Annotated in this window: 54 protein-coding genes (1 of these 54 running past the window's edge); 26 read left to right on the top strand and 28 right to left on the bottom strand. The window is 60.1% G+C overall.

Features of this window, described 5'->3' with window-relative positions; genetic code table 11:
• A protein-coding gene (mlaE, locus tag IMW75_RS20335; protein WP_045061447.1) for a lipid asymmetry maintenance ABC transporter permease subunit MlaE crosses the window boundary here: on the bottom strand, window positions 1-730 show its 5' portion. 68 nt of this gene lie to the left of the window's left edge; 730 of the gene's 798 nt are visible here — the first part of the coding sequence; its start codon is at window positions 728-730; its stop codon lies beyond the left edge, outside the window.
• A complete protein-coding gene (locus tag IMW75_RS20330; protein ID WP_045061448.1) occupies window positions 730-1539 on the bottom strand; it encodes an ATP-binding cassette domain-containing protein in 810 nt (269 codons plus the stop codon). Before IMW75_RS20330 ends, mlaE begins: the two co-directional genes overlap by 1 nt.
• Window positions 1540-1815: 276 nt before the next feature.
• Between IMW75_RS20330 and IMW75_RS20325 the strand changes: the two genes are divergently transcribed.
• The 10 genes from IMW75_RS20325 to IMW75_RS20280 all read left to right on the top strand — a co-directional run bounded on the left by IMW75_RS20325 (window position 1816) and on the right by IMW75_RS20280 (window position 8842).
• Window positions 1816-2790, top strand: a complete 975-nt coding sequence (locus IMW75_RS20325; protein WP_045061449.1) for a KpsF/GutQ family sugar-phosphate isomerase — start codon at window positions 1816-1818, stop codon at window positions 2788-2790.
• The gene (locus IMW75_RS20320; RefSeq protein ID WP_045061450.1) at window positions 2790-3314 is read left to right on the top strand and encodes a KdsC family phosphatase; all 525 of its coding nucleotides are present in this window, start codon (window positions 2790-2792) and stop codon (window positions 3312-3314) included. The genes IMW75_RS20325 and IMW75_RS20320 overlap by 1 nt, the downstream gene beginning before the upstream one ends.
• Before the next feature lie 7 nt (window positions 3315-3321).
• Window positions 3322-3894, top strand: a complete 573-nt coding sequence (lptC, locus tag IMW75_RS20315) for an LPS export ABC transporter periplasmic protein LptC (RefSeq protein ID WP_045061451.1) — start codon at window positions 3322-3324, stop codon at window positions 3892-3894.
• Window positions 3881-4429: a lipopolysaccharide transport periplasmic protein LptA gene (lptA, locus tag IMW75_RS20310; RefSeq protein ID WP_045061452.1), complete on the top strand. Its 549-nt coding sequence runs from the start codon at window positions 3881-3883 to the stop codon at window positions 4427-4429. Before lptC ends, lptA begins: the two co-directional genes overlap by 14 nt.
• The gene (gene lptB / locus IMW75_RS20305; RefSeq protein ID WP_045061453.1) at window positions 4429-5154 is read left to right on the top strand and encodes an LPS export ABC transporter ATP-binding protein; all 726 of its coding nucleotides are present in this window, start codon (window positions 4429-4431) and stop codon (window positions 5152-5154) included. Before lptA ends, lptB begins: the two co-directional genes overlap by 1 nt.
• Window positions 5155-5337: 183 nt before the next feature.
• Window positions 5338-6831 (top strand): RNA polymerase factor sigma-54, encoded by a 1494-nt coding sequence (locus tag IMW75_RS20300; RefSeq protein WP_045061454.1) that lies wholly within the window; start codon window positions 5338-5340, stop codon window positions 6829-6831.
• A 74-nt stretch (window positions 6832-6905) separates the two neighbouring features.
• Window positions 6906-7214: a ribosome hibernation-promoting factor, HPF/YfiA family gene (gene hpf / locus IMW75_RS20295; RefSeq protein WP_045061455.1), complete on the top strand. Its 309-nt coding sequence runs from the start codon at window positions 6906-6908 to the stop codon at window positions 7212-7214.
• Window positions 7215-7226: 12 nt separating this feature from the next.
• A complete protein-coding gene (gene ptsN / locus IMW75_RS20290; protein ID WP_045061456.1) occupies window positions 7227-7691 on the top strand; it encodes a PTS IIA-like nitrogen regulatory protein PtsN in 465 nt (154 codons plus the stop codon).
• Between the two features lie 2 nt (window positions 7692-7693).
• Entirely contained in the window at window positions 7694-8551 is an 858-nt protein-coding gene (gene rapZ, locus IMW75_RS20285) for an RNase adapter RapZ (protein WP_122837511.1), read from the top strand.
• A gap of 15 nt (window positions 8552-8566) precedes the next feature.
• Window positions 8567-8842, top strand: coding sequence for an HPr family phosphocarrier protein (locus tag IMW75_RS20280; RefSeq protein ID WP_205893558.1), 276 nt, complete (start codon window positions 8567-8569; stop codon window positions 8840-8842).
• 80 nt (window positions 8843-8922) lie between these two features.
• On the opposite strand, the gene IMW75_RS20275 is transcribed toward IMW75_RS20280, so the two are convergent.
• The 6 genes from IMW75_RS20275 to pmbA all read right to left on the bottom strand — a co-directional run bounded on the left by IMW75_RS20275 (window position 8923) and on the right by pmbA (window position 14232).
• Window positions 8923-9816, bottom strand: a complete 894-nt coding sequence (locus tag IMW75_RS20275) for a ZIP family metal transporter (protein WP_045061459.1) — start codon at window positions 9814-9816, stop codon at window positions 8923-8925.
• A 30-nt stretch (window positions 9817-9846) separates the two neighbouring features.
• The gene (locus IMW75_RS20270) at window positions 9847-10458 is read right to left on the bottom strand and encodes a superoxide dismutase (RefSeq protein WP_045061460.1); all 612 of its coding nucleotides are present in this window, start codon (window positions 10456-10458) and stop codon (window positions 9847-9849) included.
• 2 nt (window positions 10459-10460) lie between these two features.
• Window positions 10461-10901, bottom strand: coding sequence for a hypothetical protein (locus IMW75_RS20265; protein ID WP_205893557.1), 441 nt, complete (start codon window positions 10899-10901; stop codon window positions 10461-10463).
• A gap of 27 nt (window positions 10902-10928) precedes the next feature.
• Window positions 10929-12305, bottom strand: a complete 1377-nt coding sequence (locus IMW75_RS20260; RefSeq protein WP_045061462.1) for a class II fumarate hydratase — start codon at window positions 12303-12305, stop codon at window positions 10929-10931.
• Window positions 12286-12693 (bottom strand): hypothetical protein, encoded by a 408-nt coding sequence (locus IMW75_RS20255; protein WP_045061463.1) that lies wholly within the window; start codon window positions 12691-12693, stop codon window positions 12286-12288. Before IMW75_RS20255 ends, IMW75_RS20260 begins: the two co-directional genes overlap by 20 nt.
• A gap of 192 nt (window positions 12694-12885) precedes the next feature.
• Window positions 12886-14232, bottom strand: a complete 1347-nt coding sequence (gene pmbA, locus IMW75_RS20250) for a metalloprotease PmbA (RefSeq protein WP_205893556.1) — start codon at window positions 14230-14232, stop codon at window positions 12886-12888.
• A 108-nt stretch (window positions 14233-14340) separates the two neighbouring features.
• Between pmbA and yjgA the strand changes: the two genes are divergently transcribed.
• Entirely contained in the window at window positions 14341-14865 is a 525-nt protein-coding gene (gene yjgA / locus IMW75_RS20245) for a ribosome biogenesis factor YjgA (RefSeq protein WP_045061465.1), read from the top strand.
• A gap of 109 nt (window positions 14866-14974) precedes the next feature.
• Here yjgA and tldD read toward each other — a convergent pair whose 3' ends face one another.
• The 8 genes from tldD to mreB form a co-directional block, all read right to left on the bottom strand.
• Window positions 14975-16417, bottom strand: a complete 1443-nt coding sequence (tldD, locus tag IMW75_RS20240; protein WP_205893555.1) for a metalloprotease TldD — start codon at window positions 16415-16417, stop codon at window positions 14975-14977.
• Window positions 16418-16439: 22 nt separating this feature from the next.
• A complete protein-coding gene (locus IMW75_RS20235; RefSeq protein ID WP_045061467.1) occupies window positions 16440-17285 on the bottom strand; it encodes a carbon-nitrogen hydrolase family protein in 846 nt (281 codons plus the stop codon).
• Between the two features lie 156 nt (window positions 17286-17441).
• Window positions 17442-21245: a YhdP family protein gene (locus tag IMW75_RS20230; protein WP_205893554.1), complete on the bottom strand. Its 3804-nt coding sequence runs from the start codon at window positions 21243-21245 to the stop codon at window positions 17442-17444.
• 75 nt (window positions 21246-21320) lie between these two features.
• Window positions 21321-22778, bottom strand: a complete 1458-nt coding sequence (rng, locus tag IMW75_RS20225; RefSeq protein ID WP_045061469.1) for a ribonuclease G — start codon at window positions 22776-22778, stop codon at window positions 21321-21323.
• Between the two features lie 57 nt (window positions 22779-22835).
• Window positions 22836-23432, bottom strand: coding sequence for a Maf family protein (locus IMW75_RS20220; protein ID WP_205893553.1), 597 nt, complete (start codon window positions 23430-23432; stop codon window positions 22836-22838).
• Between the two features lie 50 nt (window positions 23433-23482).
• The gene (gene mreD / locus IMW75_RS20215; RefSeq protein ID WP_045061471.1) at window positions 23483-23974 is read right to left on the bottom strand and encodes a rod shape-determining protein MreD; all 492 of its coding nucleotides are present in this window, start codon (window positions 23972-23974) and stop codon (window positions 23483-23485) included.
• A complete protein-coding gene (gene mreC / locus IMW75_RS20210) occupies window positions 23974-25092 on the bottom strand; it encodes a rod shape-determining protein MreC (RefSeq protein WP_205893564.1) in 1119 nt (372 codons plus the stop codon). Before mreC ends, mreD begins: the two co-directional genes overlap by 1 nt.
• A 140-nt stretch (window positions 25093-25232) precedes the next feature.
• The gene (gene mreB / locus IMW75_RS20205) at window positions 25233-26270 is read right to left on the bottom strand and encodes a rod shape-determining protein MreB (RefSeq protein ID WP_015093487.1); all 1038 of its coding nucleotides are present in this window, start codon (window positions 26268-26270) and stop codon (window positions 25233-25235) included.
• Window positions 26271-26480: 210 nt separating this feature from the next.
• Here mreB and gatC point away from each other — a divergent pair, with 210 nt between their 5' ends.
• The 6 genes from gatC (at window position 26481) to IMW75_RS20175 (ending at window position 31701) form a co-directional block, all read left to right on the top strand.
• The gene (gatC, locus tag IMW75_RS20200) at window positions 26481-26768 is read left to right on the top strand and encodes an Asp-tRNA(Asn)/Glu-tRNA(Gln) amidotransferase subunit GatC (protein ID WP_045061473.1); all 288 of its coding nucleotides are present in this window, start codon (window positions 26481-26483) and stop codon (window positions 26766-26768) included.
• A gap of 16 nt (window positions 26769-26784) precedes the next feature.
• Window positions 26785-28236, top strand: a complete 1452-nt coding sequence (gene gatA, locus IMW75_RS20195) for an Asp-tRNA(Asn)/Glu-tRNA(Gln) amidotransferase subunit GatA (protein ID WP_045061474.1) — start codon at window positions 26785-26787, stop codon at window positions 28234-28236.
• 10 nt (window positions 28237-28246) lie between these two features.
• A complete protein-coding gene (gene gatB, locus IMW75_RS20190; protein ID WP_205893552.1) occupies window positions 28247-29692 on the top strand; it encodes an Asp-tRNA(Asn)/Glu-tRNA(Gln) amidotransferase subunit GatB in 1446 nt (481 codons plus the stop codon).
• Between the two features lie 148 nt (window positions 29693-29840).
• Window positions 29841-30215, top strand: coding sequence for a septal ring lytic transglycosylase RlpA family protein (locus IMW75_RS20185; protein ID WP_045061476.1), 375 nt, complete (start codon window positions 29841-29843; stop codon window positions 30213-30215).
• Window positions 30216-30265: 50 nt separating this feature from the next.
• Window positions 30266-31324, top strand: coding sequence for a calcium/sodium antiporter (locus tag IMW75_RS20180; RefSeq protein ID WP_205893563.1), 1059 nt, complete (start codon window positions 30266-30268; stop codon window positions 31322-31324).
• Window positions 31321-31701 (top strand): carboxymuconolactone decarboxylase family protein, encoded by a 381-nt coding sequence (locus IMW75_RS20175; RefSeq protein ID WP_045061477.1) that lies wholly within the window; start codon window positions 31321-31323, stop codon window positions 31699-31701. Before IMW75_RS20180 ends, IMW75_RS20175 begins: the two co-directional genes overlap by 4 nt.
• A 129-nt stretch (window positions 31702-31830) precedes the next feature.
• On the opposite strand, the gene IMW75_RS20170 is transcribed toward IMW75_RS20175, so the two are convergent.
• From IMW75_RS20170 to IMW75_RS20130, 9 genes are all read right to left on the bottom strand, one after another.
• Window positions 31831-32772 carry an AEC family transporter gene (locus IMW75_RS20170; RefSeq protein ID WP_045061478.1) on the bottom strand — a complete coding sequence of 314 codons (942 nt, stop codon included), beginning with the start codon at window positions 32770-32772 and terminating at the stop codon, window positions 31831-31833.
• A gap of 158 nt (window positions 32773-32930) precedes the next feature.
• Complete coding sequence (gene garD / locus IMW75_RS20165; protein WP_205893551.1) at window positions 32931-34484, bottom strand: galactarate dehydratase; 1554 nt, start codon at window positions 34482-34484, stop codon at window positions 32931-32933.
• A gap of 11 nt (window positions 34485-34495) precedes the next feature.
• Window positions 34496-35863, bottom strand: a complete 1368-nt coding sequence (locus IMW75_RS20160) for an MFS transporter (protein ID WP_205893550.1) — start codon at window positions 35861-35863, stop codon at window positions 34496-34498.
• A gap of 153 nt (window positions 35864-36016) precedes the next feature.
• On the bottom strand, window positions 36017-37462 hold the full coding sequence (locus IMW75_RS20155; protein ID WP_205893549.1) for an aldehyde dehydrogenase family protein: 1446 nt from the start codon (window positions 37460-37462) through the stop codon (window positions 36017-36019).
• Window positions 37463-37521: 59 nt separating this feature from the next.
• The gene (gene kdgD / locus IMW75_RS20150; protein ID WP_045061482.1) at window positions 37522-38433 is read right to left on the bottom strand and encodes a 5-dehydro-4-deoxyglucarate dehydratase; all 912 of its coding nucleotides are present in this window, start codon (window positions 38431-38433) and stop codon (window positions 37522-37524) included.
• Between the two features lie 390 nt (window positions 38434-38823).
• Complete coding sequence (locus IMW75_RS20145; protein ID WP_205893548.1) at window positions 38824-39573, bottom strand: FadR/GntR family transcriptional regulator; 750 nt, start codon at window positions 39571-39573, stop codon at window positions 38824-38826.
• A 168-nt stretch (window positions 39574-39741) separates the two neighbouring features.
• Window positions 39742-41469 carry an ABC transporter ATP-binding protein/permease gene (locus tag IMW75_RS20140; protein WP_205893547.1) on the bottom strand — a complete coding sequence of 576 codons (1728 nt, stop codon included), beginning with the start codon at window positions 41467-41469 and terminating at the stop codon, window positions 39742-39744.
• Between the two features lie 97 nt (window positions 41470-41566).
• The gene (locus IMW75_RS20135; protein WP_045061485.1) at window positions 41567-42133 is read right to left on the bottom strand and encodes a response regulator transcription factor; all 567 of its coding nucleotides are present in this window, start codon (window positions 42131-42133) and stop codon (window positions 41567-41569) included.
• Window positions 42126-43388 carry an ATP-binding protein gene (locus IMW75_RS20130; protein WP_045061486.1) on the bottom strand — a complete coding sequence of 421 codons (1263 nt, stop codon included), beginning with the start codon at window positions 43386-43388 and terminating at the stop codon, window positions 42126-42128. The genes IMW75_RS20135 and IMW75_RS20130 overlap by 8 nt, the downstream gene beginning before the upstream one ends.
• Window positions 43389-43702: 314 nt before the next feature.
• Between IMW75_RS20130 and IMW75_RS20125 the strand changes: the two genes are divergently transcribed.
• The 9 genes from IMW75_RS20125 (at window position 43703) to IMW75_RS20085 (ending at window position 55655) form a co-directional block, all read left to right on the top strand.
• Window positions 43703-44419, top strand: coding sequence for an SIMPL domain-containing protein (locus IMW75_RS20125; RefSeq protein WP_045061487.1), 717 nt, complete (start codon window positions 43703-43705; stop codon window positions 44417-44419).
• Window positions 44420-44889: 470 nt separating this feature from the next.
• Window positions 44890-46515, top strand: coding sequence for an ABC transporter substrate-binding protein (locus tag IMW75_RS20120; protein ID WP_122837491.1), 1626 nt, complete (start codon window positions 44890-44892; stop codon window positions 46513-46515).
• 304 nt (window positions 46516-46819) lie between these two features.
• The gene (locus IMW75_RS20115; RefSeq protein ID WP_045061489.1) at window positions 46820-48421 is read left to right on the top strand and encodes an ABC transporter substrate-binding protein; all 1602 of its coding nucleotides are present in this window, start codon (window positions 46820-46822) and stop codon (window positions 48419-48421) included.
• 172 nt (window positions 48422-48593) lie between these two features.
• A complete protein-coding gene (locus tag IMW75_RS20110; RefSeq protein ID WP_205893546.1) occupies window positions 48594-50009 on the top strand; it encodes an OprD family porin in 1416 nt (471 codons plus the stop codon).
• A 78-nt stretch (window positions 50010-50087) separates the two neighbouring features.
• The gene (locus IMW75_RS20105; RefSeq protein ID WP_205893545.1) at window positions 50088-51683 is read left to right on the top strand and encodes an ABC transporter substrate-binding protein; all 1596 of its coding nucleotides are present in this window, start codon (window positions 50088-50090) and stop codon (window positions 51681-51683) included.
• A 74-nt stretch (window positions 51684-51757) separates the two neighbouring features.
• A complete protein-coding gene (locus IMW75_RS20100) occupies window positions 51758-52768 on the top strand; it encodes an ABC transporter permease subunit (RefSeq protein ID WP_045061492.1) in 1011 nt (336 codons plus the stop codon).
• A 10-nt stretch (window positions 52769-52778) separates the two neighbouring features.
• A complete protein-coding gene (locus IMW75_RS20095) occupies window positions 52779-53696 on the top strand; it encodes an ABC transporter permease subunit (RefSeq protein ID WP_045061493.1) in 918 nt (305 codons plus the stop codon).
• A 10-nt stretch (window positions 53697-53706) separates the two neighbouring features.
• Window positions 53707-54675: an ABC transporter ATP-binding protein gene (locus IMW75_RS20090; protein ID WP_205893544.1), complete on the top strand. Its 969-nt coding sequence runs from the start codon at window positions 53707-53709 to the stop codon at window positions 54673-54675.
• Window positions 54675-55655: a peptide ABC transporter ATP-binding protein gene (locus IMW75_RS20085; RefSeq protein ID WP_045061495.1), complete on the top strand. Its 981-nt coding sequence runs from the start codon at window positions 54675-54677 to the stop codon at window positions 55653-55655. The genes IMW75_RS20090 and IMW75_RS20085 overlap by 1 nt, the downstream gene beginning before the upstream one ends.
• Window positions 55656-55929: 274 nt before the next feature.
• Here IMW75_RS20085 and IMW75_RS20080 read toward each other — a convergent pair whose 3' ends face one another.
• The 3 genes from IMW75_RS20080 to IMW75_RS20070 all read right to left on the bottom strand — a co-directional run.
• Window positions 55930-57180: an MFS transporter gene (locus IMW75_RS20080; protein WP_205893543.1), complete on the bottom strand. Its 1251-nt coding sequence runs from the start codon at window positions 57178-57180 to the stop codon at window positions 55930-55932.
• Complete coding sequence (locus tag IMW75_RS20075) at window positions 57173-57394, bottom strand: MbtH family protein (RefSeq protein WP_205893542.1); 222 nt, start codon at window positions 57392-57394, stop codon at window positions 57173-57175. Before IMW75_RS20075 ends, IMW75_RS20080 begins: the two co-directional genes overlap by 8 nt.
• A 9-nt stretch (window positions 57395-57403) precedes the next feature.
• Window positions 57404-57671: hypothetical protein (locus IMW75_RS20070; RefSeq protein WP_205893541.1), on the bottom strand; the 268-nt coding region annotated here is incomplete at its 5' end.

Raw genomic sequence — 57671 nt, 5'->3', positions numbered from 1 at the left:
CGACGGTCTTGGTAGTGGCACGACTGATACCCTCGGAAGTGGGCTCGCAGTCATAGCCTTGGAATACGGCAATCCAGGTCACGACGAAGGCGAAGACGACACTCTTGATGATGCCATTGAGCACATCTTCAGAGAACGTCACGCTGTTCTGCATGTTCGACCAGTAGGAACCTTCATAGACTCCCAGCCAGTCGACGGCCACCCATGAACCGCCCCAGATACCCACCACGCTGAAAATCATCGCCAGCACTGGCAGGGATATGAAGCCGGCCCACAGGCGCGGGGCAATGATGTACTTGAGCGGGTCGACACCAATCATTTCCAGGCTGGACAACTGCTCGGTGGATTTCATGTTGCCAATCTCGGCCGTCAGGGCAGAGCCTGCGCGCCCGGCGAACAGCAAGGCGGTGACTACCGGCCCCAGTTCACGCAGCAGGGTCAGCGCAACCATCTGCCCGACCGCCTGCTCCGAGCCGTAGCTGGACAGGATGTTGAAACCCTGCAGCGCCAGCACCATGCCGATGAACACCCCGGAGACGACGATGATCACCAGGGACATGACGCCCACCGAATGCAATTGCCGGATCAGCAGGCCGAAACCACCACCGATGCCGCCACGGCCGAGCAAGGCATGAAACAGGAACAAGGTCGCCCGCCCGAACACCGCGACGGCATCGATTGCCGCCGCGCCGAACCGGCGTACACGTTCTATCAGTGAAATCTTGCGCATCAAGGCTTCCCCAGAAGATCTGCGCGGTAATCCGTCGCTGGAAAGTGGTACGCGACCGGGCCATCAGGTTCGCCCGTCATGAACTGGCGGATCCGCGGATCGTCCGAGTTCATCAGCTCGTCCGGCGTGCCCTGCCCCAAAACCTGCGCCTCACCCACTACATAGATGTAGTCGGCGATGCTCGCGGTCTCTGCCAGGTCGTGGGAAACCACAATACTGGTGATACCCAGCGCATCGTTGAGCAGGCGGATCAGGCGCACCAGCACACCCATGGCGATCGGGTCCTGCCCGACAAAGGGCTCGTCGTACATGAGGATCTGCGGATCGAGGGCAATGGCCCGCGCGAGCGCGACACGCCGCTTCATGCCACCGGACAGTTCGTCGGGCATCAGGTCGATCGCGCCGCGCAAGCCTACGGCCTGCAACTTGAGCAGGACGATATCCCGGATCATTTCCTCCGGAAGCTGGGTGTGCACACGCAATGGGAAAGCCACGTTCTCGAACACGTCGAGGTCGGTGAACAGCGCACCGCTCTGGAACAGCACGCCCATATGCTTGCGAGCGTCGAACAGATCGCTTCGAGACAGCTTCGGCAGGTTCTGGCCGTTAACCCAGACTTCGCCGGCAGTCGGCCGCAACTGTGCGCCCATCAGGCGCAACAGCGTGGTCTTGCCGCACCCTGAAGGCCCCATGATGCCGGTGACCTTGCCCCGTGGAATACGGATATCGACGTTATTGAAAATGCTGCGCGCACCGCGCTTGAAGGTCAGTCCCTTCAGCTCGACCGCGTAGGCGTTATCGGCACTCATCTAAACTCCTTGCGATGCAGCCTCACACTCGGACGCCTGTCTTTCTGACGAAAGCACATTCACCGTGGGCAGGCCGAACTGGCGGCGAACTATATCACTGCAAGGGCTTGGCGCCCAAGGCTAAAGCCGGGCGATGTTCAGCTGCACGACAGGTCAAAAGACTCCCAGCGAGAGGATTACGTAACAGGGAATGACAAAGCACGACGAACTAGCGTGAGGGTTTCGATCATAACCGCTATAATCGCCGCCTTTTCATCAGGCTATACGATTTCCGACATGAGCCAATCCAGCGACCTGATTCAATCGGCACAACGCACCATCCGTCTCGAACTGGAAGCCGTACAAGGCTTGCTTCCACGCATCGACGCAGATTTCGTACGCGCGTGCGAGATGATTCTGGCAAGCAAGGGCCGCGTGGTCGTGGTCGGCATGGGAAAATCGGGGCATATCGGCACCAAGATCGCCGCCACCCTGGCCAGCACCGGGACCACGGCGTTTTTCGTCCACCCGGCCGAAGCCAGCCACGGCGACATGGGCATGATTACCCGGGACGACATCATCCTGGCCCTGTCCAACTCCGGCTCGACCACTGAAATCGTAACCCTGCTGCCGCTGATCAAGCGCCTGGGCATCCAGTTGATCAGCATGACCGGCAACCCTGACTCGACCCTGGCCAAGGCCGCCGAAGTCAATCTCGACGTGCAAGTCGAGCATGAAGCCTGCCCGCTGAACCTGGCGCCCACCTCGTCCACCACTGCGGCACTGGTCATGGGCGACGCACTGGCCGTCGCGCTGCTGGAAGCGCGTGGCTTCACGGCGGAAGATTTCGCTTTTTCCCACCCGGGTGGTGCACTTGGTCGTCGCCTGCTGCTCAAGGTCGAGAACGTCATGCATGCCGGCGACGCCCTGCCCCGGGTCCAGCGTGGCACCCTGCTCAAGGACGCGCTGATGGAAATGACTCGCAAGGGCCTGGGCATGACCGCGATACTGGAGGCCGACGGCAAACTCGCCGGGATCTTCACCGACGGTGACTTGCGCCGCACCCTGGACCGCGCCATCGACATTCATCACGCCACCATCGACCAGGTCATGACCCTTCACGGCAAGACCGCGCGGGCCGAGATGCTCGCCGCCGAAGCCTTGAAGATCATGGAAGACAACCGAATTAACGCTCTCGTAGTGGTGGACGATGAGGATCGCCCGATCGGCGCCTTCAACCTCTCCGACCTGCTGCGCGCAGGAGTCATGTAATGAGCAACGATCTGCTGCAACGTGGCAAGAATATCAAGCTGGCAATCTTTGATGTCGACGGAGTGCTCACTGATGGGCGCCTGTACTTTCTCGAAGACGGCAGTGAATTCAAGACTTTTAACACCCTCGACGGCCAAGGCATCAAGATGTTGATGGCAGCCGGCGTTCAGACCGCTATCATCAGCGGTCGCAAGACCCCGGTGGTTGAGCGTCGGGCGAAAAACCTCGGCATTCCCCATCTGTACCAGGGGCGCGAAGACAAACTGGTGGTGCTGGACGAACTTCTTGGCGAACTAGGCCTAAGCTATGAGCAAGTCGCCTACCTCGGCGACGACTTGCCTGACCTGCCGGTGATACGCCGCGTTGGCCTGGGCATGGCGGTGGCCAATGCGGCCAGCTTCGTGCGTGAACATGCCGACGGCATCACCCAGGCCCGCGGAGGCGAAGGTGCTGCCCGCGAGTTCTGCGAATTGATCCTGCGCGCCCAGGGCCGCCTCGATGCGGCAAACGCCGCGTACCTGTGAGCCAACTATGCTGAGCAAAAAGTTTCGCAACATACTGCTGTTCGGTTGCATCGCCGCGATTTTTGCTGCGGTCGGCTACTGGAACATCAGCCCTGAACGCTTTCTCGACAAGCCGACCGTGGCCGTCGATGAGACGGCGATCGACTATTACGCCCTGAACGCCCACAGCGTGCAGTTCCTGCCCGATGGCAAGCTGCAGTACGAGATGACGTCGGACAAGGTCGAACACCTTAAAGCCACTGAAGTGACGCTGCTGACCAACCCGGACCTGAACATGTTCCGCGGCACCGAGTTTCCCTGGCATGTACAGAGCGAACGCGGTGAAGTGAATCCGGATGGTACGGAAGTGGAACTGATCGACTCGGTGCGTATCACACGTTTCGACGAGAAAAACCGTAAGACGCTGATTACCACCACCCGTATGACCGTGTTCCCGAAGCAGCAATATGCGCAGACGGAGCAACCCGTTAGAATCGACGGCGCCGGTGGCGTGTCGACTGGCACGGGAATGAAAGCGTATTTGAAAGAAAGCAGGATACACCTGCTATCGAACGTAAGAGGACAGTATGAGGCTCGTTAAAACCCTCCCTATTTTGCTCAGCCTGGGCGCAGCACTGGGAAGCGTGAGCGCCTGGGCTCTGCCGAACGATCAAGAGCAGCCTATCCGCATTCAGGCCGACGACGCCCAACTGGACGACAAGAACGGCATCGCCACCTACAAAGGCGACGTCATCATCACCCAGGGCTCCATGAAGGTGACCGGTAACACCGTGACCATCACCCGCACCCCGGCAGGCGATATCGACGTGGTGACTTCCGTGGGCAACCTGGCTTACTTCGAGCAATTGCAGACCCAGGGCGACGCCAAGCCTGTCCAGGGCTACGGCGTCACGATCCAGTATCACGCCTCGCAGAACCGCGTCGTGCTGATCGATCGAGCCAAGGTCATCGACAAGGACAACAACGTCACCCAGGGCGAGAAAATCGTCTACGACACCGTGAAGAAGCTGGCAAGCGCCGGTCGCGCCACGGGCAACAAGGTGACCGAGTCGCGCCCGCGAATCGACATGGTTATCCAGCCTAAAAAGAAAACCGACGAGCAGAAGGCCCAGTAATGGCAACTCTGAAAGCTCAGCATCTGGCCAAGAGTTACAAGAGCCGCCAGGTCGTGCGTGACGTCAGCCTGTCCATCGACAGCGGTCAGATCGTCGGGCTTCTTGGCCCCAACGGCGCCGGCAAGACCACTTGCTTCTACATGATCGTCGGCCTGGTGCAGGCTGATCAGGGCCGCGTGCTGATCGACGACCTGGATGTCAGTCACCAGCCCATGCACGGCCGCGCCAAGGCAGGTATTGGCTATCTTCCGCAAGAAGCGTCGATCTTCCGCAAACTGTCGGTGGCCGATAACATCATGGCCATCCTCGAGACCCGCAAGGAACTCGACAAGGCCGGGCGCCGCAAGGAGCTGGAGAGCCTGCTGCAGGAATTCCACATCAGCCACATCCGCGACAACCTCGGCATGAGCCTGTCGGGCGGCGAGCGACGCCGTGTGGAAATTGCCCGGGCGCTGGCCACCAACCCGAAGTTCATCCTCCTCGATGAACCTTTCGCCGGCGTGGACCCGATCTCGGTTGGCGATATCAAGCAGATTATCCATCACCTGAAGGCCAAGGGCATCGGTGTACTCATCACCGACCACAACGTCCGCGAAACCCTGGATATCTGCGAAACAGCCTACATCGTCAACGATGGCCAGCTGATTGCCGAGGGCGACTCCGCGACCATCCTGGCCAACGACCTGGTCAAGGAAGTGTATCTGGGCCATGAGTTCCGCCTGTAAGCGCTGAGGTGCCTGCCCAGTCGCGCGAGCGCTTGTCACTTTGAAAAATCAATACTTTTTTATTGTTACAGCGCTCTAGGCAAACACTGCAAAATCGGGCATATAATTTGCTTAAGTTTGGCGCTTCGGCGCCCTGTAGTGGATGGCGCATGCGCGCCGGCGAATAAGGTTTAAGCCCCTGCCATGAAACCATCGCTAGTCTTGAGAATGGGCCAGCAGCTGACGATGACACCTCAGCTGCAACAGGCCATCCGCCTGCTCCAATTGTCGACCCTGGACCTGCAGCAGGAAATCCAGGAGGCGCTGGAGTCCAACCCGATGCTCGAACGCCAGGAAGACGGCGACGACTTCGACAATGCCGATCCCTTGGCCGACAAAGCCGAGCAGCAACCCAACGCCGATGTTTCGGAGCCCTCCTATCAGGAGACCGCGCCAACGGTCGACAACCTTGAGGAAGGCGACTGGAACGAGCGCATTCCCAACGAGCTGCCGGTCGATACTGCATGGGAAGACGTCTACCAGACCAGCGCCAGCAGCCTGCCCAGCAACGATGATGACGAGTGGGACTTCACCACCCGCACGTCGGCCGGTGAAAGCCTGCAAAGCCACCTGCTGTGGCAGCTCAACCTCGCCCCGATGTCCGACACGGACCGCCTGATCGCCGTCACCCTGATCGACTGCATCAACAATCAGGGCTACCTGGACGAAACCCTCGAGGAAATCCTCGAAGCCTTCGACCCGGAGCTGGACATCGAGCTGGACGAAATCGAAGCCGTCCTGCACCGCATCCAGCAATTCGAACCGGCCGGTATCGCTGCCCGAAACCTCGGCGAATGCCTGCTGCTGCAATTGCGCCAGTTGCCCGCCAAGACCCTCTGGCTCGCAGAAGCCAAGCGCCTGGTCACGGACTACATCGACCTGCTGGGCAGCCGCGACTACAGCCAGCTGATGCGCCGCATGAAGCTCAAGGAAGATGAACTGCGCCAGGTGATCGAACTGGTGCAGAGCCTCAACCCGCGACCCGGCTCGCAGATCGAGTCCAGCGAGGCCGAATACGTGGTCCCGGACGTGATCGTGCGCAAGGACAACGAGCGCTGGCTGGTGGAACTCAACCAGGAGTCGGTGCCCAAATTGCGGGTCAACGCCCAGTACGCCGGTTTTGTGCGTCGCGCTGACACCAGCGCGGACAACACCTTCATGCGCAATCAGTTGCAGGAAGCCCGCTGGTTCATCAAGAGCCTGCAGAGCCGCAACGAAACCCTGATGAAAGTTGCTACCCAGATCGTCGAGCATCAACGGGGTTTTCTGGAGTACGGCGACGAAGCCATGAAGCCGCTGGTACTGCATGACATCGCCGAAGCCGTCGGCATGCACGAATCGACGATTTCCCGGGTGACCACGCAAAAATTCATGCATACCCCACGGGGTATTTATGAACTGAAATACTTTTTCTCCAGTCACGTCAGCACCTCGGAAGGCGGTGAATGCTCGTCCACGGCGATCCGCGCGATCATCAAAAAACTGGTTGCAGCGGAAAATCAGAAAAAGCCGTTGAGTGACAGCAAGATCGCTGGTTTACTGGAGGCACAAGGCATTCAGGTGGCTCGCCGCACCGTCGCCAAGTACCGCGAATCCCTTGGGATCGCGCCTTCGAGCGAACGCAAGCGGTTGATGTAAAGCCACGCCACAGCGTTCCAGTGGTAGACCATCGGGTCTACCGCTTTATGCACTGGCAACGAAGGAGAAGCTGTATGCAAGTCAACATCAGTGGACACCAACTGGAAGTGACCGAACCCCTGCGCACCTACATCGGCGAAAAACTCGCCCGATTGGAAAGGCATTTCGACAAGATAACCAACGTGCAAGTCACGATGACCGTCGAGAAGCTGCTGCAGAAAATCGAAGCCACGCTGCATATACCCGGCGGAGAAGTGGTCGCCAATGCCGAGCATACGGACATGTATGCCGCCATCGACCTGCTGACCGACAAGCTGGATCGCCAACTCAAAAAGCATAAGGAAAAGACCCAGAGCCTCCTCCAGGGCGCAACCGGTCGTTAACACTCCCAATCCATGATCCGACTTGAAAGCATCCTGACCCCCGGCCGTTCCCTCGTGAACGTGCCGGGCGGCAGTAAAAAGAAAGCCCTCGAACAAATTGCCAACCTAATCCATCGCGAAGTGCCGGATATGGAGATGCAAGATGTCTTTGAGGCCCTGATCGCCCGTGAAAAACTCGGCTCGACCGGTTTTGGCAACGGCATCGCCATCCCCCACTGTCGCCTCAAGGGCTGTACCTCGCCGGTCAGCGCCCTGATGCACCTCGACGCCCCTATTGATTTCGACGCCATCGACGGTGCTCCGGTTGACCTGCTGTTCGTGTTGCTGGTCCCGGAAGCCGCCACCGATGCGCACCTGGAGCTTTTGCGCCAGATTGCCAGCATGCTTGATCGCAAGGAAGTGCGCGAAAAATTGCGCAGCGCCCCGAGCAATGAAGCCTTGTACCAGGTTGTCCTGGACGAGCAGAACGGTCATTAATCATGCGCTTGATCATTGTCAGCGGCCGCTCCGGCTCAGGTAAAAGTACCGCGCTCGATGTCCTTGAAGACAGCGGGTACTACTGCATCGACAACTTGCCCGCCGGGCTGTTGCCCGAGCTGGCCGAACGAGCACTGATCCACACCGAGCTCGCGCAACCGCTGGTGGCCGTGTCGATTGACGCGCGCAACCTGCCAAGCCACCTGTCCCGTTTTCCGGAATTGCTGGAGGAAGTGCGCAGCCGTCACATCAAGTGTGACGTGCTGTACCTGGACGCCGACGAAGAAACCCTGCTCAAGCGGTTTTCCGAAACCCGTCGCCGCCATCCGCTGAGCAATGCCAATCGCTCGCTCGCCGAGGCGATTCAGGACGAGTCCAATCTGCTGGGTCCGATTGCCGACCTGGCTGACCTCAAGGTCAACACCACCAACCTGAACCTGTACCAGTTGCGCGATACCATCAAGCTGCGGCTGTTGAACCAGCCTGAGCCTGGCACCGCGTTCCTGGTGGAGTCTTTCGGCTTCAAGCGTGGCATGCCTGTGGATGCCGACCTGGTGTTCGACGTGCGCTGCCTGCCCAACCCTTATTGGAAACCAGAGTTGCGCGAGCAGTCCGGGCTCGATCAACCGGTAGCCGACTACCTGGCCGCGCAACCGGACGTCGAGGAAATGTTCCAGGACATCTCCACCTACCTGCTCAAATGGCTTCCACGCTTTGCTGCCAGCAACCGCGCGTATGTCACCATAGCCATTGGCTGCACCGGCGGGCATCACCGCTCCGTCTACCTGACCGAACGTCTGGGCCAGGTTCTGCAACAATCCCTGAAGAACGTCCAGGTCCGCCACCGCGACCTCAGCTAAAGGATTCACATCGCGATGCCTGCTCTGGAAATTGAAATCATCAACAAGCTGGGCCTGCATGCCCGCGCGTCGGCGAAATTTGTCGGGGTCGCAGGAAAGTTCAAGGATTGCACCATCAGGGTAGGACGCACGCCGGAAACCACGGTGGACGGCAAGAGCATCATGGCAATGATGATGCTGGCGGCTGGCAAGGGCACCAGGATCCATTTGAGTACCGAAGGCGAAGAGGCGGACGAAGCGCTGGATGCGCTGGTAGCGTTGATCAACAACTACTTCGACGAAGGCGAGTAAAGAACAAGGTCAAGATTAAAAGATCGCAGCCTGCGGCAGCGCCTGCACGGGTACACGAACCCTGTGCGATCTTTTGATTTTCAAGCCAGCGCCGTATCCATCACCATCATCAAGCAAAACCCAATCAGCAACCCCAGGCTCGCCAGCTTGTCGTGACCATGACGTCGCGACTCGGGGATCACTTCGTGCGTAACCACCAGCAACATGGCCCCGGCCGCCAGTGCCAGCCCAAGCGGCAATAGCAGTTCGGCCAGGCTCACCAGCCACGCACACAGCAGCGCAAAAACCGGCTCAACCAAACCTGAAGCGGCACCGATCAGGAATGCCCTGACCCTCGACATCCCCGCCCCCGCCAACACCAGCGCAATCACCAGCCCTTCCGGCACATCCTGCAGCGCAATACCCATCGCCAGGCTATCGGCATCAGGCATGCCGCCCCCGGCTGACACCCCGACCGCCATGCCTTCGGGAATGTTATGGGCAATGATGGCAAACACGAACAGCCAGATCCTCGGCGCAATCGCCGGCCCCTCCTGCGCGCCTGCCAGCATTTCCGGGCAGGCCCCGGAGACCTTGCGGTCCACCAGATACAAACCCAAAGCGCCAAGCATGATACCAAGGCTGATCAGGCCACTGGCGGCCCAAGGCTTAAGCCCGAGGCTCTGCGCGGCGGAGATCCCAGGCACGATCAGCGAAAACGCCGTCGCCGCCAACATGACCCCCGCGCCGAAACCTAACAGCGTATCGCTGACGGCTTGCGGCATGCGGCGAATCACCAGCACCGGCACCGCGCCCAGCGCCGTACCCAGTGCGCAGATCGCCCCACCCTGCAATGCACGCAGCAGTTTCGGTTCAAGATCCAGCCACGCCAGCCCTTGGGCGACCAGCAAGGACATACCCGCCAACAATAACAGCGATCCGAATGCGTAACGAAACATCCGCCCACTTCCGATCGCCAGCGTTTCAGTGCCCATAATCAGCCTTGGTGGTTTTTCATTGGAGATTCAACCCTGGGCCGCCTTGTAGCGCGCCGCCACTTCAGGCCAATTGATTACGTTGTAGAACGCGTTGATGTATTCCGGGCGACGGTTCTGGTACTGCAGGTAGTAGGCGTGCTCCCACACGTCCAGGCCAAGGATGGGCGTGTTGCCATTCATGAGCGGACTGTCCTGATTGCCGCTGCTTTCCACCACCAGTTTTTTCTGCGGGGTCACACTCAGCCATGCCCAGCCACTGCCAAAACGGGTCAGCGCAGCCTTGGTGAACGCCTCCTTGAAACTGTCGAGCCCGCCCAGTTGCTCGTCGATTGCCTGGGCCAGCGCGCCGTCAGGGGCGCCGCCACCGTGCGGGGCCATGACTTCCCAAAACAGCGAATGGTTGGCATGACCACCGCCCTGGTTGATAACGGCGGCACGCAGTTTTTCCGGCAGCTGCTGAACGGCCGCCACCAGCTTTTCCACGGTCCATTCGGCGAATTCGGTGCCTTCGACGGCCGCGTTCAGATTATTGATGTAGGTCTGGTGGTGCTTGGTGTAGTGGATCTCCATGGTCTTGGCATCAATGTGCGGTTCCAGGGCATCGTAGGCGTAGGGCAAGTCAGGCAGGGTAAAAGCCATGTTCAGTGAACTCCATGATGAAGAGGCGCAGGCCGGTTGGCAGTTGGAACGGCTTCGATGTGCAGCAGGCGGTGGGTCCGTGGGTATTCACCGTGTTCGCTGATGAAATTCAGCAGCTCGACATAGGTCTTGCTGCTCTGGCGCAGCGCAGCTTCGCGCAACGCTGGCGCCAGTCGCGTGTCCTGCATGGTCTGCAGCAACCGCTGGTGGATGGCACACAGGTATTCGGCGCTCTCCTCCGGCTGATTGAGCCGCAGGTGCAGGTCTGCAAGGTTGTGATGGGAGATGACGCAGGCTGCCACCGCTTCGTCGGCATCCGCCCAGCGCTCGAACAACACCTGGGCCAGCGCTAATGCCTGCAAGTAAGCCTCGCGCGCATCGACCAGTTCGCCCTGCATGAAACAGCGATTTGCTCTTTCGATCGTGCGTTTCCAGTGCTCCATGGTGAGCCTCCAAAACGGTAGCGGTGGTTACACGCCGCCTGCGGTGAGCGTTACCGGGTCAAGCAAAAGCTCGAGCTGGCTGCGCGTCAGGTCAGTGTGTTCAAGGGCGACATCAATCACCGGGCGGCCTTGCTGATAGGCCTTCTTGGCGATTTCAGCGGCTTTCTGGTAGCCAATGATCGGGTTCAGGGCCGTGACCAGGATCGGGTTGCGCGACAGCGCTTCCTTGAGCCTGGCTTCGTTGACCTTGAAGCTGGCAATGGCTTTTTCACCCAGCAGATGGCTGGAATTGGCCAGCAATTCGATGCTGCTCAGCAGGTTCTGGGCGATGATCGGCAACATCACGTTGAGCTCGAAATTGCCCGACTGACCGGCGATGGTGATGACCGTGTCGTTGCCGATCACTTGGGCGGCAACCATGGCGGTGGCTTCCGGTATGACCGGATTGACCTTGCCAGGCATGATCGAGGAGCCCGGCTGCAGCGCCTCGAGTTCGATTTCACCGAGACCGGCCAAAGGGCCGGAGTTCATCCAGCGCAGGTCGTTGGCGATCTTCATCAAGGTCACGGCGGTGGCTTTCAACTGGCCGGAAACACTGACGGCCGTATCTTGCGAGCCAATAAGCGCAAACAGATCCTGGCCCGGGGTGAACTCCACCAGGGTCAACTTGCTCAACTGTTCGCTGAAACGTACCGCGAATTCGGGATGGGCGTTGACCCCGGTGCCCACCGCCGTGCCGCCTTGAGCCACGGATTGCAGGCTCGGCAGCAAATCCTGCAGGTGCCCGACGTTGGCCTTGAGTTGCTGGGCCCAACCGTTGAGCACCTGGCTCATGCGCACCGGCATGGCATCCATGAGGTGCGTGCGACCGGTCTTGACGTGGTGGTGAACCTCTTCGGCCTTGCGCTCGATCACCTGCACCAGGCGGGTCAATGCCGGCAACAGTTGCTCATGCAGCGCCAGGGCAGCGCTGACATGGATCGTGGTCGGGATGATGTCATTGCTGCTCTGGCCGCAGTTGACATGGTCGTTGGGATTGACCGGCTCACCGAGCAGACGGCTGGCCAGGGTGGCGAGCACTTCATTGGCGTTCATGTTGGAACTGGTGCCCGAGCCGGTCTGGAAGATATCCACCGGGAAGTGCTGCATGAAGTCGCCCTCAAGTAAGCCTTGCGCCGCATCGACAATGGCTTTGCCCTGGGACTCGCTGATCTGCTTGAGCTCGACATTGGCGCGGGCCGCTGCAGCTTTGGCGAGTATCAATGCACGGATGAACTGCACCGGCATCGGCTTGCCGCTGATGGGGAAGTTGTCCACTGCGCGCTGGGTTTGCGCGCCGTACAGGGCGTCTACCGGGACGTTCAATTCGCCCATGCTGTCGCGCTCAATACGTGTCTTGTTCATCAGAAAATCCTTGCACCAGTTCGTCTAGAGGAATGGAGGGCTGCAACTCGCAGGTGGCCAGTTGCCAGGTGTAGCGTTGCCAGCGCTTGAGGCGGCATTTACACAAGGAGAGGCGTTCCAGGTCGCGCAGAGGACGCCAGGCCTGGTCAAGGCACAAGCTGCGCCAGTGCCAGGGCAGTGCGACGTCGGCGGCGGTATCAAGCAGCAAACGGAAAGAGGTTTCGGCTATGGTCCAGGGAGAAGTGGCCGTGCAACACGCCAGGTACCGGCCTTCGGCCAGGTAGTGCTCAATCAGGCGCGGCTCGTCAGGGTCCATTGCGCAACGGATCTGGCGACTCATCCAGCGCCAGCTTTCTTGATAGGGCTGCTCGTGCAAGGCAGAACTCATGATCCGGGCTCATTCGGTAATGAGATTTATTATTATATGATAATGATAACCAAAACAACCCCGAGATCCCGGATATCCCTCTGGGGAGCAAAGCTTGCTCCAACAGGCGTGCTTTACCTGCCGTGATATGCAGGCGAAAAAAAAGCACGCCATCCGGTTGGGTCGCGTGCCTTTAGTGTTGCAGCAAAAATATCAGCTGCCTGCGACGGTCATCCGCTCGATCAGCACCGACCCCGTGCGAATATTGCTGCGCAGTTCCAGGTCATTACCCACGGCAACGATCTGCTTGAACATGTCGCGCATGTTGCCGGCGATGGTCACTTCCTGGACCGCAAACTGGATTTCGCCGTTTTCAACCCAGTAGCCGGCAGCACCGCGGGAATAGTCGCCAGTGACCATGTTCAGGCCCTGCCCCATCAACTCGGTTACCAGCAGGCCGCGGCCCATGCGGCGCAACAAGGCTGCCTGGTCTTCGTCGCCATGGGTGACGAACAGGTTGTGCACGCCGCCGGCGTTGGCGGTGCTCGGCATCCCCAGCTTGCGACCGGAATAGGTGCCAAGGATGTACGACACCAGCTCGCCCTTCTCGACGAACGGCTTGGCATAGGTCGCGAGGCCATCGCCGTCGAACGCCGAACTGCCCATGGCGCGCATCAGGTGTGGACGCTCGTCGATGGTCAGCCATTGCGGGAACAGTTGCTGCCCCAAGGTGCCTTCCAAAAATGAAGATTTGCGATACAGGCTGCCGCCGGAGATCGCCGAAAGGAAACTGCCGAACAAGCCACCGGCAAGTTCGGCGGAGAACAGTACCGGCACTTCACAGGTTGGCACCGGGCGCGCGCCCAACCGGCTGGCAGCCCGCTGCGCGGCACGCTGGCCAATGCTCACCGGATCGGCCAGCAAATTGCCCTGGCGGCTGACGTCATACCAGTAATCGCGCTGCATCTGGCCATCGGCCTCGGCGATCATCACGCAGCTCAGGCTGTGGCGGGTCGATGCATAACCGCCAATGAACCCGTGGCTGTTGCCATAGACTCGGCAGCCCTGATGCGTGCTGAGGGTGGTACCGTCGGCGTTCTTGATCCGGCTGTCGGTTGCAAACGCCGCCGCTTCACAGCTAAGGGCCATCTCGATGGCCTGCTCCGGGGTAATGTCCCACTGGTGGAACAGGTCGAAATCCTTCAGGTCCTTGGCCATCAGCGCGGCATCTGCAAGGCCCGAGGCTTCGTCTTCGGAAGTGTGCCTGGCAATTGCCAGCGCGGCGGCCACGGTTTCCCGGATCGCCTCTGGCCCGCTGGCCGACGTACTGGCCGAGCCTTTGCGCTGGCCGACGTACAAAGTGATGCCAAAGCCCTGGTCGCGGTTGAACTCAACAGTCTCGACCTCACGCTGGCGCACCGAAGTCGACAGGCCCTGCTCCAGGGACACTGCTACTTCACAGGCACTGGCGCCCTGGCGCTTGGCTTCAGCAATGATCTGCTCGACTTGTTCCTGCAGTGCCGGCAACGCTTGCGGGCCGACGCTTTCAACTGCACTCATGCTGTTCTCCACTCAAATTCTGCTTTCGGCGAGGGTCATCGAGCGACCGGGCCGGACAAGTGGCCCCCGACTGGTTATCATGGCGGCGTTTCTTTGCGGACGGCCACCATGGTTGATTCTTACGACGACTCCCTCGATACGGGAGAAAAAAGCAAATCCCAGGTTAAACGCGAGCTGCATGCTCTGGTTGACCTTGGCGAGCGCCTTACAACACTCAAGCCTGACTTGCTGGCAAAACTGCCGTTGACCGACGCCATGCGCCGGGCATTGGCCGATGCGCCCAAGCACACCGCGAATATCGCGCGTAAACGGCACCTGATGTTCATCGGCAAACTGATGCGCGACCAGGACACTGACGCCATTCTTGTTCTGCTCGATCAACTCGATGCCTCCACCCGGCAGTACAACGAACGTTTCCATGGCCTGGAACGCTGGCGCGATCGCTTGATCGCGGGCGACGATGCGGTCCTGGAGAAGTTCGTGCTCGACTACCCGGAGGCTGATCGCCAGCAGTTGCGCTCCCTGATCCGTCAGGCCCAGCACGAACTGGCGACCAACAAGCCGCCGGCATCGAGCCGTAAAATCTTCAAGTACATCCGTGAGCTGGACGAGACTCAACGCGGTTTGCGTTAAGTAGCGCACAACCCATCCGAGGTAGGAGCTGCCAAAGGCGGCGATCTTTTGATCTTGTAAAAGCAAAAGATCGCAGCCTGCGGCAGCTCCTGCACGGAACACGTGTTCCTTACGATCCTGTGCCACCCACAGTGATTGCATCAATCTTCAGCGTTGGCTGGCCGACACCGACCGGCACCGACTGCCCATCCTTGCCACAGGTTCCGACGCCGCTGTCCAGCGACAGGTCGTTGCCGACCATCGACACCTTGCTCATCGCCTCCGGCCCGTTACCGATCAGGGTTGCGCCTTTGACCGGCGCGGTAATCTTGCCGTCCTCGATCAGGTACGCCTCGCTGGTGGAGAACACAAACTTGCCACTGGTGATGTCGACCTGGCCACCGCCGAGGTTGGCGCAGTAGATGCCGCGTTTCACCGAGGCAATGATCTCCTGCGGATCACTCTCGCCTGCCAGCATGTAGGTATTGGTCATGCGCGGCATCGGCAGGTGCGCGTAGGATTCACGTCGACCGTTGCCAGTGCGGGCCACGCCCATCAGGCGCGCGTTGAGCTTGTCCTGCATGTAGCCCTTGAGCACGCCGTTTTCAATCAACGTGGTGCACTCGGTTGGAGTGCCTTCATCGTCGACGCTCAGCGAGCCGCGACGACCGGCCAGCGTGCCGTCATCAACGATGGTGCACAGCTTGGAGGCAACCATCTCGCCCATGCGTCCGCTATAGGCGGAGCTGCCCTTGCGATTGAAGTCGCCTTCCAGGCCGTGACCAACCGCCTCGTGCAGCAACACACCGGACCAGCCCGAGCCCAGTACGACCGGCAAGGTGCCGGCCGGTGCCGGAATGGCTTCCAGGTTCACCAGCGCCTGACGCAGCGCTTCGCGGGCGTAGCCCATGGCGCGGTCATCACTGAGGAAATAACGGTAGTCGGTACGACCGCCGCCGCCATGGCCACCGCGCTCGCGGCGACCGTTCTGCTCGACGATCACGCTGACGTTGAAGCGCACCAGTGGACGTACATCCGCTGCCAGGCCGCCGTCGGTGGAAGCCACCAGAATGCGCTCCCACACACCGGCCATGCTCACAGTGACTTGCTGGATGCGCGGATCGAGAGCACGGGTTGCGACGTCGATGCGCTTGAGCAACTCGACTTTCTCGGCACGGCTCATCACTTCCAGCGGGTTATCCGGCCCGTACAACTGGGCGACGTTCTGGGTAGTAAAAGCCTGCACGCTGCCATTCTGGCCGGCACGGGAGATCGAACGCGCGGCACGGGCCGCTGCGCCCAGGGCTTCGAGGGTGATGGCGTTGCTGTAGGCAAAGCCGGTTTTTTCACCGGACTGCGCGCGCACGCCAACGCCCTGGTCGAGGTTGAAGCTGCCTTCCTTGACGATGCCGTCTTCCAGCGCCCAGGACTCGGAGATCTGTCCCTGGAAGTACAGGTCGGCGGCATCGATGCCCGGGCCGGCGAGATCGCCGAGCACACCTTGCAGGCTCTCGATGGTTACGCCGCCAGGTGCCAGGAGGTGTTCACTGACTGAGGACAACAACTCGCTCATATGCTTTGCGCCTTAAATTCGTTCATTGCGAGGCAGGTCGCTGTGCGCCCTGCGAGAAAAAGCGCCGGTGACTGGACACCGGCATCCGCGCCCTGATGGACGCCTGTTCGCTACTATCGCGCTCGGCCAGCAGCACGGCCTCGCCTTGATCCTGCTGGGCCAGCACACGCCCCCAAGGATCGATGATGGCGGCGTGCCCCCAGGTTTCGCGCGGTCCCGGATGAGTTCCACCCTGGGCTGCCGCGAGCACGTAACACTGTGTCTCGATGGCCCGTGCGCGAATCAGCACCTCCCAGTGCGCCGCGCCCGTCACCGCAGTGAAGGCTGAAGGTGCGGTAATCAACTCCGCGCCGGCAGCCCGCAATTCGCTGTACAGCTCTGGAAAACGCAGGTCATAACACACCGTCAGGCCGACCCGGCCGACTGGCGTATCCGCTACCACGACACCACTGCCATAAGCATAGTCATCGGATTCGCGATAACGCCCGCGGTTGTCTGCCACATCCACATCGAACAGGTGCAGCTTGTCGTAGCGCGCCACCGTCTCGCCCTGGTCATTGACCAGCAACGAGCAGGCGTGCACTTTGGCCGTTGGCTGATCCACCGGCGGCAGCGGCAATGTGCCGGCCACTATCCATAACTTGAGGTCGAGGGCGGTCTGTTTCAACCATGGCAGGATCGGACCTTCGCCCAACGCCTCGGCGCGCCCGATGTCAGCGATATCACGGCGGCCCATGGCGGCGAAGTTTTCTGGCAGCACGGCGAGGCGCGCGCCAGCTGCGGCGGCCTCTTCGAGCAAGCGGCGGGCCTGGGCCAGATTGGCCAGCACATCGCTTTGGCTGACCATTTGAATCACCGCAAATGACATGACGTATTCCTATCGTGAAATCGAAACATACCCCGTAGGAGCTGCCGCAGGCTGCGATCTTTTGATGTTGATTTTAAAATCGCCAAGGTCAAAAGATCGCTGCCTGCGGCAGCTCCTACAGGGGCCATGCTACTCCATCGAGCCTGGCTGATGATTTCAAAAAGGCTTGTCGAAAGTGATTTTCGGTTCTTTCCACGGCCCCTTGACGGTGTACTTGACGCTGGCGAAACGCGCCACGCGGTCGCCGATCAACTTGTCGATCAGGAACAGCGCGCCGCCGATGGCCGGTGCGCCGACAATCAGCGCGGCAATTGGCAGGTTATTGGTCACCGGCAAGGTCACCAGCAACTTGGCATCAACCTTGTCGCCCACCAGGTCCAGGGTGCCGTTCAACTCGATGTTGCTCGATGGGCCGGTCATCAGGATCGGCTCGCGGGTGACGAAGACCCCGTCACTTGCGACCAGCAGTCCCTTGACCCGATCGTAGCTCAAGCCTTTGCCGAACAGGTCGGAAAAGTCCAGGCGCAGGCGACGGCCGATGGAGTTGAAGTTCAGCAGGCCAAATACCCGCAACGCCTGGGCGCCGCCATCAACTTCGACGAACTGGCCTTTGTTCAGCGACGCATCGAGGGTGCCGGAGAAGCGCTTGGTGGCCAGCCAGGCTGGCGAACCAGGCCAGCGACCGTCGACGTCCATGTGAAAGTTTTCACTGGTGACACTCGGCGCGAATCCCCAACCCTTCAGTACGTCGGCGAGATTCTTGCCGCTGATCCGACCCTTGTACCAGCTGCTCGATGCGCCCGGTGTGCCTTCCCAGCCACCGCTGCCCTGCAGCAGGATGCCCTTGAGGCCCAGGTCCAGGGTGTTGAGGGCAATGCCTTTGGCTGTGGGGCGGACCTTCAGCGACCAGGCGCCAACCAGGTCCTTGCCCTGGAACAGCTGGTTGATCGTGACATCCAGCGCCGGAATCTTTGTCGGGTCCACGGTGGCCAGCGGGTCCGGCGAGTTCTCATCGGCGAGGACCGTCGGATCGGGCGCTGGCAACTTCACGTACTGCAGGTTGATGGCAATCGGCGCACCTTTGGCGTCAGGGATGGCGACCGTGCCCTTGACCTGCTGGCTGTCGAGCTGCAAAGCCCACGAGGCCGGCCTGCGGTTCAACTGCACCGATGCCTGATCCAGCGTCGTGCCCATGGCGGTGAGTTTGCCGATCTTCAGGTCGGCGCTGCTGAGCAACTGCTTGGCACTGCCGCCAGGATCCTTGCCGGCATATTTGTCTGCCAGGTCCTTCCAGGGCCCGACGTCCAGTTCCGATAGCGAACCGCGCACTCGCAGGCCCTTGGCACCCGGCACGACGGCCTGACCGCCACCCAGCAGCAGTTCGCCACGACCTTCGGCGAAATTGCTGACGGGCGCTTCATAGGTGAAGTTCGCCAGCTCGCCGTAATTGACCCAGTAACGCCGATCCTCACCCTGCAGGGTCATGCGGAACGTGGTGTCGCGCCCCACATTCGCCGCCATGCCAAACGGCGCAGGCAGATCGATGGCAACGCCCTTGAGGTTGGAGCTGACCAGCAACTGGCTGTCGGCTCCGCCAAGGTTGAGTTGCAGTTGATAGGGAATCACACCGGTGACCGGCAACGGCTGGGTCACGCTCAACCAGTCAGTGAGTTTTTTCACCTCGACCTGGCCCGCCGCCATCACCCGGGTTTTGAGATTGCCGGCACTGCCATCGGCAAAGATCTGCGCGGAGACCGGCTTATCAAAGGCCCGTGCCGTGATGTTCTGACCGCTAAGGCCCTTGGTGCTGTCGAAACGGAAATCACCCTTGAGCTGGGTCAATTCCAGCGCCGGTTCGCTCAATTTCAGGCGCGCCTTGGCGGTCTTGAAGTCGACCAGGATTTTCGGCAGCTCGCCCTTGGCCAGCGGAATATCCAGCTTCAGCTTGCCCTGCAGGTCGCCCTCGCCTTCCCAGCCGGCAAAGGTCTGCGCGGTACCGATCGGCGCGGTCTGGAGAATTTTCAGGCCATCGCCCAACCCCCCGGCAAAAGCGCCGTCGAGCAGCAAGTGACTGCTTTTGCCGGCAGCCGCATGGGGAATTTCGACGTAGATATCGCGAACCTGGGTGTCGAGCAACTGCCCTTTGCTGGCAAGAATCCGCACCCCTCTGTCCTCGATGAACACATCGCCACTGACCTTGCTGACATGCGGCCAGCCTGGCTGGAAGGCCAGTTCTGCGTCATGAACCTTGAAGAACAGGCTGATGCTGCGATCGGCTTCTGCAGCGCCGTGGGCCAGCGAGCCCTGGTACTGGAAGAAACCTTCGTCTACCGCGCCCTTGAGAATCGCGGTGCGCAGCCATTCGTCCAGCGCCGGGCTCAATACCGTCGGCAGGTACTTGGCAGTGTATTTACCATCACCGTCCACCAGGCCGACCCGCAGGTCCATGTAGTCTTCCTGGGAATGATCGAAATGCAGGCGGATCAGGAAGTCGCCGGCAATCTTGCCCTCCTCGCCCAACACCTTCAGGTAGGGCGCGGTCAGGGTGAAGGCTTCTTTATCAATTTTCCAGGTCAGCTTGGCGTTGGCCTGGAGGTACTGCCAGGGCTTGGCGAAGATCGGGTCCAGGTGCAGGGAAAAGTCCTTGCTGTCCATGCGCAACTCGCCCTGCCCCAGGTCGCCACTGATACTGCCACTGACATTTCGCGCCGCCGGTGCACCGTGATAGGCATTGAAGCCTACCCGGTCGAGGTTGGCGGCAAAGCTGATTTTGCTGTCGTCCGTGGCCGCTGGCCGGAAGTCGAGCAGTACATTACGCAGGCTACCCGTCACTTTAAGTCGCTCGACCGCCGTGGCGACGCCTTCAGGCAAGGGGCCCAGCGCATTCAACAGCGGCGTGAGCGGCGTAAGGTCGAGGCGATCGGCCTGCAGGTGCCACAGTTCCGGGGTGTTATCACTGGCGCCGCTCTGCTTGAGTTGCAGTCGCGATTCCCAACGGGTTTCGCCGAAGTTCATGGCCAAGGAGTCCAGCGTGACCAGCGCACCCGCGGCGTCACGCTGGAAATAGGCGTTGAGTGCCAGGTTGCTGATCTGGATCGGCTTGCGCTCGGCGTAGGCACCTTTGATTTGCGGCGCATTCAGACGCACGGCCGCGCTCTGCAGCGCGCCCTTGCTCCAGTTTACCCACAGCTCGCCGCCGGCCTTGATCTCGGTGAAATTCCAGTGCTGGGTCAGACGCTCCGGCAGCCACTTCGACCAGTCACTTTGCGGCAGGCTGAGATAGGCGTCCGCTGCACCGTTCTTCCAGTCGCTGGCCTGCAGCCGAGTGCGCAGGCTCAGGGCCAATGGCTGGCCATCCGGCAATGTCAGCCGGGCATCGAGCCGCTGTCGGGAGCTGCCGGTCTTGAGGCTCATGCCGACATACGTCAGGGTGAGCGGCACATGATCCAGCGGCTGCAAGGTCACCTGGCTATCAAGGACCGAAAGCTGCTGGACCATCTGCATGCGGTTGAGCAGTTGTTCAGGGTCCAGCGGCTGATCCTGCTGGACGGGCAATCCTTCCAGCGCCCAATGGCCATCCTCGCCTTCCTTGAGGCTGATCTTCAGGCCGTTGAGTTCGAGATGGGCCAGGCGTACTTCGCGGGCCAGCAGGCTGGCCCAGATATCCGGCACCGCGCGCACCTGGTCCAGGCGCAGAGCGTTTGCCCCTTCGCCGAGCATCACGTCATGGGCCAGCAGGATCGGCGCAAAACCGCTCCAGTTACCTTCCAGTTCACCGATGTGCAGCGGCATACCCAACGCAGTGCTGGCCTTGGCCTCGACCTCGGCCCGGTATTCGGCCACCAGCGGCGTCAGTTCCCGCCCAAGGCTGACGTAGAGCGCCATCAGCACCAAAGCCAACGCGCACAGGCCCAGACCCCAGCGGGTCAGTGCGGCCAAAATGCGTGTCAGACGGTCCATGTCAGTTGGCTCCCATGGCGTTAAAACTGCAGAAAGCTGAGGCCAGCTGTTCCAGGTGATTGACGACGTAAGGGTTCAGAGCAGCACCACGTCGTATTGTTCCTGTGAATACATGGTTTCCACCTGAAACCGGATGGTGCGGCCGATAAATCCTTCGAGTTCGGCGACATTGCCGGACTCCTCATCCAGCAGGCGGTCGACAACTTTCTGGTTCGCCAATACACGATAGCCTTCGGCCTGATAGGCGCGAGCCTCCCGCAGGATTTCCCGGAAAATTTCATAGCAGACGGTTTCCGGCGTCTTCAGCTTGCCCCGGCCCTGGCAGCTGCTGCAAGGTTCGCACAGCACCTGTTCGAGACTTTCACGGGTACGCTTGCGGGTCATCTGCACCAGGCCCAGCTCGGTGATGCCGATGATGTTGGTCTTGGCGTGGTCGCGCTCCAGCTGTTTTTCGAGGGTACGCAGGACCTGGCGCTGGTGCTCTTCGTCTTCCATGTCGATGAAGTCGATGATGATAATCCCGCCCAGGTTGCGCAGGCGCAGTTGACGAGCGATAGCGGTGGCCGCTTCCAGGTTGGTCTTGAAGATGGTTTCTTCGAGGTTGCGATGCCCGACAAAAGCCCCGGTGTTGACGTCGATGGTGCTCATGGCTTCCGCCGGATCGACCACCAGGTAACCACCGGATTTTAGCGGGACCTTGCGCTCGAGGGCCTTCTGGATTTCATCTTCGACGCCGTACAGGTCGAAAATCGGACGTTCACCCGGGTAGTGCTCCAGGCGATCAGCAATTTCCGGCATCAATTCAGCGACGAACTGCGTGGTTTTCTGGAAAGTTTCCCGAGAGTCGATGCGGATTTTTTCGATCTTCGGGCTGACCAGGTCGCGCAATGTGCGCAGCGCCAGGCCGAGGTCTTCGTAGATCACGCTCGGCGCGCCGATGGTCTTGATCTGCTCGTTGATCTGATCCCAGAGCCTGCGCAGGTAACGGATGTCCATGAGGATTTCATCGGCACCGGCACCTTCTGCAGCCGTGCGCAGAATGAAGCCGCCCGCTTCCTTGATCCCTTCCCTGGCCACGCAGTCGGTGACTACCTGCTTGAGCCGTTCACGCTCGCCTTCGTCTTCGATTTTCAGGGAGATGCCGACATGTGCCGTACGCGGCATGTACACCAGGTATCGCGACGGAATCGACAGCTGGGTGGTCAGGCGTGCGCCTTTGGAGCCGATCGGGTCCTTGGTGACCTGCACCACCAGGCTTTGGCCTTCGTGAACCAGTGCGCTGATGCTCTCAACCGCAGGCCCTTCGCGCAGGGAAATCTCCGAGGCATGGATGAACGCTGCCCGATCAAGGCCGATGTCGACAAAAGCCGCCTGCATCCCCGGCAATACCCGAACGACCTTGCCCTTGTAGATGTTGCCGACAATCCCGCGCTTCTGCGTGCGCTCGACGTGAACCTCTTGCAGAACACCGTTTTCAACCACCGCCACGCGCGATTCCATCGGCGTGATGTTGATCAGGATCTCTTCACTCATGGCAGGGTCTCGTTCAGGCATTTTCACGATAATGGCCGCATCTTGTCAGTACGACGCTCAGAGCGCGTTAAGGGTTTGCCAACAGGGTATGCCGAAATGGCCCAGCAGTTCTGCGGTTTCGCACAGTGGCAAGCCAACCACCGCCGAGTAGCTGCCATCCAGCCCCGCCACGAACACCGCGCCGAGCCCCTGGATGCCATAACCGCCGGCCTTGTCACGGGGTTCGCCGCTGGCCCAGTAGGCCGCCGCTTCTGGCGCTTCAATGCGGCGAAAACGTACCAGGCTACGGATCACCCGGGATTCGCAACGCGCGCCATCCAGCACGGCGATACCTGTCAGAACTTCATGCTCGCGACCGGACAACATCATAAGCATGGCGCATGCGTCAGCTTCGTCCACCGGCTTGCCAAGAATTTTCCCGTCCAGCACTACGGCGGTGTCGGCACCCAGCACGCAATAATCTGCGGCGCACACGACAGCATCACGCCCGGCCTCGGCCTTGCCTCGCGCCATGCGCTCGACGTAGGCCGAAGGGGATTCGTCATTCAAGGGGGTTTCATCGATGTCCGCACTGATGGCGGAAAACGGCACGCCAATCTGCGTGAGCAACTCACGCCGACGTGGCGAGCCTGAGGCGAGAAATAGCTGTTTCATCTCGACATCTCCCTGTCCAGTACACCCGTGCGGGCAAATGCCTGACCGATTTAGTTGATCTTGTAGCGTCGACGCAGCCCGCGCAAACCGTAGCTGATCCACGGCCACAGCAGGGCACTGACCAGAGCGGGCAATACCAGCGCCAGTGTCGGCTGGCGATTACCGGTGAGGGCGCTGAGCCATAGCTGAACCAGTTGGGCCAGGCCGAAGATCACCAGGATCACCAGGCTCTGCTGCCACATAGGGAACATCCGCAGGCGTTGTTGCAGCGACAGCACCAGGAAGGTGATGAGCGTGAGAATCAAGGCGTTCTGGCCCAGCAGCGTGCCATAGAGCACGTCCTCGGCCAGACCCAGGCACCATGCGGTGACCATGCCGACTTTCTGCGGCATCGCCAGTGCCCAGAAGGCCAGCAGCAATGCCAGCCACAATGGGCGCAGGATTTCCATGAACTGCGGCAGCGGTGAGACGCTGAGCAGCATGCCGATGGCGAAGGTCAGCCAGACGATCCAGCCGTTTCGGGATGCAGTCGTACCGACCATTATTCTCGTCCCCCAGTGTTAGCCGGTGCAGAGACAGGCGGTTTGGCAGCAGGCCTGGTGACCGGCGGCTTTGTCACAACAGGCTTGACCGGGGTCGTGGCGGCAGGCGCCACCGGCGCGACGACCGCCGGCACAGCGGGAGCCGCAGGCGCAGCTGCTGCTGCTGCTGCTGCTGCTGCTGCCGCTGCCGGGACTATGGCGGGTTTGGGCACCGTGGCAGGAATCATCGGGCCGCCACCGTACTGGTCCAGGGTTTCCTGGGCCTGGGCCGCTTCATTGGCACGCTCTTCGGCCGTGCGCCCGTCGCTGAACACCAGCAGCAGGTAACGGCTGCGGTTCAATGCGGCGGTGGGCACGGCGCGAACGATGGCAAATGGCTGGCCGGAGTCATGGATTACTTCCTTGACCGTCGCCACCGGGTAACCGGCCGGGAACCGCTGGCCCAAGCCGGAACTGACCAGCAGGTCGCCTTCCTTGATGTCGGCCGTATCGGCTACATGGCGCAGTTCCAGGCGTTCCGGGTTACCGGTGCCGCTGGCGATTGCGCGCAGGCCGTTTCGATTGACCTGCACCGGAATGCTGTGGGTGGTATCGGTCAGCAGCAACACGCGGGAGGTATAGGGCATCAACTCGACGACCTGCCCCATCAGGCCACGGGCATCAAGTACCGGCTGGCCGAGGACCACGCCATCGCGCTCACCCTTGTTGATGATGATGCGATGGGTGAAGGGATTGGGGTCCATGCCGATCAACTCGGCCACTTCGACTTTTTCGTTGACCAGGGCCGAGGAGTTAAGCAACTCGCGCAGCCGAACGTTCTGCTCGGTCAGGGCGGCAAGCTTTTGCATGCGCCCCTGCAGCAGCAGGTTTTCGGTCTTGAGTTTTTCGTTTTCGGCGACCAGTTCGGTGCGGCTGCCAAACTGACTGGCCACACCCTGCCATAACCGCTGCGGCAGGTCGGTGATCCAGTAGGACTGCATCAGCACCAGCGACATTTGGCTACGCACTGGCTTGAGCAGTGTGAAGCGGGCATCGACCACCATCAGTGCGACCGATAGCACGACCAGCACCAACAAGCGCACGCCCAGTGAAGGCCCTTTGGTGAAAAGCGGTTTAATAAGCCGCTCCTCCCAGGCAAATGTTTTGTTTATTCATACGGCAGACCGGCCTGGATGCAGACTGACAGAAGATAAACGCCAACAGGCAGCACTGCAAAGTGCTGCCTGTGCGCTCAACAGCATAGATGCAACCCCGCGACTTATTCGCTGGAGAGCAGGTCCATGGTGTGTTTATCCATCATTTCCAATGCACGGCCACCGCCGCGAGCAACGCAGGTCAACGGGTCTTCGGCAACGATCACCGGCAGGCCGGTTTCCTGGGCCAGCAACTTGTCGAGGTCACGCAGCAGGGCGCCACCACCGGTCAGCACAAGGCCACGCTCGGCGATGTCGGAAGCCAGTTCCGGAGGCGATTGCTCCAGTGCGCTTTTCACTGCCTGAACGATGGTAGCCAAGGACTCTTGCAGAGCTTCCAGCACTTCGTTGGAGTTCAGGGTGAAAGCACGTGGCACGCCTTCAGCCAGGTTGCGACCGCGAACATCGACTTCGCGAATTTCGCCGCCCGGGTAGGCCGTACCGATTTCCTGCTTGATGCGCTCGGCGGTGGATTCGCCGATCAGGCTGCCATAGTTGCGACGCACGTAGGTGATGATCGCTTCGTCGAAGCGGTCGCCGCCAACCCGTACGGATTCGGCATAGACCACACCGTTCAGGGAGATCAGCGCGATTTCAGTGGTACCGCCACCGATGTCGACCACCATCGAACCGCGAGCTTCCTCTACCGGCAGGCCGGCGCCGATCGCAGCAGCCATCGGCTCTTCGATCAGGAACACTTCACGGGCACCGGCACCCAGGGCCGATTCACGGATGGCACGACGCTCAACCTGGGTGGATTTGCATGGAACGCAGATCAGCACTCGCGGGCTAGGCTGCAGAAAGCTGTTTTCATGAACCTTGTTGATGAAGTACTGCAGCATCTTTTCGCAGACGCTGAAGTCGGCGATTACGCCGTCTTTCATCGGACGAATGGCAGCAATATTTCCTGGAGTACGGCCGAGCATACGCTTGGCCTCGGTGCCGACGGCCACGACACTTTTCTGGTTACCGTGTGTCCGAATGGCCACAACCGATGGCTCATTCAGAACGATTCCGCGCTCGCGCACGTAAATAAGGGTGTTGGCAGTGCCCAGGTCAATGGAAAGATCGCTGGAAAACATGCCACGCAGTTTCTTGAACATGGGGAAAGGACCCTAGGCAACGCGTGGGTAAAAAAGTGCGGCAAACTCTAACAACGACAGGGATTTTGGGCAAGGCGCCAATATGTTAAATTGGCCGCTTTTCTGTGCACCAACCCCCACAATCGCGGCCTTATGACCGTAGAAATGCGGTAGTGTTCCGACAATCTAACACACGGACGCCGTCCGTTCTGTTTTCCACTGGAGATTCCCATGGCGCTTGAACGCTCCGACGTGGAAAAAATCGCTCATCTGGCCTGCCTTGGCCTCAATGATGCCGATCTTCCACACATCACTTCGGCCCTGAACAGCATTCTCGGGCTGGTCGACGAAATGCAGGCGGTCAATACCGACGGTATCGAGCCGCTCGCCCACCCACTGGAAGCCAGCCAGCGCCTGCGCGCGGACGTCGTGACCGAGACCGATCATCGCGAGGCCTACCAGTCCATCGCACCAGCGGTCGAAAACGGCCTGTACCTGGTTCCGAAAGTCATCGACTAAAGGGAAAGAGCCTGCAATGCATCAAATGACTCTGGCCGAGATCGCCCGCGGACTCGCCGACAAAAAGTTTTCTTCCGAAGAGCTGACCAAGGTCCTGCTGGCGCGTATCGCCCAGCTCGATCCACAGCTCAACAGCTTCATCAGCCTCACCGAGGACCTCGCGCTGCAGCAGGCCAAAGCCGCTGACGCCCGCCGGGCCAATGGTGAGAGCGGCGCCCTGCTTGGCGCGCCGATCGCCCACAAGGACCTGTTCTGCACCCAGGGCATCCGCACCAGCTGCGGCTCGAAGATGCTCGACAACTTCAAGGCGCCGTACGATGCCACCGTGGTTGCCAAGCTGGCCGCTGCCGGGGCCGTGACCCTGGGCAAGACCAACATGGACGAATTCGCCATGGGGTCGGCCAACGAGTCGAGCTACTACGGCGCGGTGAAAAACCCGTGGAACCTGGAACACGTACCGGGCGGTTCGTCCGGTGGTTCAGCTGCGGCCGTTGCCGCGCGCCTGCTGCCGGCCGCCACCGCGACCGACACCGGCGGCTCCATTCGTCAGCCGGCCGCGTTTACCAACCTCACAGGCCTTAAACCGACGTACGGTCGTGTTTCGCGCTGGGGCATGATCGCTTACGCCTCCAGTCTCGACCAGGGCGGTCCGCTGGCGCGCACCGCCGAAGACTGCGCGATCCTGCTGCAAGGCATGGCCGGTTTCGATGCCAATGACTCCACCAGCATCGACGAGCCCGTGCCGGATTACAGCGCCAGCCTCAACGGCTCGTTGCAAGGGCTGCGCATCGGCGTGCCGAAGGAATACTTCAGCGCCGGTCTGGACCCGAGGATCGCCGAGCTGATCCACAACAGCATCAAGGAGCTGGAGAAGCTCGGTGCCGTGATCAAGGAAATCAGCCTGCCGAACATGCAGCACGCGATTCCTGCGTACTACGTGATCGCCCCGGCAGAAGCCTCCTCCAACCTGTCGCGTTTCGACGGGGTGCGTTTCGGCTATCGCTGCGAAGACCCGAAAAACCTGATCGACCTGTACAAGCGTTCCCGCGGTGAAGGTTTCGGCCCGGAAGTGCAGCGCCGCATCATGGTCGGCGCCTACGCGCTGTCGGCCGGCTACTACGACGCCTATTACCTGAAGGCGCAGAAGATCCGCCGCCTGGTGAAAAACGACTTCATGGCCGCCTTCAACGAGGTCGACATCATCCTCGGCCCAACCACGCCGAACCCGGCCTGGAAGCTCGGCGCCAAGAACAGTGACCCGGTCGCTGCCTACCTGGAAGACGTCTACACCATCACCGCCAACCTCGCCGGCTTGCCGGGCTTGTCCATGCCAGCAGGTTTCGTCGATGGCCTGCCGGTGGGCGTGCAACTGCTTGCCCCGTATTTCCAGGAAGGCCGCCTGTTGAACGTTGCTCACCAGTATCAGCTCAACACTGACTGGCACACCCGCACCCCAACCGGCTTCTGAGGAGAAACACATGCAATGGGAAGTCGTGATCGGGCTGGAGATTCATACCCAGCTCACCACCCGGTCGAAAATTTTTTCCGGTAGCTCCACCACTTTCGGTTCCGAGCCGAACACCCAGGCCAGCCTGGTTGACCTCGGCATGCCTGGCGTCCTGCCGGTACTGAACCAGGAAGCGGTGCGCATGGCGGTGATGTTTGGCCTGGCCATCGATGCCGAAATCGGCCAGCACAACGTGTTCGCCCGTAAAAACTACTTCTATCCGGACCTGCCCAAGGGCTACCAGATCAGCCAGATGGAACTGCCGATTGTCGGCAAGGGCCACCTGGACATCGCCTTGGAAGACGGCACGGTCAAGCGCGTCGGCATCACCCGGGCGCACCTGGAAGAAGACGCCGGTAAAAGCCTGCACGAAGAGTTCAATGGCGCCACCGGCATCGACCTGAACCGCGCCGGCACGCCTCTGCTGGAAATCGTTTCCGAGCCGGACATGCGCAGTGCCAAGGAAGCCGTGGCTTACGTCAAGGCTGTCCACGCACTGGTGCGTTACCTGGGCATCTGCGATGGCAACATGGCCGAAGGTTCGCTGCGTTGCGACTGCAACGTGTCGATCCGTCCGAAGGGCCAGGCCGAGTTCGGCACGCGCTGCGAAATCAAGAACGTCAACTCGTTCCGTTTCATCGAGAAGGCGATCAACACCGAAGTGCAGCGTCAGATCGAGCTGATCGAAGACGGCGGCAAAGTGATCCAGCAGACCCGCCTGTACGATCCTAACAAGGACGAAACCCGTCCGATGCGCAGCAAGGAGGAAGCCAACGACTACCGTTACTTCCCGGATCCGGACCTGCTGCCAGTGGTCATCGAGGACTCGTTCCTCGACGACGTGCGCACGACCCTGCCGGAATTGCCGCCGCAGAAGCGCGAGCGTTTCCAGGAGCAGTTCGGTCTGTCGGTCTACGACGCCAGCGTCCTGGCCACCAGTCGCGAACAAGCCGATTACTTCGAGAAAGTCGTGAGCATCAGCGGCGACGCCAAGCTGGCGGCCAACTGGGTGATGGTTGAGCTGGGCAGCCTGTTGAACAAGCAGGGCGTGGACATTGACCAGTCGCCGGTCTCGGCCGAGCAACTGGGCGGGATGCTGCTGCGCATCAAGGACAACACCATCTCCGGCAAGATCGCCAAGGTGGTCTTTGAAGCCATGGCCAGCGGCGAAGGCAGCGCAGACGAGATCATCGACAAGCGCGGCCTCAAGCAAGTGACCGACACCGGTGCGATCTCGGCGGTGCTGGACGAGATGCTCGCGGCCAACGCCGAGCAGGTCGAACAATACCGCGCGGCAGACGAAGCCAAACGCGGCAAGATGTTCGGCTTCTTCGTCGGCCAGGCCATGAAAGCCTCCAAAGGCAAGGCCAACCCGCAACAGGTCAACGAACTGCTGAAAAGCAAGCTCGAAGGCTGATGAGAATGGAGCCAGCCTTCAAATCTGGCTCGACTCCTTGTGGGAGCCCGCCTGCTGGCGATAGCGGTCTGACATTCACCCTATCCGTGTCTGACACTCCGCAATCGCCAGCAGGCTGGCTCCCACATTTGTTTTCGGGAAACCTTGAATGAAGCGTCTACTCGGCCTTTGCGCCCTGCTCTCTCTGTTGGCCGGTTGCGCCAGCAACGACATCATCGATCCACACGGCTACGACAAGACCGGCACGGCTTCGTATTACGGCGCCAAACACCAAGGTAAACGCACCGCCAGTGGCGAGCGTTTCAACAAGAATTCCCTGACCGCAGCCCATCGCCAACTACCCTTCGGTACGCGGGTGAAGGTCACCAACCTGAGCAACGACAAGTCTTGCGTGGTCCGCATCAATGACCGCGGGCCGCACACCCGTGGGCGACTGATTGACCTTTCCCACGAGGCTGCCGCACGCCTGGGCATGCTCAGAAGCGGGACCGCCCGGGTGCGTGTGCAAGCCCTCGACGACTGACAGCTGGAGCGCCGACCATTTTCGGACTTGCAGATTTGCCCCTGATCAACGTGATTGAATTGCTCAGCGGCCTGGTTCTACTGATCGCCGGCGCCGAGCTGATGGTGCGGGCCGCCGTACGCCTGGCCGCACGCCTGCACGTGCGGCCGCTGATCATCGGCCTGACCATCGTCGCCCTCGGCAGCAGCGCACCACAAATGGCCATCAGCCTGCAGGCGACCCTGGCACAGAACGTCGACATCGCAGTGGGCAGCGTCATCGGCAGCAGCATTTTCAACATCCTGGTAACGCTTGGCCTGTCGGCGCTGATTATCCCGCTGCGGGTGTCCCGGCAGTTGGTGCGCCTGGATATTCCACTGATGATCGGCGCCAGCCTGCTGGTCTTCATACTCGCCTGGAATGAAGAACTGACCCGCTTCGACGGCATGGTGCTGCTGGCCGCGCTGATGGTGTACCTGGGCTTGTTGTTGCGCCAGTCGCGCCACTCGACGCGGCCGCCATCTCACGATGAAACTCGCCAGGCGCCCTGGTTCAGCAGCCTGCTGATGATCGTCGCCGGCCTGGGGATGCTGGTGTATGCTGGCCACTTGCTACTGGGCGCTGCGGTCGCGGTCGCGACTGATCTTGGGCTTTCGGAACGGATCATCGGCCTGACCATCGTGGCCATCAGCACTTCCCTGCCGGAATTGGCCACCTCGTTGATTGCGGCCTTGCGCGGCCAGCGTGAAATTGCCGTGGGCAACGTCATTGGCAGCAACCTGTTCAACCTGCTGGGCGTGCTCGGCGTCACGGCGCTGATTGCTCCGACGCCCTTGTCGGTCTCGCCCAACGCCCTGGATTTCGACCTGCCGGTGATGCTCGGCGTCGCCGCGCTGTGCCTGCCAATCTTCTACTCCGGTTACCGGGTGACGCGTGCCGAAGGCCTGGTTTTCCTGGGACTGTACCTGGCCTACGGCCTGCATGTGGTGTCCTTCACCACCGGCATGCCGCTGGCCGGCAAGCTTGAACACCTGATGCTGTTTTTCGTCCTGCCGGCCCTGGGGGCGTTTGTGCTGCTTACGTCACTGCTCGCCTGGCGTCGCCAACACCACAAAAAGGAAGTGCCATGACCGACAATAAAAAACCCGGCGTTGAAGTGCGTCGGCAAGTGATGGGCGATGCTTTTGTCGATCGCGCACTGGGCAATGCCACCGATTTTACCCAGCCGCTGCAGGACTTCGTCAACGAGCACGCATGGGGCAGCGTATGGAATCGCGAGGGCCTGCCGCTGAAAACCCGCAGCCTGATCACCCTTGCCGCGCTGACCGCACTCAAGTGTCCGCAGGAATTGAAGGGGCACGTGCGCGGGGCGTTGAACAATGGCTGCACAGTGGAAGAGATTCGCGAGGCGCTGTTGCATTGTGCGGTGTATGCAGGAGTACCGGCGGCCATCGATGCGTTCAGGGCGGCGCAGGAAGTGATTGATACTTACCAGAAGCCGGAATGATTATTCGAAAGTTGTGGTGACAGGTCTGCCGCCATCGCGAGCAGGCTCGCTCCCACAGGGGAATGCATTCCAAATGTGGGAGCGAGCCTGCTCGTGATGAGGCCCTGGAGAACGCCGCAACCCCCTGCGCTAAATCCACCCGCCCCACTGCAACAAAAAGATCCCGACATTGGTGGTCACCGCCGCCATCAACGTGGTGATGACAATGATCGCTGCCGCCAGCTCATGGTTGCCATTGGCCTGGCGAGCCATGACAAAACTGGCTGCAGCGGTCGGGCTGCCGAAGTACAGGAACAAAATCCCCAGTTCCGCCCCGCGAAACCCCCACAGCCACGCGCCCAGCGTCGCCAGTACCGGCAGGCCGATCATCTTGACCAGGCTGGAACTGAGCGCCATCGAGCCACTTTTTCGCATCGCTGCCAGCGAAAGGGTGCCGCCAATGCAGATCAGGGCCAGGGGCAAAGTGGTCTGCGCCAGGTACTGCCCGGAGGTTTCCAGCCAACCCGGCAGGCCGATCTTGAAATAGGCAAAGGGTGCCGCTGCAATCACGCTGATGATCAACGGGTTGATCATCACGCTCTTGAAGATACTCCAGGGGTCGGACTTGATCACCGGGCTGTACACCGCCAGGACGATAGTCGAGAGGGTGTTGTAGAACAGGATCACCAGCGCCGCGAGAATCGCCCCAAGGGAAATCCCGTAGTCGCCGTACATGCTCGCCGCCAGCGCCAGGCCGATCACCCCGTTGTTACCGCGGAATGCGCCCTGGGTGTAGATCCCGCGATCTTCCCGCGGACATTTCCAGATCGCCCAGCCCCAGGCGATGGCGAAACACACCAGGGTCGCCACCGAGAAATAGATCAGCAGTTCCGGTTGCAGGGCGGCATGCAGGTCGGCATGCAGGATGCCCAGGAACAGCAGCGCCGGCATGGTGACGTTGAACACCAGGGCCGATGCGGTGTGGATAAAGTTGTCGTTGATCCAGTCGATGCGTTTGAGCAGCACACCCAGAAACAGCATGGCAAACACCGGGGCGGTGATGTTCAGGGTTTCGAGGAAGATTGCCAGCATGCCGGAATTAACCTTGGGTGAGCGTCGTTAGGTGGCTAATGATAAGCCACCCCGAGCACATTAAGATCAAAAGATCGCAGCCTGCGGCAGCTCCTACAGAGTATGCATTCCAATGTAGGAGCTGCCGCAGGCTGCGATCTTTTTCAGGCAGCTCGGCCTCAGGTAATCGGCGCTGGGTTGAACAAGGTGATGTCGTTATGCAGCTTGTGCTGCTCGGCCCATGTCTGTTTCTTGCCGCTGGCAACATCCAGGTAATAGTGGAACAACTCCCACCCCAGGTCCTCGATCGAAGCCCGCCCTGTCGCAATCCGCCCGGCGTCGATATCGATCAGGTCAGGCCAGCGTTGCGCCAGCTCGGTGCGGGTCGAGACCTTCACTACCGGCGCCATCGCCAGACCATACGGGGTACCGCGCCCGGTGGTGAATACGTGCAGGTTCATCCCGGCCGCCAGCTGCAAGGTCCCGCAGACAAAATCACTGGCCGGGGTCGCGCAGAAAATCAGGCCTTTGCGCTTGAAGCGTTCGCCAGGGCCCAGCACGCCATTGATCGCGCTGCTGCCGGACTTGACGATCGAGCCCAGCGACTTCTCGACAATGTTCGACAACCCGCCTTTCTTGTTACCCGGCGTGGTGTTGGCACTGCGATCCGCTTCTCCCTTGGCCAGGTATCGGTCGTACCAGTCCATTTCCCGCACCAGTTCCTGCGCCACTTCCTCGGTTTCAGCGCGGGAGGTCAGCAGGTAGATCGCGTCGCGCACCTCGGTGACTTCGGAGAACATCACCGTGGCACCGGCCCGCAGTAACAGGTCCGAGGCGTAGCCCAGGGCCGGATTGGCGGTGATCCCGGAAAACGCATCGCTGCCGCCGCACTGCATACCCAGAATCAGCTCGGATGCCGGCACGGTTTCGCGACGACGTTGGTCGAGCTTTTTCAAGCGAGTCTCGGCCAGCGCCATGATCTGTTCGATCATCTCGGTGAACCCGTGACTGGAATCCTGCAGTCGGTACAACCACGGGTCGCTCAGGTCTACCGAACTGTCCCCTTCGTGCATCACCTGCCCGGCCTGCAACTTCTCGCAGCCCAGGCTGATCACCAGCGCCTCGCCACCCAGGTTCGGGTTGCGCGCCAGGTTGCGCACGGTACGGATGGGGATGTACGCGTCTGTTGCGGTAATCGCCACGCCACAGCCATAGCTATGGGTCAGCGCCACCACGTCGTCGACATGCGGATACCTGGGCAGCAACTCGTCCTTGATGCGCTTGACCGCATGATCGAGCACGCCGGTGACGCACTGCACCGTGGTGGTAATGCCGAGGATGTTGCGCGTGCCCACGGTGCCATCGGCGTTGCGATAACCCTCGAAGGTAAAGCCTTCCAGCGGAGCCTGCACCGCCGGTACTTCGGTGGACAGCGGCAGGCTGTCCAGGGGTGGCGCGGTCGGCATGCGCAGTTGATCCTCATTGACCCAACTGCCGCGGGGAATCGGCTGCAACGCGTAGCCAATGGTCTGGCCGTAGCGAATCACCTGGCCACCCTCGGGAATGTCTTCCAGGGTGACCTTATGGCTCTGCGGCACAAAGTCCAGGGTTACCAGACCGTCCGCAAACGCTGTGCCCGCCGGCACGCCCTGATCGTTAACCACCACGACCACGTTGTCCCGCTCGTTGAGGCGGATGTAGCGCGGCGAGTCGGAATGTTCAATCAACTGCATGACGCCGCTCCTCAGGAATGCGCTTGAGACAATTTATTATGAGTTTCAGGACCGCTCACCGGCGGTTCCTTGAGCACCACGCGCTTGATCGGACCGACGATCACCAGGTAGCTGAACACCGCAACCAGTGCGTTGCAACCGACGAACACCAGGGCCCATTTGAACGAGCCGGTGGAGCTGATGATGTAGCCGATCACGATCGGCGTGGTGATCGAGGCGATGTTACCGAACGTGTTGAACAGGCCACCACTCAGACCGGCAATCTGCTTGGGCGACGTGTCGGACACCACTGCCCAACCCAGCGCACCCACGCCTTTGCCGAAGAAAGCCAGGGCCATGAAGCCGACGACCATCCATTCAACATCGACATAGTTGCACGCCACAATGCTGCTGGAGACCAGCAGGCCGGCAATGATCGGCGCCTTGCGAGCGAAGGTCAGGGAGTGCCCCTTGCACAACAGGTAATCGGAAATCACCCCGCCGAGTACACCACCGATAAAGCCACAGATGGCCGGCAACGAGGCAATGAAACCTGCCTTGAGGATGGTCATGCCGCGTTCCTGCACCAGGTATACCGGAAACCAGGTCAGGAAGAAGTAGGTGATACCGTTGATGCAGTACTGGCCCAGGTAGACACCGAGCATCATGCGGTTGGTCAGCAATTGACGGATGTAGTCCCACTTCGGTCCGTCAGCCTTGGCGCCTTTGCCTTTGTCCTGGTCCATGTCGACCATGCCGCCGTTGTCGGCGATGTGCTTGAATTCGGCCTCGTTGATCATCGGGTGTTGACGCGGGCTGTAGATCACTTTCAGCCAGATGCCCGAGAAGATGATGCCAATTACGCCCATCACGATAAAGACGTGCTGCCAGCCGAAGCTGTAGACGATCCAGCCCATCAGCGGCGCGAACAGCACGGTGGCAAAGTATTGCGCCGAGTTGAAGATCGCCGAAGCGGTGCCGCGTTCCGCCGTTGGGAACCAGGCCGCGACGATGCGCGCGTTGCCGGGGAAAGAAGGTGCTTCAGCCAGGCCCACGAGGAAACGCAGCATGAACAGCGCCACAACCGCCGTGGACATGCCGAACTCGCCGACATAACCCTGCAACACGGTAAACAGCGACCAGGTGAAAATGCTCAGTGCATAGATTTTTTTCGAGCCGAAACGGTCCAGCAGCCAGCCACCGGGAATTTGCCCGGCCACGTAGGCCCAACCGAATGCAGAGAAGATGTAACCGAGGGTGACCGCATCAATGCCGAGGTCTTTTTGCAGGCTGGAGCCCGCGATGGCAATGGTTGCCCGGTCGGCGTAGTTGATGGTGGTCACCAGGAAAAGCATGAGCAATATCAAATAGCGGACGTGGGTCGGCTTGGTCGCTTGCATGTAGATGTACTCCCACTGATTATTTTTATGCGGGTAATAACGGTGTTGTTTTTGTGGGAGCTGGCCTGCCGGCGATGCGGGCACCTCGGTATGTCAGTTACACCGCGGTGATGCCATCGCTGGCAGGCCAGCTCCCACAGGTATTGCGGTGTATCAGGAGCCGATGTAAGAGGTTTTCACGACCGTGTAGAACTCTTGCGCGTAGCGACCTTGCTCGCGGGAGCCATAGGATGAACCTTTACGCCCGCCGAATGGAACGTGGTAATCCACGCCAGCCGTCGGCAGGTTGACCATCACCATCCCGGCCTGGGAGTGGCGCTTGAAGTGGTTGGCGTACTTCAGCGAAGTGGTGGCGATGCCCGCTGACAGACCGAACTCGGTGTCGTTGGCCATGGCCAGCGCGGCGTCGTAATCGGCCACTCGAACAATGTTGGCCACCGGGCCAAAAATCTCTTCGCGGCTGATGCGCATCGCGGCTTCGCTGTCGGCAAACAGGGTTGGCGCGAGGTAGTAGCCTTCGGTATCACAGGTCACCAGGCCGCCGCCGCTGACCAGGCGCGCACCTTCGGACTGGCCGATGTCGATGTACTTCATGTCCTGTTCAAGCTGCGCCTGGGAGACCACCGGACCAATATCGGTGCCGGTTTTCAGCGCATGTCCAACCTTGATCGACTTCATGCGCTCGGCCATGGCCTCAACGAATTTGTCATGAATTCCGGCGGTGACGATGAAGCGGCTCGAAGCGGTGCAACGTTGGCCGGTGGAGTAGAACGCGCTCTGCACCGACAGCTCGACCGCTTGCTTGAGGTCGGCGTCGTCAAGAATGATCTGCGGGTTCTTGCCGCCCATTTCCAGCTGCACTTTGGCCTGGCGCGACACGCAGCTGACTGCGATCTGCCGCCCCACCCCCACCGAACCGGTGAAGCTGATGCCATCGACTTTCGGGCTTTGCACCAGCGCATCGCCAACCACCCGACCGCTGCCCATCACCAGGTTGAACACGCCGGCCGGGAAGCCCGCGCGGGAGATGATTTCGGCCAGGGCCCAGGCGCAACCCGGTACCAGGTCAGCGGGCTTGAGCACCACGCAGTTGCCATAGGCCAGGGCCGGGGCGATTTTCCAGGCAGGGATCGCGATCGGGAAGTTCCACGGGGTGATCAAGCCGACCACGCCCAAGGCTTCGCGGGTCACTTCGACGTTGACACCCGGACGCACCGACGGCAGGTAATCGCCGGACAGACGCAGGGTTTCACCGGCGAAGAACTTGAAGATGTTGCCGGCGCGGGTCACTTCGCCAATGGCTTCAGGCAGGGTCTTGCCCTCCTCCCGAGCCAGCAGGGTGCCCAGTTCTTCGCGACGGGCGAGGATTTCAGTGCCCACTTTGTCCAGCGAATCGTGACGGGCCTGAATGCCCGAAGTGGACCAGGCCGCAAATGCAGCCCGAGCGGCGTCGATGGCGGCGTGGACCTGGGCCAGGTCCGCCTTGGCGTACTCGCCGATGGTATCGGTCAGCTCGGAAGGGTTGATGTTGGCGCAGTAATCACTGCCGGCAACCCATTCGCCGTTGATGTAATTGTCGAAACGCTTTGTATCTGCCACGGATCTATCTCCTCACGCAAAAGGCCGCTGATTGCTCAGCGGCCTTGCTCAATCAATTGTTATTGCGCGCCTTGCTTGTCGATCAGCGCAGCCAGAGCTTCGTACTCTTCTGGCAGCAGGTCGGTCAGCGGCGCACGTACAGGACCTGCGTCGTAGCCGGCAATTTTTGCCCCGGCCTTGACGATGCTCACTGCGTAACCGGCTTTGCGATTACGAAGGTCCAGGTACGGCAGGAAGAAGTCGTCGATGATCTTGCCAACGGTGGCGTGATCTTCGCGGGCAATGGCGTGGTAGAAATCCATCGCGGTTTTCGGGATGAAGTTGAACACCGCCGAGGAGTAGACCGGCACGCCCAGTGCCTTATAGGCAGCGGCGTACACTTCGGCGGTCGGCAAACCACCCAGGTAGCTGAAGCGATCGCCGAGGCGGCGACGGATCGACACCATCAACTCGATGTCGCCCAGGCCATCCTTGTAGCCGATCAGGTTCGGGCAGCGCTCGGCCAGGCGTTCAAGCAGCGGAGCGGTCAGGCGGCAGACGTTACGGTTGTAAACCACCACGCCGATGTTCACCGATTTGCACACGGCTTCAACATGGGCGGCAACGCCGTCCTGGCTGGCTTCGGTCAGGTAGTGCGGCAGCAGCAGCAAGCCTTTGGCGCCCAGGCGCTCGGCTTCTTGAGCGTATTCGATGGCCTGACGGGTCGAACCGCCGACACCCGCCAGAATCGGCACGCTGGTTTCGCAGGTGTCGACGGCAGTCTTGATGATTTCCGAGTATTCGCTGGCCGCCAGGGAGAAGAACTCACCGGTGCCGCCTGCGGCGAACAAGGCCGAGGCGCCATAAGGGGCCAGCCATTCAAGGCGCTTGATATAGCCAGCGCGATTGAAATCGCCCTGGGCATTAAAATCGGTTACCGGAAAAGACAGCAGGCCGGAAGAGAGGATGGACTTCAGTTCTTGTGGATTCATTATTCGAACACCCTGGGTAGCGACGTATGTTGTTGGAAAACCGTTCAGCTTTCGCCGAGTTGTAGGTCATCGTACAACTTAAAATTTAATCGTCAACTGCATTTCATCGTCAGGATGGGAATAAGTGGGGAAACCTGCAGCAGGATGGGTGCTGGATAGCTACGGCTGAGAGGTAGGTTGTCCGAGGATGTGTACCCTCAGAGCCGACGCGGGATGATCGCTGGCTTCATCGCGGGCAAGCCCGGCTCCCACAGGGAGCGTCGAGGGCCACACAACCGGATTTCACTCATGACTATTGCAGGAATGCGGCTGCTGGCGATCGCAGTGTTCCTGTCGCGTCGATAGTGGATGTTCCGCCGCCATCGCGGGCAAGCCCTGCTCCCGTCAGGTTTAGCCCCGCTGCGCCTCAGCCTCTTCATGGGCATGGCGCAGCCGTTCGCGGCTGTTGGTCAGGTGCAGGCGCATGGCGGCCCGTGCGGCATCGGAATCCTGGCGCGCGATGGCGTCGTAGATTTCTTCGTGCTCACGGCTCAGGCGGCTCATGTAGTGCTGCTGGTCGTCGTGGGCCAGCCGCGCCGAGTTGAGGCGGGTGCGCGGGATGATGCTGGTGCCCAGGTGCGTCATGATGTCGGTGAAGTAGCGGTTGCCGGTCGACAGGGCAATCTGCAGGTGAAACTGGAAGTCCGAGGCTACGGCGTCACTGGCATGGGACGCGCTTTCGTTCAGGGCATCGAGCGCGGCACGCATCAAGGCCAACTGCTCGGCGCTGCGACGTTGCGCGGCAAGTCCGGCGGACTCCACTTCCAGACTGATGCGCAATTCCAGGATGGCCAGTACGTCACGCAGGGTGACCACGGTGGCGGGATCGATGCGAAAGCCGCTCGGGCTTGGGGTATCGAGCACAAAAGTACCGATGCCATGGCGGGTTTCCACCTGCCCGGCAGCCTGCAACCGGGAAATGGCTTCGCGCACCACGGTGCGACTGACGCCATGGGCGTCCATGATCGCCGATTCAGTCGGCAACTTGTCACCGCGTTTGAGATGACCGTCGCGGATCTGCTCGGACAGCACCGTCACCAGTTCCTGAGCGAGGCTACGGCGCTTGCGAGGGAGACGTGGTGTGGCGATCGGGTTTTCCATGGTGAACATCGGTCTCGAAAAATTCGGTTGAAACCGCATCATAGCTCAACGCGGTTGTACGATCACCTCTACCCGTAGGAGCTGCCGAAGGCTGCGATCTTTTGATCTGGCTTGCAGATACCAAAGATCAAAAGATCGCAGCCTGCGGCCGCTCCTACGGGCGTATCGTCAGGCGGTGACTGGTTGCTCCACCAGATGGCCATTGTCGATACGCACATGCCGCGGATGGAAGCGTTTGAGGCTGCTGCGGTGGCCGACGCTGACAATGCTCAAGCCCGGGATCTCGTCGATCAGCGCCTGATACAGCGAGGCCTCATCCTCTTCATCCATCGCCGACGTTGCCTCGTCCATGTAGAGCCACTGAGGCGCATAAAGCAGCGCGCGGGCAAACGCCAGGCGTTGCTGTTCACCCGGGGACAACATGCGCTGCCAGTGATTGGGTTCGTCCAGGCGTCCCAGCAGGTGCGGCAGGCGGCACACTTCAAGCACGTGGGCGTAACGCTCTTGCGGATATGTCTCGGCGACCTGTGGATAACTCAGCGCCTCACGCAAGGTGCCAATCGGCAGGTAGGGTTTTTGCGGCAGGAACAGGTACCGCTCGGCCGGCAGGCGAATGCTGCCATGGCCCCGCGGCCACAAATGCCCCATCGCCCGCAGCAGCGTCGATTTGCCACTGCCGGAGCGGCCGCTGATCATCACTCGGTCACCCTCCTCCACCGTCATGTCGGCGTCGGCCAGCAGGTGGCGACCATCAGCAAGATCCAGCCCCAGGTTGTGTACTTTTAACGCGGAGCCCGAATTCTGCACGTCGATGGCCTGCGGCTTTTGCTCATTCTCGGTCATGGCCTGACGGAAACTGAGCAGGCGATCACAGGTGGCGCGCCAGGCCGCGAGGCTCTGGTACGCACTGATAAACCAGCTGAAACTCTCTTGCACGTTGCCGAACGCCGAGCTGATCTGCATCAGCTCCCCGAGCTCGATCTTGCCCGCGAAGTAGCGCGGTGCCGCGACCATGAAGGGAAAGATGATGGCTACCTGGCCATAACCGGCCGTGAAGAACGTCAGTCGCTTGGACACCTTCATGATGTCCCAGAAATTGTGCCAGACCAGGCCGAAGCGACTGCTCAAACGACGATTTTCATTGGGCTCGCCGTCATACAGCGCAATGCTTTCGGCATTCTCGCGAATGCGCACCATGGAAAATCGCAGGTCGGCTTCGAAGCGTTGCTGGTTGTTGTTCAGGCCGATCAGGCGACGACCGATCAAATGCGTCAGCCAGCTGCCGATCACGGCATACACCAGTACGCACCAGAACATATAGCCGGGAATGGTAAACCCGAAGACCTCGATACTGCCCGACACACCCCAAAGGATGATCGAGAACGATACCAGGCTGACAATGTTGCGCAGCAGGCCGATCCCCAGTTCCAGGGTGTTGGAGGTGAAGCTGTTGAGGTCCTCGGAGATGCGCTGGTCGGGGTTATCGGTGTAACCGCCTTGCTCGAGGTGGTAGTAGTTCTTATGGCCCAGCCAGCGGGCGAAGTGTTTTTCGGTCAGCCAGGCCCGCCAGCGAATGGTCAGCATCTGCGTCAGGTACAGCCGATAAACCGCGCCGACAATCGCGACGGCCGCGATCGCGCAGAAATACAGGATCAACCGCCAGAATGCCGCCTCATCCTTCTGTTGCAGGGCGTTGTAAAAATCCTTGTACCAGGTGTTGAACCATACCGAAATGCCTACGCTGACCAGCGATAGAACGATTACGGCGATCAGCAGCGTCCAGGCCTTGCCCTTCTCTTCACTGCGCCAGTAAGGCGTGATCATCGCCCAGACTTTGCGAAAAAACTGCCCGCGCACAGCATCATTGACCGCGGAGTACTCAGCGTTCTGATTCATGGAAAAGGCTCATTGGAAAAAAGAACATCACACGAACCGATCATAGATGATCGGCTCGTGTTGCAACGCGGTGTGACAACAATTGTTCAGCACCGGTTCAGCGCCGGACAGGGCGCTTCTGCAATTTGCGCTGCAGAGTACGCCGGTGCATGCCCAGGGCGCGGGCAGTGGCGGAGATGTTGCCTTCGTGTTCAGTCAGCACCCGCTGGATGTGTTCCCACTGCAAGCGGTCCACCGACATCGGGTTTTCCGGTACCAGGGTGTCGAGGTCGGCGTGCTCGGACAGCAGTGCGGCGAGGACGTCATCGGCATCGGCCGGTTTGCACAGGTAGTTGCAGGCACCGCGCTTGATCGCCTCGACGGCGGTGGCAATGCTCGAGTAACCGGTGAGGATCACCACGCGCATTTCCGGGTCCAGCTCCAGCAGCTTGGGCAACAGCACCAGGCCGGAGTCACCGTCCATTTTCAGGTCCAGCGCGGCGTAATCCGGCAGGTCCGCCTGGGCGATGGTCAGGCCTTCCTCGGCGGACCCGGCGGTGCTGACGCGAAAGCCGCGACGGGCCATGGCGCGGGCCATCACGCGGGTAAAGGTTGCGTCGTCGTCTACCAGCAGCAAATGCGGGAGTTCTTCGCCTTCGCCTTCGACTTGGATATCGTCACTCATGTTCGTCTCCTCGGGCGACACGGGGCAGGCGCAGCTCGGTGAGCGTGCCGCCTTCCTCATGACTATAGAGTTTCACTGAGCCGCCGGCGCGTGTCACGCTGGCCTTGCTCAAAAACAGGCCCAGGCCGAAACCTTTGCCCTTGGTGGTAAAAAACGGTTTGCCAATCTGCTCGGCGATGGCCAGCGGCACACCGGCACCGTGGTCGCGGATGCTGATGGTCAGGTCCTCGGCATTCCAGTCCAGCGTCACCTGCAACCCTTCCGGGCAGGCGTCGGCGGCGTTGTTCAGCAGGTTCAGCAAGGCCTGGGTCAGGTCCGGCGGTGGCGCCATGCGGGGCACGGCGCCCTGGCCGAGCCGCTGGAAGCGATAACTGGCTTCGGGGCGCATCAGGTGCCAGCGATTCAAGGCCTCGTCTAGCCAGTCGGTGACGTCCTGCATCTCCACGGCCAAGCGACGATTGGCTTCGGCGGCGCGCACCAGTTGCTGCAAGGTTTCCTTGCAGAGTTTCACCTGATCCTGCAGCACCTTCAGATCATCCTGCAACATCGGGTCGGGATGATCCTGCTGCATCTCTTTTAGCAGCACGCTCATGGTGGCCAAAGGCGTGCCCAGTTCGTGGGCGGCGCCGGCGGCCTGGGTCGCAACGGCCAGCAGTTGCTGGTCGCGCAGGCCCTCTTCTCGCCGAATGGCGCGCAACTCTTCCTGGCGACGCAGCTCCTCCGCCATGCGCGCGGCGAAGAAGGTGATCACCGCCGCGGCCAGGGCAAAGCTCAGCCACATTCCGTAAACCTGCAGGTTTTCCCGGGCGATGGGGAACGTCTGCAGGGGATAGAACCGCGCCAGCAGCAAGGTGTACATGGTCAATGCGATGCCGGACAGGATCACCGAATAGCGCCAGGGCAACGTCACGGCGGCGATGGTCAGCGGCACCAGGTAATAGGAAACGAAGGGGTTGGTCGAACCGCCGGAGAAATACAGCAGCGCACTGTGGATAAACAGGTCGCAGGCCAGTTGCACGGCGTATTCGAGTTCAGTGACGGGCCAGGAGGTGCGCAGGCGAATGGCCGTGAACGCGCACAACAGCATCGAGCAGCCGAGGGTCGCGGCCAGCTGAAACCAGGGCAGCGGCAGCAGGTCGAACCAGTAAGCCAGGCCCACGGAACCAGCTTGGGCGGCAAGTACCAAAGTACGAATGAACGTCAGCCGCCAGAGGTTCTGGCGAGTCGCGGAAGTGATTTGAACGGGGGCGAGCATGAGCTCTCCTGATGAGCGCTCCAGGCGGATCGCCAGGAGTATAACCAAGCGCGGGGGCTGGCAGGCAAAAGTGCGGCAAACGGCCACATGGCAGAAACCATGGTGGCGTCTATGAGACCGCTATCGCGAGCAGACTCGCTCGCACATTGAATTGCAATCCCTGTGGCAGCGAGCCTGCTCGCGATTGAGCGCGCAACGGTCACCTTCGATCTGTATAGAAGTTGTAACTGTGCGAACCGGCTCATAAAAGCTAAAGTCTGATGGTTTCACGCAGGCTCGGACCTTAACCCCTGCGCATCGCCCAAGGAGTTTTCATGCACACTTTCCGCCGTAGCGCCGCCCTTCTTGCCCTTAGTGTTGGCACCGTCGCCAGCCTGCCGGCCCTGGCCGCCGACGAGCTGCATTACAACCAGATTTCCCTGCGCGCCGAAGTCAGCCAGGAAGTGGCCCGCGACCTGATGATCGTGACTCTTTATACAGAAGAGCAGAACACCGATCCGGCCAAACTCGCCGCCGACATCAGCACCACCATGAACAAGTCGCTGGCCCAGGCCAAGCAGGTCAAGGACATCACCCTGCGCCAGGGGAGCCGTAACAGCTACCCGATCTACGACACCAAGGGCCAGAAAATCACCGGCTGGCGTGAACGTGCCGAGTTGCGCCTGGAAAGCTCCGATTTCGCCGCCCTGTCGAAGCTGACCGGCGAACTGCTGACCGACCTGAAAATGGCCGGCATGGACTTCGCCATCGCCACGCCAACGCGCAAGGCCAGTGAAGACGCACTGCTCAAGGACGCCGTCAGCGCCTTCAAGGCCCGCGCCCAGCTGGCCACTGACGCCTTGGGCGGCAAGGGCTACAAGATCGTCAACCTGAACCTCAACAGCAACGGTTATCCACAACCGTACATGCGCGGGCCGATGATGATGAAAGCCGCCAGCATGGACGCCGCTCCGGTGACCCCGGAAGTTGAGGCTGGCACCAGCCAGGTCAGCATGACGGCAGATGGGTCGATTGAAGTGTTGATGCCTTAAACCGCATTGATTGCCCTTGTAGGAGCTGCCGCAGGCTGCGATCTTTTGACTTTGCCTTCAAGATCAAAAGATCGCAAAGATCAAAAGATCGCAGCCTTCGGCAGCTCCTACGCGGAATGTGCCGATGACTGCCGCATACATGGAATCTGCCGACTACGCTGCATAAGTGGGATATGCCGGATGCTCCGCTGGCGAGGGTATAAATAAGTAACACCGCGCGCCAACCGGGGGCGCCAGACGTCCCGGCCGCCCCATGTAGGTGCGCGATATGCACCGAAAAAAACCTGCGCAAACGGTCAAATGCGCGTCAATTTACACATATGCGACATTAAGGTACGTTCGTGCCACTGTTTAATGCTTGTGGCCCCCCTGCATCTTGCATTGGGTATGGCCCCTGCATAAGTATCCGCAGGCACGACTCACGAGGTCGTCCTCTAATTCCAAAAATGACAACAAATCATGAGGCCACCATGCTCAAACACGCGGTCATTCCGTTTTTAGTCGGCGCCAGCTTGTTAGCTGCCGCACCTTTCGCCCAAGCGGCGACTAACCTGGTGTTTTGCTCCGAAGGGAGCCCGGCCGGTTTTGATCCTGGTCAGTACACCACCGGAACCGACTTCGACGCCTCTGCAGAAACCATTTTCAACCGCCTGACCCAGTTCGAGCGCGGCGGCACCGCCGTGATTCCTGGTCTGGCGACCAGCTGGGACATCGCTGACGATGGCCTGACGTACACCTTTCACCTGCGTGAAGGCGTGAAGTTCCACACCACCCCGTACTTCAAGCCGACTCGTGAGTTCAACGCCGACGACGTGCTGTTCACTTTTAATCGCATGATTAACAAGGACGACCCGTTCCGCAAAGCGTACCCGACCGAATTCCCGTACTTCACCGACATGGGGATGGATACCAACATCACCAAGATCGATAAAGTCGACGATCACACCGTCAAATTCACCTTGAAAGAAGTCGACGCTGCGTTCATCCAGAACATGGCCATGAGCTTTGCCTCGCTGCAATCCGCCGAGTACGCTGCCCAGCTGCTCAAGGACGGCAAGCCCGCCGACATCAACCAGAAACCGGTCGGCACAGGCCCGTTCGTGTTCAAGAGCTACCAGAAAGACTCCAACATCCGTTACACCGGAAACAAGGACTACTGGAAGCCTGAAGACGTCAAGATCGACAACCTGATCTTCGCCATCACCACCGACCCGTCGGTACGTATCCAGAAGCTGAAGAAGAACGAGTGCCAGGTCACTCTGTTCCCGCGTCCGGCTGACCTCAAGGCGCTGAAGGAAGACAAGGCGCTGAAGATGCCTGACCAGGCTGGTTTCAACCTGGGCTACATCGCTTACAACGTGATGGACAAGGTCAAAGGCAGCAACGAGGCCAACCCGCTGGCTGACCTGCGCGTGCGCCAGGCGCTGGACATGGCGGTCAACAAACCGCAGATCATCGACTCGGTTTACCAGGGCGCGGGCCAACTGGCCGTCAACGCCATGCCGCCGACCCAATGGTCCTACGACACCACCATCAAGGACGCCAAGTACGACCCTGAGAAAGCCAAGGAGCTGCTCAAGGAAGCCGGCGTCAAGGAAGGTACCGAAATCGTCCTGTGGGCCATGCCGGTACAGCGTCCGTATAACCCTAACGCCAAGCTGATGGCCGAAATGCTCCAGTCCGACTGGAAGAAAATCGGTCTGAACGTGAAGATCACCAGCTACGAGTGGGGCGAGTACATCAAGCGCTCCAAAGGTGGCGAGAACCAGGCCATGATCATTGGCTGGAGCGGTGACAATGGTGATCCGGACAACTGGCTCAACGTGTTGTTTGGTTGCGACTCGCTGAGCGGCAACAACTTCTCGAAATGGTGCGACAAGAAATTCGACGGCCTCGTGAAGGAAGCCAAGCGCACCACCGACCAAGGCAAGCGCACCGAACTGTACAAACAGGCACAACACGTCCTCAAGGACGCTGTTCCAATGACACCTATCGCTCACTCGACGGTGTATCAACCCATGCGCGCCAACGTGCAGGACTTCAAGATCAGCCCATTTGGCTTGAATTCCTTCTACGGCGTCAGCGTCAGCAAATAAGGTTCAACAACGGCGACGTCAATGACGTCGCCGTTGTTGTATCCACCGAGAGCGTAAGAAAGAGCCTACATCCAGGTCCGACGCTGACTCCAGCGCCGGCGCAGGACGCGTCCACTTTTCCTACGAATGTTTAGGACTCTACGCATTTACCGCCGGCCCGATGGCTCATACCGTCGGAGTTCGACCAGCTCATGCGTGGGCTCTCGGTTTTGCTTCACGTAAATGGATTGCGCTCGATAAGACCCCCACGTCCCGAGACGGGACGACGGCTTGTCGAAAATACTCAGAGAACAGAGGGAGCGTCATGCGCCATACCTTGGTTTTATCCGCATTGCTGGGCACCGGCCTGTTGGCCGCTACGTCCATTAGCCAGGCTGCCAGTGACAGCCTGGTGTTCTGCTCCGAAGGCAGCCCCGCTGGCTTCGATACTGCGCAGTACACCACCGCGACCGACAACGACGCCGCCGAACCGCTGTACAACCGCCTGGCAGAGTTCGAAAAAGGCGCGACCAATGTCGTGCCGGGCCTGGCCACCCGCTGGGATATTTCCGAGGACGGCCTGAAATACACCTTCCACCTGCGTGAAGGCGTGAAATTCCATACCACCAAGTATTTCACCCCTAGCCGCGATTTCAACGCCGATGACGTGCTGTTCACGTTCAACCGCATGCTCGATCCGCAACAGCCATTCCGTCAGGCTTATCCAACTGAATTCCCGTATTTCAACGGGATGAGCCTGAACAAGAACATTGCCAAGGTCGAAAAGACCGGGCCTTTGACCGTGGTCATGACGCTTAACAGCGTCGACGCCGCGTTCATCCAGAACATCGCCATGAGCTTCGCCGCCATCCTGTCCGCCGAATACGCCGACCAGTTGCTGGCATCCGGCAAACCAAGCGATATCAATCAGAAGCCGATCGGCACCGGGCCGTTCGTATTCAAGAGTTACCAGAAAGATTCCAACATTCGCTACACCGGCAACAAGCAGTACTGGGACCCGAGCCGGGTCAAACTCGACAACCTGATTTTCGCCATCAACACCGACGCCTCGGTGCGGGTCCAGAAGCTCAAGGCCAACGAATGCCAGATCACCCTGCACCCGCGACCTGCCGACGTCACCGCGCTGAAAAACGACCCGAAACTCAAGCTGATCGAGAAGCCCGGTTTTAACCTCGGCTACATCGCCTACAACGTTCGACACAAGCCATTCGACCAGCTTGAAGTGCGCCAGGCGCTGGACATGGCAGTGAACAAGCAGGGCATCCTCAACGCCGTGTACCAGGGCGCGGGGCAACTGGCGGTCAACGCCATGCCGCCGACCCAATGGTCCTACGACGAGACTATCAAGGACGCCGCCTTCAACCCGGAGAAAGCCCGCGAGTTGCTCAAGGCCGCTGGCGTCAAGGAAGGCACCGAAATCACCCTGTGGGCGATGCCCGTGCAGCGCCCTTACAACCCCAATGCCAAGTTGATGGCCGAGATGCTCCAGGCCGACTGGGCAAAAATCGGCCTCAAGGTGAAGATCGTCAGCTACGAATGGGGCGAGTACATCAAGCGCACCAAGAATGGCGAGCACGACATCAGCCTGATCGGCTGGACCGGTGACAACGGGGACCCGGACAACTGGCTCGGTACGCTTTACAGCTGCGATGCCATTGGCGGCAACAACTACTCCATGTGGTGTGATCCGGCTTACGACAAGCTGATCAAGCAGGCCAAGATCGTCACCGATCGCGACCAGCGCACCGTGCTCTACAAGCAGGCGCAGCAATTGCTCAAGCAGCAAGTGCCGATCACGCCAGTCGCCCACTCGACGGTCAACCAGCCGTTGAGCGCCAAAATCGAAGGGTTCAAGGTCAGCCCTTTCGGTCGCAACGTGTTCTCGGGTGTCAGCATAGAAAAATAATCGATTAGCCGAAAAACGCTGGGGGCGCATTCCGCCCCCAAGCAAGCGTATTGCCTTTATTCGTCGATCTGGCGTAATGCAAACGTTTGCCTAGCGAGAAAAGTTCCAAACCAAATAGCCGGACCACAAAAAAAGGCCGGTATAAAAAAAGAGAAACCAAGGAGCTTTACCCATGAAACTGAGCAGCACCGCGTTACTGGCCCTGGCCATCAGTAGCATCACCGCCACGGCTTACGCCGAGACTCAGAGCCAGGAATTCACTCCGGTAACGGTCAACACCAAAAGCGCTCAAGCTGAAGCCACTGGCTTCGTCGAAGGCCAATCCATCAGTGGCACTACACGTAACTGGTACGCCAACGAACAACTGAAACGTGGCGGCACGTTCAACTACAAAAAAAATGGCGTTTCGACCCCGACTGATCGTCGTATCAACTGGGTCCAAGGCACCATCATCAAGTACAACTCCGGCTTCACCGAAGGCACCGTCGGCTTCAGCACCGAAGTCGCCGCCTACAACGCCATTGCGCTGGAGCGCGACCGCGAGAACCTGGCATCCAACAACGGTGGCGCACCGGGTACTCGTCCAGGCGCGGGCAACAACCGCACCCTGACCCGCGAAGGCGGCGACGCTGAAGGCCAATGGAGCAAACTGGGCCTGGCCAACGTCAAGGCGCGCGTTTCCAACACCACCCTGACCGCCGGCCGCATGAACTTCAGCAGCCCGCAGGTCGACGTCATCGGTAACCGTGCCCTGCCTTCGAGCTTCGAAGGGATCGCGATCCACAGCGAAGAACTGAACAACCTGTCCTTCGACCTGGCCACCTTCGATCGCAACTCTCCGCGTACCGAAGAAAGCCTGAGCAAGTTCCGCTCCGAATACGGCGACTCCAGTGCCGAAGCCGATCACGTCAACACCGCCGGCATCACCTACACACCATTCGCCAGCCTGACCACCAGCCTCTGGGGCACCCAGGCCGAAGACCTGTGGAACCAGTACTACTTCGGCGCCAGCCACGTGCTGGGCGACAGCTCGGTACTGAGCCTGACCACTGGCCTGAACTACTACAAGACTGTCGACCAAGGTAAAAAACTGCTGGGCGAAATCGACAACGACACCTACTCCCTGTCGCTCGGCCTGACCCACCAGGCCCACAGCCTGACCTTCTCCTACCAGGAAGTGAACGGTAACGAGTACTTCGATTACCTGCACGAAACCAACGGCATCTACCTGGCCAACTCCCTGCTGTCGGACTTCAACGGCCCGAACGAGAAATCCTTCCAGATCGCCTATGGCCTGAACATGGCCGAATACGGCGTGCCAGGCCTGAAGTTCAACATCTACCAGGCTCGCGGCTGGGGCATCGACGGCACTCACTACAAGGGTGGCGGCTACGACGGCGTGCAGTCCATGGACGGCGAACACCATTACGAATATGGCATCGGTGCTGCTTACGCAGTACAGAGCGGCCCGCTCAAGGCCACCGCGATTCGCGCGACCTACACCGCGCACCGTGCCAGCGAAAACCAGGCTGATGGCAGCATCAACGAGTTCCGTCTCGTGACCACCATCCCGTTCAACATTCTGTAATGCACCTGCCCTGCGGCTGATTCAACGATGAATCGGCCGTTGGGCTTTTGTCTTTCAACCGATTGCAGAGGGTTCTTGATGAAAATGCTTCCCCTACGTGCGGCCATTGCGGCCGCGTTGCTGAGTGTGGCGGTAGGCGTTTCGGCCAAACCGCTGGTGGTTTGCACCGAAGCCAGCCCGGAAGGCTTCGACATGGTTCAGTACACCACTGCAGTCACAGCCGATGCAGTGGCCGAGACCATCTTCAACCGTCTGGCCGACTTCAAGCCCGGCACCACCGACGTGATCCCGGCGCTGGCCGATTCCTGGGACATCAGTGAAGACGGTCTGACGTATACGTTCCATCTGCGCCAAGACGTCAAGTTTCATACCACCGACTATTTCAAGCCGACTCGCAACATGAACGCAGACGATGTGGTCTGGAGTTTCCAGCGTCAGCTGGACCCGAATCACCCGTGGCACAAACTGTCGAGCGTGGGCTTCCCGTACTTCGAAAGCATGGGCTTCAAAGAACTGCTGAAAAGCGTCAAGAAAGTTGACGACAACACGGTCGAGTTCACCTTGACCCGCCGCGAAGCGCCGTTCCTGGCCGACATCGCCATGGCGTTCTCGTCGATCTACTCCGCTGAATACGCCGACCAGTTGCTCAAGGCCGGCAAGACCGGTGACCTGAACAACAAACCGGTCGGCACCGGGCCGTTCATTTTCCAGCGCTATAACAAAGATGCACAGGTCCGTTTCAAGGCCAACCCGGAGTACTTCCGCGGCAAGCCACCGGCCGAAGCGCTGATCCTGGCAATCGCCACCGACAACAACGTGCGCCTGCAAAAGCTCAAGGCCAACGAATGCCAGGTAGCGTTGTATCCAAAACCCGATGACATCCCAAGCATCAAGAAAGACGACAAGCTGAAAGTCGATGAAATGAATGCGATGACCGTCGCCTACATCGCCATCAACACCACGCACAAATACTTGAGTGATGTGCGCGTGCGTAAAGCCATCGACATCGCCTTCGACAAGGAAGCGGCGGTCAATGCCCTGTTTGGCAAAGGTAACGCGACGGTCGCGGTCAATCCGTACCCGGACACCCTGCTGGGCTACAACCACAGTCTGAAAAACCCGCCGCGTGATCTCGACAAGGCCCGCGCCCTGTTGAAGGAAGCCGGTGTACCGGAAGGCACCGTGTTTACCCTGTTCACCCGTAACGGCGGCGGAGCGACCAACCCGAACCCGATGCTCGGCGCGCAAATGATGCAGGCCGATCTCGCCAAAGTCGGCATCAAAATCGACATACGGGTGATGGAATGGGGCGAAATGCTCAAACGCGCGAAGAACGGCGAGCACGACATGGTGTCTGCAGGTTGGGCGGGCGATAACGGTGACCCGGATAACTTCCTAACGCCTATGCTCAGTTGCGAAGCGGCGAAGAACGGCGAAAACTACGCGCGCTGGTGCAATGAAAAATTCCAGACCCTACTTGATGAGGCCCGCTCCAAGGTCGATCCGGCTGAACGCGCAGCGCTCTACGAGCAGGCACAGCTCATTTTTAATCAGGATCAACCTTGGATCAGCATCGCACACACTAGAATGTTTACCGCAATGCGCAAGAACGTAGAGGGCTATCACATCAGCCCTCTCACCACTAATAACTTCGCCACTACCCAGGTGAAGTAGATAAGAAAACTCCTGGTGTCCCTGACTCCAGGGACACCAGGCACGCCTAACCGGCTGATGAGGTACACCACAAGATGTTTAGTTTTATTGCCCGCCGATTGGGGTTATTGATCCCCACGTTCTTCGGCATCACCTTGCTGACTTTCGCGTTGATTCGCATGATCCCTGGCGACCCCGTGGAAGTCATGATGGGCGAACGCAGAGTCGACCCGGAAATGCATGCTCAGGCAATGGAACGCCTAGGTCTGAACAAACCCCTGTATGCCCAATACCTGGATTACATTGGCAAACTGGCTCAAGGCGATCTCGGCGAGTCGTTGCGCACCCGGGAAAGCGTCTGGACTGAATTCACTTCACTCTTCCCCGCGACCCTGGAACTGTCCATGGCCGCCCTGCTGTTCGCCGGCATCCTGGGCCTGCTGGCCGGGGTGATCGCGGCACTCAAGCGAGGATCCCTGTTCGACCATGGGGTGATGGGCATCTCCCTGGCGGGATATTCGATGCCGATCTTCTGGTGGGGCCTGATCCTGATCATGTTCTTCTCGGTGTCCCTGGGCTGGACCCCGGTGTCCGGACGGATCGACCTGCTCTACGACATTGAGCCGCGTACCGGCTTCATGCTGATCGACACGCTGCTGGCCGATGACGTCGGTGCGTTCCTCGATGCGCTGCACCACCTGATCCTGCCTGCCATCGTGCTCGGCACCATCCCGCTGGCGGTCATTGCGCGGATGACCCGTTCCTCGATGCTCGAAGTGCTGCGCGAAGACTACATCCGCACCGCCCGCGCCAAAGGCCTGTCGCCATCGCGCGTGGTATTCGTGCACGGTCTGCGCAACGCACTGATTCCGGTATTGACGGTAGTCGGCCTGCAAGTCGGCACTTTGCTGGCCGGTGCGGTACTGACCGAAACCATCTTCTCCTGGCCCGGCATCGGCAAGTGGCTGATCGAAGCCATTGGCGCGCGGGACTATCCCGTGGTGCAGAACGGCATCCTGTTAATCGCCTGCCTGGTGATTGTGGTCAACTTCGTAGTGGATATCCTCTACGGCTTTGCCAACCCACGCATCCGTCATCAGCGCTGAGATCATGACCATGACCACTCCAGCTTCAACTCCAGCGGTAGCAGTCGATCAAAGCCTGCTGTACCCGTCCCCGTACAAAGAATTCTGGCAAGCCTTCTCCAAGAACAAAGGCGCCGTCGCCGGCCTGATGTTCATGTTGCTGGTGATTTTCTGCGCACTGTTCGCCCCATGGGTGGCACCGCACAACCCGAGCGAGCAGTACCGCGACTTCCTGCTGACCCCGCCAGCCTGGCTGGAAGGTGGGCAGATGCAGTTCCTGCTCGGCACCGATGAATTGGGCCGAGACCTGCTGTCACGGCTGATCCAGGGCTCGCGCCTGTCGCTGCTGATCGGCTTGTCGTCGGTAGTGATGTCGCTGATTCCAGGTATTCTCCTGGGGCTGTTCGCCGGGTTTTTCCCGCGCTTGCTTGGCCCGTCCATCATGCGTCTGATGGACATCATGCTGGCACTGCCGTCGCTGCTGCTGGCCGTGGCGATTGTCGCCATCCTCGGCCCTGGCCTGATCAACACCGTGATCGCCATCGCTGTGGTGTCCCTGCCATCCTACGTGCGTCTGACCCGCGCTGCGGTGATGGGCGAACTGAACCGCGACTACGTGACCGCAGCGCGCCTGGCGGGTGCCGGTCTGCCACGCCTGATGTTCATCACCGTGCTGCCCAACTGCATGGCACCGCTGATCGTTCAGGCGACCTTGAGCTTCTCCTCGGCGATTCTCGATGCCGCGGCACTGGGCTTCCTCGGCCTTGGCGTCCAACCGCCAACCCCTGAGTGGGGCACGATGCTGGCTTCGGCTCGCGACTACATCGAACGCGCCTGGTGGGTGGTAAGTCTGCCTGGCCTGACCATTTTGCTCAGCGTGCTGGCAATCAACTTGATGGGCGACGGCCTGCGCGATGCGCTGGACCCGAAACTCAAGAACGCCGCCTGAGGAGATTCAAATGTCACTGTTAGAAATCAAGAATCTCAACGTTCGCTTTGGCGACAAGAATGCCGTGCCAGTGGTCGACGGCCTCGACCTCAAGGTCGACAAGGGCGAAGTCCTGGCCATCGTTGGCGAGTCGGGTTCCGGCAAGTCCGTGACCATGATGGCGTTGATGGGGCTGATCGAGCACCCAGGTATCGTGACCGCCGACGCGCTGAATTTCGACGGCAAGAACATGCTCAAGCTCAGCAATCGTCAGCGTCGGCAAATCGTCGGCAAAGACCTGTCCATGGTCTTCCAGGACCCGATGACCGCGCTGAACCCGAGCTACACCGTCGGTTTCCAGATCGAAGAAGTGCTGCGCCTGCACCTGAAAATGTCCGGCAAGCAGGCGCGTAAACGCGCCATCGAACTGCTGGAAAAAGTTGAAATCCCGGGCGCCGCCAGTCGTATGGATGCCTACCCGCACCAGTTGTCCGGCGGTATGAGCCAGCGTGTCGCGATCGCCATGGCGATTGCCGGCGAGCCGAAATTGCTGATCGCCGACGAACCGACCACAGCCCTCGACGTGACGATTCAGGCGCAGATCATGGAGCTGCTGCTGGCCCTGCAGAAAGAGCAGAACATGGGCCTGGTGCTGATCACCCACGACCTCGCCGTCGTTGCCGAGACCGCCCAGCGCGTGTGCGTGATGTACGCTGGCCAGGCGGTTGAAGTCGGGCAGGTGCCGCAACTGTTCGACATCCCGGCGCACCCGTACAGCGAAGCGCTGCTCAAGGCCATTCCGGAACACAGCCTCGGCGCCTCGCGCCTGTCCACGCTGCCGGGCATCGTTCCCGGTCGTTACGACCGTCCGCAGGGTTGCCTGCTGTCGCCGCGCTGCCCCTATGTGCAAGAAAATTGCCGCACCCAGCGTCCGGCCCTCGACCCGAAAAGCAACAGCCTCGCCCGCTGCTTCTACCCGCTGAATCAGGAGGTGGCGTAATGGCCGTCGTACTTACCGCCCGCGACCTGACCCGTCACTACGAAGTGTCCCGTGGCCTGTTCAAGGGCCACGCGACCGTACGCGCCCTGAACGGCGTGTCGTTCGAACTGGAGGCCGGCAAGACCCTCGCCGTTGTTGGCGAATCGGGCTGCGGCAAATCCACCCTGGCCCGCGCCCTGACCCTGATCGAAGAGCCGTCATCCGGCTCTTTGAAAATCGCCGGCCAGGAAGTCGCTGGCGCCGACAAGGCCCAGCGCAAGCAGCTGCGTAAAGACGTGCAGATGGTGTTCCAGAGCCCGTATGCGTCGTTGAACCCGCGGCAGAAAGTCGGCGACCAGCTGGGCGAACCGCTGCTGATCAACACCAACCTGAGCGCCGCCGAACGTCGCGAGAAAGTCCAGGCGATGATGAAGCAGGTCGGCTTGCGCCCTGAGCATTACCAGCGCTACCCGCACATGTTCTCCGGCGGCCAGCGCCAACGGATCGCCCTCGCCCGCGCGATGATGTTGCAACCAAAAGTGCTGGTGGCGGATGAGCCGACCTCGGCCCTGGACGTGTCGATCCAGGCCCAGGTGCTGAACCTGTTCATGGACCTGCAGCAGGAGTTCAACACCGCCTACGTGTTCATCTCCCACAACCTGGCGGTGGTGCAGCACGTCGCCGATGACGTGATGGTGATGTACCTCGGCCGCCCGGTGGAGATCGGCCCGAAGAACGACATCTACGAACGCCCGCTGCACCCCTACACCCAGGCGCTGCTGTCGGCCACCCCGACCATCCACCCGGACCCGAACAAGCCGAAAATCAAGATCGTCGGCGAACTGCCCAACCCGCTGAACCCGCCACCGGGCTGCGCTTTCCACAAGCGCTGCCCGTATGCGACCGAGCGCTGCAGTACCGAAGAGCCGGCGTTGCGTCTGCTCGACAACCGCCAGGTGGCTTGCCACTACGCCGAGCAGTTTCTCGACGGCGTGGCCTGAAAAATGTAGGCGAGAGCCTGCTCACAAAGATGGGGTGTCAGTCACTATTATTGTGGCTGACACACCGCTTTTGCGAACCGGCTCATTACCTGTTTGACCAAACCCCTTTTCCTGGAGTGCGCCCCAGCTCGATAGAAGGGGTTTTCTTTTATCTGTCGAGATAATGCAACTCTGTGAACGTTATATAATGCAGGATCAGCCTCGGCTTTACTCAAAATGAACATACGTTCCTGAGCAAATGAAAGCGGCACCTCCACCTCATCCTGATCACCGATCATTCGCTGTGCTCTCCAGACCTTTCGAACATCTCTCGACGCTTCAAACTGGGAATAAGACATGCCAGCCATATAACTGTCAGCCCGGCACCAATCAAACTGTTCAATTGGAAGGCCGCCACAGCCGAGTAATAGTTGAGCAACATCCCCCCCAGCAACGATCCAAGCGGCATCGCCCCCCAACTGATGAGCCTGACCACAGACGTCATGCGACCCAGCAAGTCCCGCGGCGTTTCCTCCTGACGCAACGTGATGTGCAAGATCGAATGTGCTGCGGCAGACACTCCGGAAAGCAGTAGCGCGATAGCAACGGCGACCTGGCTGATCCACATTTCTGAATAGGGTACCGGGATGAGCACCAGCGGAAGTTGTGCGCCTATTAAGGTAGCGGCCAGCATAAACAACCTCCCGATGCTCACCTTCACCCGCGAGATAACGATCGCCCCCACCAACGACCCCAGGCCGCCACAGCTCAGTACGATACCCACCACATACGCCGGTGAAGTCAGATCCCTGGTCAGATAGATGAACAGCATCGTCAACAGCGAGAAATACACCAGATGCCATATCGCGGCGCCGCTGGCCAACAACAGGATCTTACGGTTGCCAAATACAAAGCGAAGACCGGATAGCAAAGCCTCAAGCACTGGTTCATGGGTAACGGGAGGCTCATCAGCCTTCTTTACACTGACACCTTTGGTCAATACAAACGATACAAGGTAAGAGATGGCATCAACCACTAACGCCATAGTTGGCCCGATAAAACTGGCGATGGCCCCCGCCATCCCCGGCCCCCCGGTTGTGGCGATGGACTGGCTCATCGATAAACGAGAATTACCGGCCAACAACTGTTGGTCAGGCACTATCCGGGGAATAAAACTCCAATAGGCGATATCCGAGAACACGGTGACGCTGGCAATGAGGAAAGTACACAGAAACAGGGCTGCAGTACTCAGACTGTCAGCCCAATACAATAGGGGAATGAAAGCAACTAGAACAGCTCGTAGCACATCGCTTGCAAGCAGCAGGCGTCGCTGCGAAACCCGGTCGACCCATACGCCAGCAAACACACCGAATAACACTGGCGGAATACCTTGCAGCGCGAGCAGTGTACCCAATTCGACAGCATCGAACCCCAACATGCCAATCGCGAACAACGGAATGGCCACTGCCGAAATTTCGCTACCGACCAGTGAAACCGCTTGTGCAGCCCAGAGCAGTGAAAAGTTTTTCCCCAAGTCTTTAGCCATTGTCATGGCCAGCCCGATACATAGCTTCTCGCAGACTTTTCGGCCGCATGTCGACCCAGCGCTGCTCTATTTCATGCAGGCACTCATCCCTTGGACACGGACCAAATACAGACCTCCACCCGGCAGGAAGACATTTCCCTTGAGGCCATAGGGAATACTGTTCTTCCTCGTTCACAACCACAACATAGTCCGACTCGGCATTCGACGATGTCATACAACCTCCTCAGATCGAATGAACAGGAATGATTAGCGAAGGTTCAGCTTCGTGAGAGTTGAACCTGGGATGCAGGAATGGCTTTCTGATTTCAGATGTTTTCAAGCAGCGTTTTCGGGTTGCGCTCGTCAACTCCTTCATCGTTTGAAGGTATCCGCTCCGTGAACCCCACATTCCAAGCGGATAGCTGACGGCTGATGCTGTGCTCCCGATTTTCTTCAGGAGCCCATCACCATGATGCGTCCCAATGCCAGCGTTGAAAAAGTGTACCTCTACC

Origin of the sequence: Pseudomonas gregormendelii (assembly GCF_017114825.1) — a bacterium.
Lineage (GTDB): Bacteria > Pseudomonadota > Gammaproteobacteria > Pseudomonadales > Pseudomonadaceae > Aquipseudomonas > Aquipseudomonas gregormendelii.
Note: the sequence above shows the minus strand (reverse complement) of the source record. Positions and strands in the feature narration are given on the sequence as shown.

Bases quoted from the DNA above. Each gene is read 5' to 3' on its own strand.
- IMW75_RS20270 (WP_045061460.1), bottom strand. From the start codon at position 10,458: ATGGCTTTTACCCTGCCTGACTTGCCCTACGCCTACGATGCCCTGGAA.
- IMW75_RS20075 (WP_205893542.1), bottom strand. From the start codon at position 57,394: ATGACATCGTCGAATGCCGAGTCGGACTATGTTGTGGTTGTGAACGAG.
- mreD (WP_045061471.1), bottom strand. From the start codon at position 23,974: ATGGTCGGTACGACTGCATCCCGAAACGGCTGGATCGTCTGGCTGACC.
- IMW75_RS20265 (WP_205893557.1), bottom strand. From the start codon at position 10,901: ATGGAGCACTGGAAACGCACGATCGAAAGAGCAAATCGCTGTTTCATG.
- IMW75_RS20080 (WP_205893543.1), bottom strand. From the start codon at position 57,180: ATGGCTAAAGACTTGGGGAAAAACTTTTCACTGCTCTGGGCTGCACAA.
- tldD (WP_205893555.1), bottom strand. From the start codon at position 16,417: ATGAGCGAGTTGTTGTCCTCAGTCAGTGAACACCTCCTGGCACCTGGC.
- IMW75_RS20120 (WP_122837491.1), top strand. From the start codon at position 44,890: ATGCTCAAACACGCGGTCATTCCGTTTTTAGTCGGCGCCAGCTTGTTA.
- gatB (WP_205893552.1), top strand. From the start codon at position 28,247: ATGCAATGGGAAGTCGTGATCGGGCTGGAGATTCATACCCAGCTCACC.
- IMW75_RS20140 (WP_205893547.1), bottom strand. From the start codon at position 41,469: ATGAATCAGAACGCTGAGTACTCCGCGGTCAATGATGCTGTGCGCGGG.
- hpf (WP_045061455.1), top strand. From the start codon at position 6,906: ATGCAAGTCAACATCAGTGGACACCAACTGGAAGTGACCGAACCCCTG.
- yjgA (WP_045061465.1), top strand. From the start codon at position 14,341: ATGGTTGATTCTTACGACGACTCCCTCGATACGGGAGAAAAAAGCAAA.
- garD (WP_205893551.1), bottom strand. From the start codon at position 34,484: ATGCAGTTGATTGAACATTCCGACTCGCCGCGCTACATCCGCCTCAAC.
- IMW75_RS20135 (WP_045061485.1), bottom strand. From the start codon at position 42,133: ATGAGTGACGATATCCAAGTCGAAGGCGAAGGCGAAGAACTCCCGCAT.
- IMW75_RS20130 (WP_045061486.1), bottom strand. From the start codon at position 43,388: ATGCTCGCCCCCGTTCAAATCACTTCCGCGACTCGCCAGAACCTCTGG.
- mreB (WP_015093487.1), bottom strand. From the start codon at position 26,270: ATGTTCAAGAAACTGCGTGGCATGTTTTCCAGCGATCTTTCCATTGAC.
- IMW75_RS20145 (WP_205893548.1), bottom strand. From the start codon at position 39,573: ATGGAAAACCCGATCGCCACACCACGTCTCCCTCGCAAGCGCCGTAGC.
- IMW75_RS20175 (WP_045061477.1), top strand. From the start codon at position 31,321: ATGACCGACAATAAAAAACCCGGCGTTGAAGTGCGTCGGCAAGTGATG.
- IMW75_RS20260 (WP_045061462.1), bottom strand. From the start codon at position 12,305: ATGAACAAGACACGTATTGAGCGCGACAGCATGGGCGAATTGAACGTC.
- gatC (WP_045061473.1), top strand. From the start codon at position 26,481: ATGGCGCTTGAACGCTCCGACGTGGAAAAAATCGCTCATCTGGCCTGC.
- IMW75_RS20170 (WP_045061478.1), bottom strand. From the start codon at position 32,772: ATGCTGGCAATCTTCCTCGAAACCCTGAACATCACCGCCCCGGTGTTT.
- lptC (WP_045061451.1), top strand. From the start codon at position 3,322: ATGCTGAGCAAAAAGTTTCGCAACATACTGCTGTTCGGTTGCATCGCC.
- IMW75_RS20255 (WP_045061463.1), bottom strand. From the start codon at position 12,693: ATGAGTTCTGCCTTGCACGAGCAGCCCTATCAAGAAAGCTGGCGCTGG.
- IMW75_RS20090 (WP_205893544.1), top strand. From the start codon at position 53,707: ATGTCACTGTTAGAAATCAAGAATCTCAACGTTCGCTTTGGCGACAAG.
- rng (WP_045061469.1), bottom strand. From the start codon at position 22,778: ATGAGTGAAGAGATCCTGATCAACATCACGCCGATGGAATCGCGCGTG.
- IMW75_RS20115 (WP_045061489.1), top strand. From the start codon at position 46,820: ATGCGCCATACCTTGGTTTTATCCGCATTGCTGGGCACCGGCCTGTTG.
- rapZ (WP_122837511.1), top strand. From the start codon at position 7,694: ATGCGCTTGATCATTGTCAGCGGCCGCTCCGGCTCAGGTAAAAGTACC.
- IMW75_RS20275 (WP_045061459.1), bottom strand. From the start codon at position 9,816: ATGGGCACTGAAACGCTGGCGATCGGAAGTGGGCGGATGTTTCGTTAC.
- IMW75_RS20105 (WP_205893545.1), top strand. From the start codon at position 50,088: ATGAAAATGCTTCCCCTACGTGCGGCCATTGCGGCCGCGTTGCTGAGT.
- IMW75_RS20325 (WP_045061449.1), top strand. From the start codon at position 1,816: ATGAGCCAATCCAGCGACCTGATTCAATCGGCACAACGCACCATCCGT.
- IMW75_RS20095 (WP_045061493.1), top strand. From the start codon at position 52,779: ATGACCACTCCAGCTTCAACTCCAGCGGTAGCAGTCGATCAAAGCCTG.
- IMW75_RS20110 (WP_205893546.1), top strand. From the start codon at position 48,594: ATGAAACTGAGCAGCACCGCGTTACTGGCCCTGGCCATCAGTAGCATC.
- IMW75_RS20300 (WP_045061454.1), top strand. From the start codon at position 5,338: ATGAAACCATCGCTAGTCTTGAGAATGGGCCAGCAGCTGACGATGACA.
- kdgD (WP_045061482.1), bottom strand. From the start codon at position 38,433: ATGAATCCACAAGAACTGAAGTCCATCCTCTCTTCCGGCCTGCTGTCT.
- IMW75_RS20085 (WP_045061495.1), top strand. From the start codon at position 54,675: ATGGCCGTCGTACTTACCGCCCGCGACCTGACCCGTCACTACGAAGTG.
- IMW75_RS20185 (WP_045061476.1), top strand. From the start codon at position 29,841: ATGAAGCGTCTACTCGGCCTTTGCGCCCTGCTCTCTCTGTTGGCCGGT.
- lptB (WP_045061453.1), top strand. From the start codon at position 4,429: ATGGCAACTCTGAAAGCTCAGCATCTGGCCAAGAGTTACAAGAGCCGC.
- gatA (WP_045061474.1), top strand. From the start codon at position 26,785: ATGCATCAAATGACTCTGGCCGAGATCGCCCGCGGACTCGCCGACAAA.
- IMW75_RS20320 (WP_045061450.1), top strand. From the start codon at position 2,790: ATGAGCAACGATCTGCTGCAACGTGGCAAGAATATCAAGCTGGCAATC.
- IMW75_RS20330 (WP_045061448.1), bottom strand. From the start codon at position 1,539: ATGAGTGCCGATAACGCCTACGCGGTCGAGCTGAAGGGACTGACCTTC.
- IMW75_RS20125 (WP_045061487.1), top strand. From the start codon at position 43,703: ATGCACACTTTCCGCCGTAGCGCCGCCCTTCTTGCCCTTAGTGTTGGC.
- IMW75_RS20235 (WP_045061467.1), bottom strand. From the start codon at position 17,285: ATGTCATTTGCGGTGATTCAAATGGTCAGCCAAAGCGATGTGCTGGCC.
- pmbA (WP_205893556.1), bottom strand. From the start codon at position 14,232: ATGAGTGCAGTTGAAAGCGTCGGCCCGCAAGCGTTGCCGGCACTGCAG.
- IMW75_RS20220 (WP_205893553.1), bottom strand. From the start codon at position 23,432: ATGAAACAGCTATTTCTCGCCTCAGGCTCGCCACGTCGGCGTGAGTTG.
- lptA (WP_045061452.1), top strand. From the start codon at position 3,881: ATGAGGCTCGTTAAAACCCTCCCTATTTTGCTCAGCCTGGGCGCAGCA.
- IMW75_RS20230 (WP_205893554.1), bottom strand. From the start codon at position 21,245: ATGGACCGTCTGACACGCATTTTGGCCGCACTGACCCGCTGGGGTCTG.
- ptsN (WP_045061456.1), top strand. From the start codon at position 7,227: ATGATCCGACTTGAAAGCATCCTGACCCCCGGCCGTTCCCTCGTGAAC.
- IMW75_RS20160 (WP_205893550.1), bottom strand. From the start codon at position 35,863: ATGCAAGCGACCAAGCCGACCCACGTCCGCTATTTGATATTGCTCATG.
- IMW75_RS20100 (WP_045061492.1), top strand. From the start codon at position 51,758: ATGTTTAGTTTTATTGCCCGCCGATTGGGGTTATTGATCCCCACGTTC.
- IMW75_RS20280 (WP_205893558.1), top strand. From the start codon at position 8,567: ATGCCTGCTCTGGAAATTGAAATCATCAACAAGCTGGGCCTGCATGCC.